The following is a 57,671-nucleotide window of genomic DNA, read 5'->3' as shown; positions in this document are numbered from 1 at the left end:
ACGACGTCGTCCTCCCAGGCAATCAGTAACTCTCCGAACGTGAACTTCACTTGTTTATACGGCATCGGGTTCCCTCCACTCCGACAAAAGACGCTCACCTTCCGTTTGGACATCCTGGGCGGAATCATTCATTAGTCGTTCTTCTACGTAACTTTTTTCATCGCCCCCCGCAATACGGCCAATCGCCCAGAGCGCGAGAGCCCGCATATCATCACGTGGATCTGTTTCTGCCATCAAGCGCAGAGCATCAAGCGCTGTCTTGTCTTGATAATGAACGAGTGCACAAATCGCATTTCGTTGAATCGGCTTCTTTCCACGCCAAGCTCCTGAAAGCGAACCGAATTTCGCTTTGAATTCACGATTGCTGAGCGACAAGATTGGAATTAAGAGTGGTTTGACTTGTTCCGGGTCCGGCTGCAATTCAGCATGTTGCGTCGCATGTTTTTTTCGATTGTAAGGACAAACTTGCTGACATGTATCACAGCCGTATAAGCGATTACCTAATGCGTAACGGAAATCTTCCGGAATCAGCGTCTTCGTTTGGGTAATGAAGGAGATACAACGTTTCGCATCAATTACCCCCGGCTCGACTAATGCATCCGTCGGACAGGCATCGATGCACTTATTACACGTTCCGCAGAGTTCTTCAACCGCTTGATCAGGAGGTAAGTAAAGATCTGTAATCAATTCACCGAGGTAAAGATAAGACCCATGTTCTTCGCTAATGATCGAACAATTCTTTCCGCTAAAACCAATTCCTGCCCGTTCTGCGACGGCGCGATCGACGAGTTCACCAGTATCCACCATCGAACGTGTCTTTGCTCCAGGCGATAACTCTTCGATTTTTTTCTCTAGTAGCTGGAGTCGTTGATTCAGCGCCTGATGATAATCAAGCCCCCAAGAAGAGCGACCAAAAATCCCACGCCGTTCCCCGGCTTTCCCACGTGGTGCATCCGTTAACTTACTCGGGTAAGCAACTGCAATCGCGATGATTGATACGGCGTCATCTAGCAACAGTTTCGGAGTTGTCCGTTTTTCGAGATCAGGTTCTTCAAAACCAGATGCATAATTTTTATCCTGCTGATCAATCAATCGTTGTTTCATCGTTAAAAATGGATCGGCCGTCGTCACCCGAAACACATCGATCCCAATCTCTAAAGCATATGCTTGAAGTGTTTCTTTAAGTTGTTCTCCGCGCATGACAGATCCCTCCTTTCATCATTCTATCCTAAACAAAAAGAGCAATGTGTCAGATGAAAACGACACGTTGCTCTTTTAAATAAGCGGGTGAAGGGAATCGAACCCTCATCATCAGCTTGGAAGGCTGAGGTTTTACCACTAAACTACACCCGCATGGGTTAAAACTAAGATTGTGAAAAGGTAAAGCGGGTGAAGGGAATCGAACCCTCATCATCAGCTTGGAAGGCTGAGGTTTTACCACTAAACTACACCCGCAAGATACCGGTGGTCGGAATCGAACCGACACTCCAAAGGAACACGATTTTGAGTCGTGCGCGTCTACCAGTTCCGCCACACCGGCACAATCTCTTGCAAAACTATTGAATTGAAAAGAATTGGAGGCGCCAGTCAGAATCGAACTGACGATAGAGGAGTTGCAGTCCTCTGCCTTACCACTTGGCTATGGCGCCACTCGTTGGAGCGGAAGACGGGATTCGAACCCGCGACCCCGACCTTGGCAAGGTCGTATTCTACCACTGAACTACTTCCGCTTAAAAAGCTGGGCTGGAAGGGATCGAACCTTCGCGTGCTGGAATCAAAATCCAGTGCCTTACCACTTGGCTACAGCCCAATAATAAGAGGGCGACTGATGGGAATTGAACCCACGAATGCCGGAATCACAATCCGGTGCGTTAACCACTTCGCCACAATCGCCATAATAAACAGGGGCAGCAGGAATCGAACCCGCGCTGACGGTTTTGGAGACCGTAGTTCTACCGCTAAACTATGCCCCTATGGTGGTGGGGGGGGGCGGATTCGAACCGCCGAACCCGAGGGAGCGGATTTACAGTCCGCCGCGTTTAGCCACTTCGCTACCCCCCCACAAATGGGAAATCAACTTCATTCTTCTATAAAAGGTGGCTTTGGACGGAATCGAACCGCCGACACGAGGATTTTCAGTCCTCTGCTCTACCGACTGAGCTACAAAGCCTTAACAATGGCGGTCCTGACGGGATTCGAACCCGCGATCTCCTGCGTGACAGGCAGGCATGTTAACCGCTACACCACAGGACCGTATGTATTGCGGGGGCCGGATTTGAACCGACGACCTTTGGGTTATGAGCCCAACGAGCTACCAGACTGCTCCACCCCGCGATGATAAAAATGGTGACCCGTACGGGAATCGAACCCGTGTTACCGCCGTGAAAGGGCGGTGTCTTAACCGCTTGACCAACGGGCCATCGTAGTAAAATTGAAACGTTACATATAATTATGGCGGAGAGCAAGGGATTCGAACCCTTGAGACGCTTATGACGCCTACACGATTTCCAATCGTGCTCCTTCGGCCACTCGGACAGCTCTCCAGTGAACGTGGTGAAGAAGTTATTAATGGCTCCGCAAGTAGGATTTGAACCTACGACCTACCGGTTAACAGCCGGTTGCTCTACCACTGAGCTATTGCGGAACGATCGCCTGGCAGCGTCCTATCCTCACAGGGGGAAGCCCCCAACTACTTTCGGCGTTCAAGTGCTTAACTTCCGTGTTCGGCATGGGAACGGGTGTGACCACTTGGCTATCGCCACCAGACATCTATTATCTTAACATTATGTTTCCATAACGTCAAGCACTTTTTTTGAAAGGCTCGCGCCCTCAAAACTGAAGTCATCAACAAAATCATCTGCTAGAACAAGGCCTCGACCGATTAGTATCACTCAGCTCCGCATGTCACCATGCTTCCACCCGTGACCTATCTACCTCATCGTCTCTGAGGGGTCTTTCTTGATTACTCAAAGGGAAATCTCATCTTGGAGGGGGCTTCATGCTTAGATGCTTTCAGCATTTATCCCGTCCGCACGTAGCTACCCAGCGATGCTCCTGGCGGAACAACTGGTACACCAGCGGTGCGTCCATCCCGGTCCTCTCGTACTAAGGACAGCTCTCCTCAAATTTCCTGCGCCCACGACGGATAGGGACCGAACTGTCTCACGACGTTCTGAACCCAGCTCGCGTACCGCTTTAATGGGCGAACAGCCCAACCCTTGGGACCTACTCCAGCCCCAGGATGCGATGAGCCGACATCGAGGTGCCAAACCTCCCCGTCGATGTGGACTCTTGGGGGAGATCAGCCTGTTATCCCCAGGGTAGCTTTTATCCGTTGAGCGATGGCCCTTCCATGCGGAACCACCGGATCACTAAGCCCGACTTTCGTCCCTGCTCGACTTGTAGGTCTCGCAGTCAAGCTCCCTTCTGCCTTTGCGCTCTACGAATGATTTCCAACCATTCTGAGGGAACCTTTGGGCGCCTCCGTTACTGTTTAGGAGGCGACCGCCCCAGTCAAACTACCCGCCTGACACGGTCCTCCAGCCGGATTACGGCTGCGAGTTAGAGACTCTATGCATGAAGGGCGGTATCCCAAGGGTGACTCCTCCGAAGCTGGCGCTCCGGTCTCGACGTCTCCCGCCTATCCTGTACATCATGCACAAAGCCTCAATATCAGGCTGTAGTAAAGCTCCATGGGGTCTTTCCGTCCTGTCGCGGGTAACCTGCATCTTCACAGGTACTATGATTTCACCGGGTCTCTCGTTGAGACAGTGCCCAAATCGTTACGCCTTTCGTGCGGGTCGGAACTTACCCGACAAGGAATTTCGCTACCTTAGGACCGTTATAGTTACGGCCGCCGTTTACTGGGGCTTCGGTTCAAAGCTTCGCTTGCGCTAACCCATCCCCTTAACCTTCCAGCACCGGGCAGGCGTCAGCCCCTATACGTCATCTTGCGATTTAGCAGAGACCTGTGTTTTTGCTAAACAGTCGTTTGGGCCTATTCACTGCGGCTCTACTCATGTAGAGCGTCCCTTCTCCCGAAGTTACGGGACCATTTTGCCGAGTTCCTTAACGAGAGTTATCCCGCGCGTCTTAGAATTCTCATCCCGCCTACCTGTGTCGGTTTACGGTACTGGCACCTTCCACCTCACTAGAGGCTTTTCTTGGCAGTGTGAAATCGTGACCTTCGTCCCTAGGGGACTCCGCGTCGTTCCTCGATCTTGGTGCCTGACGGATTTGCCAATCAGACAATCTCGAAACTTACACATGCACTTCCATCCGCATGCGTCACTATCCTCCTGCGTCCCCCCATTGTTCAAACGGTGGATCGGTGGTACAGGAATATCAACCTGTTATCCATCGCCTACGCCTTTCGGCCTCGGCTTAGGTCCAGACTAACCCTGAGCGGACGAGCCTTCCTCAGGAAACCTTGGGCTTTCGACGGAGGGGATTCTCACCCCTCTTTTCGCTACTCACACCGGCATTCTCACTTCCAAACGCTCCACTGCTCCTTCCGGTACAGCTTCACAGCGGTTTGGAACGCTCCCCTACCATTCCTTACGGAATCCGCAGCTTCGGTGGTATGTTTAGCCCCGTTACATTTTCGGCGCGGCGCCACTCGACTAGTGAGCTATTACGCACTCTTTGAATGGTGGCTGCTTCTAAGCCAACATCCTAGCTGTCTAGGCAGCGCCACATCCTTTTCCACTTAACATACACTTTGGGACCTTAGCTGGCGGTCTGGGCTGTTTCCCTCTTGACTACGGATCTTATCACTCGCAGTCTGACTCCCGAGTATAAGTTGCCGGCATTCGGAGTTTAACTGAATTCGGTAACCCTGTGGGGGCCCCTAGTCCAATCAGTGCTCTACCTCCGGAACTCTCAACCTCGAGGCTAGCCCTAAAGCTATTTCGGGGAGAACCAGCTATCTCCAGGTTCGATTGGCATTTCACCGCTACCCACACCTCATCCCCGCACTTTTCAACGTGCGTGGGTTCGGACCTCCAGTCAGTGTTACCTGACCTTCATCCTGGACATGGGTAGATCACCTGGTTTCGGGTCTACGACAACGCACTATGGCGCCCTATTCAGACTCGCTTTCGCTACGGCTCCGCCTCATCAGCTTAACCTCGCGCGCTATCGTAACTCGCCGGTTCATTCTACAAAAGGCACGCCATCACCCATTAACGGGCTCTGACTACTTGTAGGCATACGGTTTCAGGATCTATTTCACTCCCCTTCCGGGGTGCTTTTCACCTTTCCCTCACGGTACTGGTTCACTATCGGTCACTAGGGAGTATTTAGCCTTGGGAGATGGTCCTCCCGGATTCCGACGGGGTTTCACGTGTCCCGCCGTACTCAGGATCCACTCTGGAGGGAAAACAGTTTCAGCTACAGGGCTGTCACCTTCTTCGGCCGACCTTTCCAGGTCATTCACCTACTGTCTTCCTTTTTGACTCCGTATAGAGTGTCCTACAACCCCGGAGAGCATGCTCTCCGGTTTGGGCTGTTCCCGTTTCGCTCGCCGCTACTCAGGGAATCGCATTTGCTTTCTCTTCCTCCGGGTACTTAGATGTTTCAGTTCCCCGGGTCTGCCTCACGCTACACTATGTATTCATGTAACATGTCCCATCCCATTACGGATGGTGGGTTCCCCCATTCGGAAATCCTCGGATCAAAGCATACTTACTGCTCCCCGAAGCATATCGCTGTTCGTCGCGTCCTTCATCGGCTCCTAGTGCCAAGGCATCCACCGTACGCCCTTCATACCTTGATCTAGCATTTTGGTATTCTAAGAACACACGTCTAATGACATGGTTATAAAAATTTGATGTCTTGTTGATGTCTTCAGTTTTCAAGGTGCGAGTGTCTCTATCGAGACTAGAGAGACGAGCTCTCAAAACTGAACGATGGGCATGTCCCTTACGGGACGTTTTCCTTAGAAAGGAGGTGATCCAGCCGCACCTTCCGATACGGCTACCTTGTTACGACTTCACCCCAATCATCTACCCCACCTTCGACGGCTGGCTCCTTGCGGTTACCTCACCGGCTTCGGGTGTTGCAAACTCTCGTGGTGTGACGGGCGGTGTGTACAAGACCCGGGAACGTATTCACCGCAGTATGCTGACCTGCGATTACTAGCGATTCCGACTTCATGCAGGCGAGTTGCAGCCTGCAATCCGAACTGGGAACGGCTTTCTGGGATTGGCTCCACCTCGCGGTCTCGCTGCCCTTTGTACCGTCCATTGTAGCACGTGTGTAGCCCAACTCATAAGGGGCATGATGATTTGACGTCATCCCCACCTTCCTCCGGTTTGTCACCGGCAGTCTCCCTAGAGTGCCCAACTAAATGCTGGCAACTAAGGATAGGGGTTGCGCTCGTTGCGGGACTTAACCCAACATCTCACGACACGAGCTGACGACAACCATGCACCACCTGTCACCCTTGTCCCCGAAGGGAAAACTTGATCTCTCAAGCGGTCAAGGGGATGTCAAGAGTTGGTAAGGTTCTTCGCGTTGCTTCGAATTAAACCACATGCTCCACCGCTTGTGCGGGTCCCCGTCAATTCCTTTGAGTTTCAGCCTTGCGGCCGTACTCCCCAGGCGGAGTGCTTAATGCGTTAGCTTCAGCACTGAGGGGCGGAAACCCCCCAACACCTAGCACTCATCGTTTACGGCGTGGACTACCAGGGTATCTAATCCTGTTTGCTCCCCACGCTTTCGCGCCTCAGCGTCAGTTACAGACCAAAGAGTCGCCTTCGCCACTGGTGTTCCTCCACATCTCTACGCATTTCACCGCTACACATGGAATTCCACTCTTCTCTTCTGTACTCAAGCCTTCCAGTTTCCAATGACCCTCCCCGGTTGAGCCGGGGGCTTTCACATCAGACTTAAAAGGCCGCCTGCGCGCGCTTTACGCCCAATAATTCCGGACAACGCTTGCCACCTACGTATTACCGCGGCTGCTGGCACGTAGTTAGCCGTGGCTTTCTCGCAAGGTACCGTCAGGATACGAGCATTACCTCTCGTATCTGTTCTTCCCTTACAACAGAGTTTTACGATCCGAAAACCTTCATCACTCACGCGGCGTTGCTCCATCAGACTTTCGTCCATTGTGGAAGATTCCCTACTGCTGCCTCCCGTAGGAGTCTGGGCCGTGTCTCAGTCCCAGTGTGGCCGATCACCCTCTCAGGTCGGCTATGCATCGTCGCCTTGGTAGGCCATTACCCCACCAACTAGCTAATGCACCGCAAGGCCATCTCAAGGTGACGCCGGAGCGCCTTTCATCATCGGACCATGCGGTCCGAAGAACTATCCGGTATTAGCTCCGATTTCTCGGAGTTATCCCAATCCTTGAGGCAGGTTCCTTACGTGTTACTCACCCGTCCGCCGCTCATTCCACTCGCTTCCCTCCGAAGAGTTCCACGAGCTTCCTGCGCTCGACTTGCATGTATTAGGCACGCCGCCAGCGTTCGTCCTGAGCCAGGATCAAACTCTCCATAAAGTGTTTGACTTGCTCGTTTTTGTGACTAAAAGTCACGTTGACGAAGCTTGCGCTTCATTCATTGTTTGTATCCGAAGATACGTTTTTTGCCTCATCGTTCAGTTTTCAAAGTTCGTCGTGTCGTGTTAGCGACTTTAATAAGATATCATGGAATAACTTAACCGTCAATCCTTTTTCTTATTTTTTTAATTTGTTTTCGTCGTTCAGAGCGTGTCGCCCTGTCGACATGTATTAATATACTATCTCAAAATAGTAACGTCAACAGATTTTAATAAAAAACTTTTAATTATTTTTTTCTTCTATATATAGTATTTTCGATTCGCGATAAAAAACATATGAACCAATCGTTTAAACGACTGGTTCATATGTTACGAGTTCCACGCCCGTACCTTTTGTTTGACGATAAGAGATGCGAATTAACCCTTTACGCATAAAGAAATCGACTAAACTACCTAAATCAACCTTCAGTTCCTGCAATCGTTCATTTTCCATGAGTTCATACATCGTCCACGGGATTGTTCTTTCACGCATCACTTCAAACAAATACTTTCCACCGGATAATACTTTCGATTGAAGTAGATGTTCCAGACCAATCAAAGCTAAATGGATTCGCAATTCAAGTGTTTCTTCACTTAATAGTAATTGCTGGTATAACTTGTACACTTCCGGATCATCCATGCGAGCTTGTTCCCAGACGACAATTTCAGGATGTGCTCCTTTTTCAAGAACAGAAAGCCGTGCTAAATGATGTAAAGCATGATGCACGTGCGTGTAAGCATCATAGTAGTTACCGCGACTAAAGAGATTACGCCCGTCTTGAAAACGACGTAGTAGTTTCGCAAAAGACAGTGACATTTGCAGGCAACGTTCTGCTTCCGGGAAGTTCAACAGCCTTTTTTTCATATCAGTTAAATAATCATTGCGTTCAAAAATAATTGTTCCTTCGGATATCCAATGGACAGCTCGCCGATTCGCGTTCAGTACAATCCATCGTGACAGTACATCTTCATGGACGACATGAAGTGACACCTTGAGTGTATCTAGGCGGTAGTGTTTGATTGTCCATTCAATAGAGGAGTCCCGCGTAACAACTAGTAACAGTATATCAAATTGGTCCGTCAATGAATCCTTCGGTTGCTGTTTTTCAACAGCGATGATCCCTTGCGTTTCTTGATAGGCAGCATATTCGGAATAAATTGTTCTTGTGACTTGTTCCATTCAATTCTCACCCTTCTTCACTCATACTCATCCGTTACCATTTTCGACAAAAATTCATTGTTTCCTTCTTCAGGACATAAGCTACAATATGCTAGACTGTCGTTAGGGGGAATTCAATTGAAAAAACAACGCAAGAATAAAATAAACCGCGCCCGTAACTTGGCGATGTTCCTCGTTTTTGGTGGAATGCTCGTTATGTATGGTGGTCTTCTATTAAAACAATTTGAAATCATCATGGTTATTTTAATGCTACTCGGTTTTGTCATGGTCTTAGCGAGTACTGCCTTATATTTCTTGATTGGTTTAACTTCAACGAAAGCAGCCGTTGTCACTTGTCCGAACTGTGGAAAAGAAACAAAAGTCCTCGGTCGCGTCGATTTATGTATGCATTGCGATGAGCCACTCACGATGGACCAAGAACTTGAAGGAAAAGAATTCGATGAAAAATACAATAAACATAATAAACGAGCTCCCCGTTAAAGGAAGCTCGTTTTTATTGTACGTTTGATTGGCATTCAGGACACGTCCCGTATACTTCGAGACGATGACGATCTACTTTAAATCCAGTCAAATGTGCAGCGACCGTCTCGACATCATCGAGAACCGGATAATTGAAGTCGACGATTTTACCGCACCCTTCACATATCATATGATAATGACGTGTCGTAACGAAATCGAATCGGCTCGAAGCGTCTCCATAGTTCATCTCTTCAACGATTCCTTTTTCACGGAAAACACGTAAATTATTATAAACTGTCGCCACACTCATATTTGGAAAACGATGTTCGAGCGCACGATAGATATCATCTGCCGTCGGATGCGTATGTCCTGTCGTCAAGTATTCCAAGATTGCGTGACGTTGTGGTGTCATGCGAACGCCCGAGTCCCGTAAAGATCGTACTGCGTCATCTAGCATTTCGTTAGCCACGTCCATCCCCTCATTTCTATCTTTCATTGATTATTAGATTGTAATCTTTATAATTAGTCTACCTACATTATTCCCGTCCGTCAACGGCTCTGCTTCTGATTTGACGTCCGTGATACAATCATATCGTGATATTTTTCACGAATCAACGATTGGAGGAATCATCCATGTCAACCCATTCTACACGCCCGACTTCTGAGGCGTTATACGACGTCGCACAAAAATGTATCGTCGGAGGTGTCAACAGTCCATCCCGCTCTTTTAAGGCCGTCGGAGGAGGCGCCCCCGTTTATATGGAACGTGGAGAAGGTGCTTACTTTTACGATGTCGATGGCAATCGTTATATCGATTACTTAGCCGCTTACGGTCCAATCATCACCGGGCACGGGCACTCACATATTACGGAAGCGATTACGCATGCGGCGCAAAATGGTCTCCTATATGGTACGCCTCACCGCCTAGAAATCGACTTCGCACATAAGCTTCAACAAGCGATTCCGTCTTTAGAAAAAGTTCGCTTTACGAATTCAGGAACCGAGGCGGTCATGACGACGATACGCGTCGCGCGTGCCTACACGGGTCGTGAACTCGTCGTGAAATTCAGCGGCTGTTACCACGGACATTCTGATTTAATGTTGATTGCAGCAGGAAGTGGTCCAGCAACACTCGGTTCACCGGACTCTGCCGGTGTAACGAAAGCAACAGCGAAAGAAGTCTTGACGACACCGTTCAACGATGTCGAAGCTTATCGTCAAATCATGGCTGAATGGGGCGATCAAGTTGCCTGTGTCCTCGTCGAACCGATCGTTGGGAACTTCGGGATTGTCGAACCGCATCCTGGATTCCTCGAAGCCATCAATGAGATTACTCATGAGCACGGCGCACTCGTCATCTACGATGAAGTCATCACGGCGTTCCGCTTCACATACGGCAGTGCTCAAGAACTATTGAATATCCGTCCTGATATGACGGCACTCGGCAAGATCATCGGTGGTGGTCTTCCGATCGGTGCATACGGCGGTCGTAAAGACATCATGGAACACGTCGCTCCGCTCGGTCCTGCTTATCAAGCTGGAACGATGGCTGGAAATCCGGCATCGATGGCAGCAGGTATCGCTTGCCTAGAGTTACTTGAACAGCCTGGTGTCTACGAAGAATTCGAACGTCTCGGCGCGAAGCTCGAACAAGGGATTCTCGCGGCCGCCGCTACTCATGACGTCACGATTACAATCAATCGTCTAAAAGGAGCTTTGACGGTCTACTTCACGGATGAAACGGTCACTGACTACCTCGGTGCGGAGCGCGCAAATAGCGAGATGTTTGGTCGTTTCTTCAAATTGATGCTCGAGCAAGGTATCAATCTTGCCCCTTCAAAATATGAAGCGTGGTTCTTGACGACAGCTCACACGGATGCAGACATCGATGAGACGATCGCTGCCGTCAATCGTGCGTTCGCACAATTGTAAGCTGTTCATTCTTTATACAAAAAGGCTATTCCGAAAAAAACGGAATAGCCTTTTTTCATTCGACGAGTTCAAGGTTCTGAATCGCGTACAGTTCGAAATATGCGCCACGTTTACGCATCAACTCTTCATGACGACCGAGTTCCGTGATTTGACCATTTTCAATCACGACAATCTTATCAGCATCCGTAATCGTCGACAGACGGTGGGCGACAGTGAACGTCGTCCGTCCTTTCGCGAGACGGGCAAGCGAATCTTGAATCATCGATTCACTTTCTAAATCTAGTGCACTCGTTGCTTCATCCAGAATGAGAATCGGTGGGTTCTTCAAGAAGACACGGGCAATCGCCAAGCGTTGCTTCTGTCCTCCTGATAACTTAACGCCTCGTTCTCCGACCGCCGTCTTGTACCCTTGCGGCAGCCGTTCAATGAACTCGTGTGCATTCGCCGCCTTCGCAGCAGCAATCACTTCCTCTTCCGTTGCTTCCGGATTTCCCATCTTGATGTTCATTTCGACCGATTCGCTAAAGAGAATCGATTCTTGCATGACCATCCCGATTTGGTCACGTAGACCGCGTAACTTCAAATCACGAATGTCAACGCCGTCAAGCGTAATCCGTCCGGATGAGACATCGTAAAAACGAGGAATCAGACTGACGAGTGTCGATTTCCCTCCACCTGACATCCCGACGAAGGCGATTCGTTCCCCGGCCTGGACGTCGAGCGTCAACCGGTTGATCGCCAGTTCGCCATCTTCTTCATAAGAGAAGCTGATGTCTTCGAACTGGACGTTTCCTTTAACAGCGACCGGATCTTTCGCATGTGCTTTTTCCGTAATATCATACGGTTCGTCTAAAAATTCAAACATCCGGTCCATTGAAGCGATCGATTGTGTCAACGTCGTTGACGAGTTGACGAGTCGACCGAGTGGTGCATAGAGACGGTCGATGTAGCCGATGAAAGCAACCATCGTCCCGATTGTCACTTGTCCGTTCAAGACAAAAAAGGCAGCCGTACCAAAAATCAAAATCGGTGCAAAGTCGGTAATCGTCGAAACGACGACGTAGGTCCTTGCATTCCAGTTCGTCTGACGAAGTGCCGCTTTTAAGAAACCATCATTTTGACCTTTGAACGCTTTGTTTTCATGTGGTTCAAGGGCGAAACTGCGGATAACTGCCATTCCGTTGACCCGCTCCGTCAAATGTCCTTGGAGTTCCGCAAGTGCTGCTGAGCGGTCGCGCGTCAAACTGCGGAGCCGTCCATAAAAGAACTTCACGGCAAAGGCATAAAACGGCAGTGGAATGATTGCGACGAGCGTCAGCTTCGGATTGATCGTCCACATGATGGCAATCGCAATAAAGATCGTAATCATATCGAGCCATAAGTTCATCAAACCCGTTACAACAAAATCTTTTGTTTGTTCGACATCGTTGATGATTCGGGAGATGACTTCCCCGGTTTTCGTATTTGAATAAAACCGAAGTGATAATTTCTGAACATGATCAAACAAATTATTCCGTACGTCGAACAAAATTTTCGACGCCGACCACTGTGCTAAATATTGACGGACGAATTCAAGTGGTGGTTTGACGACGAGGAAGACGAAGAAGCCCGCTCCAATCAAATACGCCAGTTCCTTACTCCGCTCTGCAAGCGGTACCGTATTATCGGTCAGGAGGTTATCGATGATGTACTTATACAGTAACGGTAATCCTAACGGAATCGAAAACTTGATGATCCCGACGAACACCGTCAAGAGGATTTGTTTTTTGTACGGCTTGACGAACTGCATGTAGCGACGAATCGAACCTGGCGCCTTATTTTTCTGTTGTTGAGTTTCCTTACCCATGATGATTCACTTCCTTCAATTAAAAAAAGACGATGGCGAACCATCATCTCCGATATCTTGTTTCATATTCACGATACCACGTTTCAACGAATGCCGGATTGAACGGACCTTTCCGACTTCGAATCCACTGGATTAAAATCTGGACGTTGTCCTTCAGGATACGATCAATCGCTTTCGGATAATTCATTTCCCGGCGATGTTTCTCGTACTCATCCTCATCCAAAATCATATACGACATGTCCGGATACACCTTAATGTCTAAATCATAATCAATGTACTTGACTGCTCGATCCTTTTCATCAAACGTCGAAGGTGACCCTAGGTTACAGTAATAGTAGATTCCATCCTCTCGAATCATACAGATTACGTTAAACCAGAGTTCTGTCGAAAAATAACAAATCGCGGGTTCGCGTGTCCGCCACTGACGACCATCCGATTCACTGACCATGATTCGATCATTGAATCCAATCAATTCTTCTTCCGTCGATTTAAGCACGAGCGTTTCTTCCCAAACTCTGTGTAAGCTGCCATTATGTTTGAAACTTTGAATCTCAATCTTGCTACCTTCTTTTGGGAATCGACTCATGTGCTACTCCTTTCTGAAGCTTTTTTATTCAATTTTTCTATACTCTCGTGCTTATTATACCCATTTTCAGAACACATGAAAAACGAAAGGGTACTTTTTCAGAAAAATGACTGTGATTTATTAACTAAAGTAGTCTAAAATCGCGCGTTTCCGTTGATTGAACATCGGTTTGAGAATCAGTAGATCGACAATCATTTTCGGAAAATAAGATTTATAGAGTAATTCATCAATCATGTAGACCCCGTCCGGACGCTGTTCGACACGGTGGAGATGACACCAAGCAGCGAACGGGAACGGGACCTTGACCCCTACATCAACGAAAGCATGTTGACCGACAATCGGAATCAGTGACTCCCACTCGACGAAAATGGGCGGAAGACCGACTTTAAGCTGAATCGTGTTTCCGGCGATTGTCCGCGTATCACCAATCGTTTTCACTTTCGGGAAAACCGTCATTCCCGTTAATGCTTTCGCATCGCCTAAAAACGTCCAAGCCTGCTCTAACGTCGCTGTTACTTTCGTTTCCGTACGAAATGTATTCATGTAGTCTCCTCCTTTAATAGACGATCGATTTTCATTTGTGCGACTGATATCGGCTGCTTGACGTACGTTGCTTCATCCATCAGTACCGTTCCTTCAGGTTGCGTCGCGACACGGTAAATACTGACTTCCCAAATCCGGTGTGAAAAGATATGTTTAATCTTCCCGACATACGTTCCGGGTACGGTTTCCGTCGATTCGACTAACGGATATTGCCACATACCCGCGAGCAGTCCCGTATCCGGTCGCTGTTCGATTGCAACTTTCCCTGCTTCTTCGTAGACGAGAGCGTCGTATTGAATCGTCTGCGTTTTTCCTTTTTTCGTTTTGACCGGTAACTCACCTTGGGCATTTCGCTCGTACGCAAAACAGACGTCATTGACGGGACATAACCCACACATCGGAGATTTCGGTGTACAGACGATTGCCCCGAGCTCCATCAATCCTTGGTTGAAGCTCGACGGATCAAGCGGATCAATCAGTTCATGGACCGCTGCCTCGAACAGTTTCCGTGTTTTCGGTGCGGCGATGTCTTCATAAATCCCAAGCACCCGCGATAAGACGCGCATGACATTTCCATCGACTGCCGGTTCCGCCTGACCGTAAGCAATTGACAGGACTGCTCCCGTCGTATACGGTCCGACACCACGTAAGCTTTCAAAAATTTCTTTTTCGTCAGGAACAATTCCACCATATTTTTCAACAACTTCTTGAACGGCGATTTGAAGATTCTTAACACGGGAATAGTATCCTAAGCCTTCCCAGTATTTTAAGACTTCGCTTTGCTCTGCCGCCGCTAAATCGTGCGGCGTCGGAAAACGGTCCGTGAAGCGATTATAATAAGGGATGACGGTATCGACACGCGTCTGTTGTAACATGATTTCACTAATCCAGATGTGGTAAGGATTTTTCGTTTCTCGCCATGGTAACTGGCGTTGTTCACGTAAAAACCATGCGACCAATTCGGTTGTGAACGTTCGTTTGTTAAAGTTTATGAAATATTCTTGAACGGGGATCAAATGTCTACCTCTTTTCTACAAAAATACGTTATAGTGAATGAAAATTACCCGGAACGCTTACACTTGTTTGTTTATCCGTACCATTACTACTTTTAGAGGAGCGAATTCGCATTGGATACTGGTACACATATCGGAATGGGACTTTGTCTCGCCGCCATCGCAACACTTGAACCGGATGTCGCAGCAAGCGCAACACTCTTTGCTGCCGTCACGACCACTGCCTTAGTCGGATCGCACGCCCCCGACTTTGACACGGTTTTTAAATTTAAAGGGAACGGTGCTTACTTGACGCAACACCGTGGAAAATCCCATGGATTGATTGCCCTACTCGCTTGGCCGTTACTCTTATCAATCGTCATCGGCACCTTATTCGGCGTACCACCTACTTCATTATGGCTGATGGCGCAGATCGCTGTCGCCCTTCATGTCTTCGTCGATCTGTTTAACGCCTATGGCACACAAGCTCTGCACCCCTTCAAACAGACCTGGATTGGTTGGGGTGTCATCAATACGTTCGATCCGTATTTATTCACGATGTATTACGGCGCTTTCGGAATCTGGGTCCTGACACGCGCGACCATCGTCATTTTCCCGATTTTAATCGTCATCGTCGCGATTTATTACGCCGTACAGTTTAAACTCCGAAATGATGCCCTGGCGACGGCAGCCCGTTACTATGGCGGGGCCCACAAGTTATTCATCTCGCCCGGAATGAAGTGGGACGAGTGGCACGTCGCAGCACGACTGCGCGACGACTATTCCGTCGTCAAAATCAACTCTGGTGTCGTCGTCGAATGCGGAAACTTCCGCATCAAAGAGGAACCGCATGGGGATTCACTCTATGAAGTCGTCAAACAAAATGAGGACTTGAAAGCTTTCCTCGCCTTCTCAAAAATCCACACGTATACGGTATCCCGAAAAGATGGCATCGTCGAATATCGTTTCACGAACTTACGGTACTTCACAAAAGATGTCTACCCATTCGTTGCCGTCGTCCGAATCGACGAGGCGTCCCAACAAATCGTCAGTTCTTATACGGGTTGGGTCTTCAGTGAACGGACACTGCAAAAGAAACTGATTATCCCTGCTTTATAAACAAAGACTCCGTGTCCGTGGTCAACCGACCAAGACAGGGAGTCTTTTTCTGTTCATTTACTGGACGTCGCGTCCGAGCATCAAGTGCTTAAACTTTTCATTCGATGTATTGAAGCGGTGCAACATCGCGCCATGTTGTTTGATTTGTTGCTCGACGAATCGTACGGCGACAGCCTCACCTTGATATTTTTCGCCTGCCCGGGCAAGCGTCGCCTCAAAATCTTCCCAAAGGACTTCGACCCATGTCAATGCCTCGATTGGCGTTAATACCGGATTGACGGCTTGTAATTCTCCTGCTAGTTGCTCTAGTGCCGCTGTGCGGTTTTCTTCCATCATACACCCTCCTCAGAATGAATCAGCGCAAGCGGAATCGCGACTTCGTTGACGGTTCCTTCAAAATGCCCCCAACCCATGACGCCGTTGACGAAATGTAATTCGAATGCCGCCTCTTCCCCTTCGACTTGGTAAAGTTGTCCGGTTTCGAACTGACTTGCATCGACGAGATAACTTTGTGCCATCGCGATTTTCCGAATGACAACTTCGACTTCACTCATGTTCCCATGCTGCTCCGCTTTTCTTTTTTGTTCGTTTAGTTTCGTGACGAGCATTTCTAATTCGTATTTCGATAATTGACTCATCCGTGTTTCCATCAAAAAACTCCCCCTCTTCGTCATTAGTATATACGAAAAGGAGGAGTCATATCATGGTGTTAGCTCGATTTCAGCTCAAGATTCCGTTTGCTTTGAAGGGCGTACATCTTCGCGTAAATCCCTTTTTCCGACAAGAGCACGTCATGTGTACCACGCTCCATGATTTGACCGTGATCGAGGACGATGATTTCATCGGCATCTTTAATCGTCGACAACCGGTGCGCGATGATGAAGGTCGTCCGTCCTTTCGTCAACGTCAGCAAGGCTTCTTGAATCATCGCTTCCGTCTCGGAATCGACACTTGCCGTCGCTTCGTCAAGAACGAGAATCGCGGGATCAAAGGCAAGCGCACGGGCAAAACTGATTAATTGCCGTTCCCCCGCAGACAAGGTCGCACCTTTTTCGATGACCGGCTCGTCTAAGCCATGCGGAAGTCGATCGATGAAGCGGTCTGCTCCGACGGCAACGATTGCCTGGCGGACACGTTCTTCCGAAATCGATGGATTATCCAGTGTAATGTTCGAACGAATCGTTCCTGTAAACAAGAACGGATCTTGTAAGACGATTCCCATGTGGTCACGGACCGCTTGTTTCGGTAACGTCGTAACATCTTGTCCGTCAATCAGGAGATGACCGGACGAAGGATCATAAAAACGCATCAACAGGTTCATGATTGAGCTTTTCCCACTCCCCGTATGCCCGACGAGGGCGATGGTCGCACCAGGACGTGCCTCAATCTCGATTTGACGTAAAACCGGATACCCCTCTTCATAGCTGAATCCGACGTCTTTAAACTCGACGCGCCCTGCGAAACGGGGAATCCGACCTTGTTCGACCGGTTCACCTTTTTCGTCGAGCAACTGGAACATCCGGTCGGCCGAGACGAGGGCTTGTTGGAGCGGTGACAGTTGATTCATGATTTGTGTGACCGGTTCGAACAGACGCGACACGTAATCAATGTAGGCATAGAGAATTCCGAGTGATAAAAATGTCCCGTTCGTTAAACTTTGACCGGCAACGACCCAAATCAATAAGGCGAGCGTCAAGTTTTTTAAGAAATACGATAAGTTGTGTGACATCAATGCATCGAGCCGTAACAGTTTCGCACGGGTCTGATAGTTCTCTTCATTTTTCTGTTCGAATTCAGCGAGCACTTCTGCTTCACGGGCGTACGACTGAATGATTGGCATCGTCTGGATGTTTTCATTCAATTGTCCGTTCATATCCGCGACGAGTGCCCGGACTTTAAAGTTGTTTTCCGTCGCAAACTTTTGGAACAGTTGAATCCAAAAATAGACGATCGGGATAATGGCTAAGGAAACGAGACCCAGCCGGACATCCAGGAAGAACATCGCGACGAGAATCCCTGCCATCGTGATGATGCCTGAGAACACACGCGCCAGGACACCGAGGTAGAGATCCCGGATCGTCTCCGTATCGTTCGTGACACGACTGACGATTTTACCAATCGGTGTCTGATCGAAGTAACGGACCGGCAAGCGTTGCAGATGTGAAAAGACATCAAGCCGCATCCGTTTAACGATTTTATGCGCTGAGCGTTGCAATAAGATTTGTTGGACCCAGTTCAGGCCCGCTGCGATCAACAGCAAAATGATATAAAAGAGCGATAACCAACCAATCGCCTTTAAGTCCGAGGCATAAAAATCATAGACTTGTCCTTGCGTGAGCTTTTCGACACCGGCGTACCGAAACGTTTCCTCTCCTCGCGTGACAGTTAACGTGTCCCCCGCGACTTGACGTTCGCCACCACTGACGACTTGTTCCGGAACGAAATAATACCCCGCCTTCGACTGGACGATCGAGATCGGACCGATGACCGCCGACTTCGGAACGTCTTGCGACTTCGCAAAACGTCGTCCGTCATAACCGACCGTCCCGCCCGATTCGACTTCCACCCAATCTTTTTCGATTGCGACGATGTGTTCGTCGATGATGATTTTTGCGATATACGGTCCTGTCAGTTCAGCTCCGACCGCTAAAACGAGCAGGAAAAGCCCGAGAAAAATCGCGCGTTTCTCATGCATCGCATAGCGGACGAGTGAACGAATCGTCGTTTTCCGTCTGACGGGATCGAGTAAATAATTTTCTTGTTCAGTCAATTTCAGCACCTCCTGCCTTACGCTTCTTCACTTTGTCGTTCGAATTGTTCCGCATACCAGCCACGTCGTTCCATCAGCTGTTCATGCGTCCCCCGCTCACTGATCACGCCGTCTTGTAAGACGAGAATTTCATCCGCATGCGCGACGGCAGACAACCGGTGCGCAACGATCAATGTCGTTGACTGGTGACGGTTCGTCCGGATCGCGTCGATGATTTGTGATTCCGTTTTCGCATCGACGGCTGACAACGAGTCGTCGAGCAACAGCAACTCCGGTTTCTTCAACATCGCCCGGGCAATCGACAAGCGTTGTTTCTGTCCACCGGAAAGCGTGACTCCCCGTTCTCCGACCATCGTTTGTAACCCTTGGTCAAGCGTCTCGATATCCGACGTAAAGGCCGCTAAACGAATCGCTTCTTGCAATTCAGCTTCCGTCGCCTCACCCGCCCCGAACAAAATGTTATCGCGGACGGATTTTGAGAAGAGTAAATGCTCTTGCGAGACATAGCCCGTCCACCCGCGAACGGTCTCCAGTGCGACATCTTCATAGGGTGTTCCATTTACTTTCAACATGTCTCGTCCAATCGGATACTCCCGTAAAAATTGGCGTAAGAGCGTTGTTTTCCCAGATCCAGTCGGACCGACGATTCCAATCGTCTGTCCATGCTTGATCGTCAAATCAATCCCGTGTAACGACGGATGATTCGTCTCTGGATACGTGAACGTCAAGTTAGTCAGAGCAATCATTTCCGGTCGCACAACTTCGACTTTCGGTGTCGATGTAATCAGCGGCTTGACACGCATCGTCGCTTCTAAGCGATCGAGACTCGCCGTCCCGCGCTGGATGACGTTGATGAGCTCACCGAAGGCATACATCGGCCAAATCAACATCCCGAGGTAAATATTGAAAGCGACGAGCTGCCCGAGCGTAATATCGTTCGTAAAGACAAGGTACGTCCCGAACGACAGACCAATTAAATAGCTGACGCCGACCAATAACTTGATGATCGGTTCGAATAAGACATCGATTTTTGCGACATGCATGTTTTTTTCGAAGACATCCGTCGTCGTGTCATCGAATTTTTTGACATCAATCTCTTCTTGGACGAACGAGCGGATGACACGAAGTCCGGAAATCGATTCGACGACCTGGTCATTCATCGTTCCAAACGCATCTTGGGCGACGATGAAGCGGCCGTGAATTTGACTTCCGAGCTTGTTCATCGCATACGCGAGGAGCGGCATCGGAAGGAGTGCTGCGAGCGTCAGTTTCCAATCGATTGCGACCCCCATCACGACGAGGGTGATCGCCGTCATATTCAACGAATCGACAAGCGTCAACACACCGAATCCGGCTGTTCGTTCGACCGCTTTTAAGTCATTCGTCGCGAGCGCCATCAAATCTCCTGTTCGGTTCTTTTGATAAAATGTCGGCGTCAATTTTAATAAATGTGTAAAGAATCGGCTTCGTAATGTCCGTTCGAGTAAAAATGCCGTCCCGAACAATTTCGCGAGCCATAGATACGTCAAAATAAACGAAGCGATCGAAATTACGAGCAGTCCGACGACATATTGAATCAGTGTCGTCCGGTCCATCGACCCGGACCGTAACCCGTCAATCACTTTTCCAATCAGCCACGGTGGCGTTAAATCAATAAAACCCGTGATAATCAAGAGTACGACGGCAATCAGATAAGATGTTTTGTGTTCTTTTAGAAACCAACTGAGTTGGCGAAATAATCGCACGATGGTTCCCCCCTTTGTGTCATGTTATGGTGTTCCTGTTTTTTCCGAACGCACAAAAAAGGCATACTGATTTCCGGAAGCAGCCGAGAATCAATATGCCTTGAAAAGACGATATGAATCAAAAATATGGTCTGCGCGCTCGGGGAACGGATTCCCTGTCAATCGCACACTAAAATGAGTGTTTATACGAGTTCGAGAGTCTCCGCCATATTCAACTGTCCAATAGTAGATGCGATAACAAGTTGCTTTTTCATGTGACGGTTCCTCCTTTTCTTAATCTGAGCGTAGAATAGCACAATTGTCGGACAATTGTCAATTTTCCATCTTGCTTTTTAGGAGAACGAGTTTTCAGTTTTTTCAAAAGGAGAGGCGCTTGTCAGATTCCTTCTTCCTCTTCTTGCTTGACCTGTTCGATGACTGTTGCCACGATTGCATATGGGAACCCTTTTCGAACGAGTGCTTGTTTCGTTTTTTGTTCACGGGCAAATGGCTCCAGTTTATGATATTTCGGATAATATTTACGCGCTTGATAGAGCGCCGCCTCTTCTTCCGCGTCGACTTCGACTTCCTCAAAGACGATTTGAAACCCTTGTTGCGTCACTTCTGAAGAAAAACCACGTTGCATCAGAGTTTGTTGCAGTTTCTGTTTCAATTCCCGGACCGAACGCCGCGCTAATTCCTTTTGTTTTTGGCGCAAGAACTTGACGACCTTCTCAAGCTCTTCTTCTTCCGTAAACTGTCGTAACGCTTCATCGATAAACTCTTTTTTTACCTTCAATGCTGCTAAATCACGCCGGATTCGTCCCGGACCTTGGGGAGTCGTCGCTTTTTTCGTCGCCGTATAGGCAAGGGCAAACTGCTGGTCATCGATATACTTTTGTTCCGTCAGGCGCTGAATCGCATGTTTGATTGCGTGTTCCGGCGTTTCCTTTTCGATCAAATGCGTTTCGACTTCGCTCGTCGCCCGCATCCGGTAAGACAAATGGTTCAACGACAACCGGTAAGCTTTTTGTTCTTCTTCCGCCGTCAACACTTCCTTGACGAAGTCGTCATCGATTTCCTTATCACGCTCAAGGTTATATTTAATTAAGATGTCAACATCGACGGCAAACGCATACTCTTCTTTTCCGTCCCGTTCGATATAGATATTAAACCGTTCATTATTTTTCTTTTGGGTTGAAATCCGTTTAATCTTCAAGGGGGTATCCTCCTATATGAAACTGAATACTTAACGATAACATGCTTCCTCATGTTTGAGTGAAACTGACAAACGGGAACATATGTACAAGATTGTTGAAAGGGATGATACAGATGAAGATTGCGATTACAGGTGGGACAGGAATGATTGGGCAGGCGCTCTCGAAACGATTGATTGCGGAGGGGCATCATGTCTATATTTTGACCCGGTCCGTACAAGACAACACAGAACACACTACTTACGTTGAGTGGTTGACGTCGTCCGCCGCTCCAGAACAGCAGCTTGAAGGAGTCGATGCCTTTATCCACCTGGCTGGCGCTTCCATCAATGATGGTCGCTGGACGGAAGAACGGAAACAAACGATTCTGCAAAGCCGGATCGATTCGACGAAAGAGTTAGTCCGCATCAACCAGGCATTAACAACGAAACCGGCTGTCGTCCTCTCCGCTTCCGCTGTCGGCATCTATGGACAGGACCGGCACCAGACATTCACGGAGGAACAGCCACTCCCGCCGACAAGTGACTTCCTCAGTCAAGTCTGCGTCAAGTGGGAAGCGTTAGCCCAACCAATCGCTGACCTCGGGATTCGGCTCGTTCATCCACGGATTGGTGTTGTCCTCAGTAACGAGGGTGGAGCCTATCCATTGATGCGCTTACCTTATAAACTTTTCGGTGGCGGTACGATGGGCGACGGAAAACAATGGGTCTCTTGGGTTCATATCGATGACCTCGTTGAATTATTCATCTTTGCCCTTAAAACAAATCAACTCACTGGTCCACTTAATATTACGGCACCGCATCCAGAAACGATGCGCCAGTTCGGAAAAACGATCGGGAAAACGTTACATCGTCCTCACTGGTTACCAGCTCCGCGCTTTGCTCTCGAACTCGCACTCGGTGAAAAAAGCGTCATCGTCCTCGAAGGAGCACGCGTCATTCCGAAAAAAGCACTCGAAAATGGGTTCAAGTTTCGGTATGCTGAATTAAAGGATGCACTAAGCAACTTAGAGCAGACAAACTAATACAGGGGCTGACGAAACGTTGAACGTATTAATACGCAATGCACATATTTTCCCGATCACAGCAGATAGTTTTTATGGTGATATTCGCATCAAGGATGGCAAAATCCACGAAATCCACGAGTTACTTGACGTTCAAGACAACGAACGTGTCATCGAAGCCGAAGGACGCTTTTTATTGCCAGGCTTCATCGACGCCCATACTCATCTCGGGCTTTATGACGAAGGAACGGGAACGGTCGGAAATGACGCCAACGAAACGATTTTCGCAATGACACCACACCTGCGTGCGATTGACGGCGTCTATCCGCTGGACGAAGGATTCAAGGAAGCGATTGAACATGGTGTCACGACCGTCCAAGTCATGCCGGGCAGCATGAACATCATCGGTGGTGTGACGAGTGTCATCAAAACGCACGGACGCTTTATCGATGATATGATTTTACGGAAATATGCCGGTCTGAAGATTGCGCTTGGTGAAAACCCGAAACGTGTCCACAGTGCCGGACGTGCAGGAGAATTGACGCGCATGGGCATCATGGGTATGCTACGCGAAGCGTTCCTCGAAGTGAAGATGCAACGGACGGCAGATACGTTCGCTCACCGAATGATTGAACGCGTCCTGAATAAAGAGATGCCACTTCGCGTCCATGCACACCGGGCGGATGATATCCTGTCTGCCATCCGCTTCGCTGAAGAATTTAATCTCGATGTCCGGATCGAACACTGCACGGAAGGTCATCTCGTCGCAAAAGAATTACAACAATTGCCGATTGAACACGTCACCGTCGGACCGACCTTTACGCGTAAATCAAAAATCGAGCTTAAAAATAAGACATGGGAGACGTACCGTGTCCTTCACGAACACGGTCTTGAAGTGTCCATTACAACTGACCATCCATATACACCCGTCCAGTATCTGAACTTGTGTGCGGGACTCGCCGCCCGTGAAGGCTTACCCGTCGACATTGCCCTCCGCGCCATCACAATCAATCCAGCTCGTTCGCTTGGCGTATCGGATCATGTCGGGTCGATCGAAGTCGGAAAAGATGCTGACTTAGTGTTATGGAGCCATTTCCCACTTGATTATTTAGCGAAACCGTTGATGACGATGATTGACGGAAAAGTCATTTTTGAACACACGCATTTAACCTCGATGTCTTAAAAAATCAGCCTTTGATTTTAACGCTAAACCGTTGAAAATCAAAGGCTTTTTTCTTTGTGAAAAACAGTCATTTCCATTTGCAAAAATTGTCTTGTTTTTGTATGTTTTTTCACAAAAATTATTTACTTGCATTTTTAAAAAAAGAAGGTAATATTATCTTATCCGACAACTGAAGAAGGCATACCATGCGCGGTTCAAACGAGTCAGACAGGTAGCTTTCGACAATCATTCTAGCGGTCTTAAGAAGGAGGAATGGAAGTATGCTCAAGCAACGGGAGCTGAGCGACTGCGCTGATTTGTTCGAACTGATGCAGCATCAAGACGTATATCCGTACGTCCGCCAAAAAACACGGTACTTTGATGAATTTCTGTTTACTACAAAGCAGGCAATCGAAGAGGAAGAACGTGGTGAACTTGTCTCACGTACAATCCTGGATGAATTCGATCAACCAATCGGTACAATTAGTTTACTCGATATCGAAGGACATTATGGTTTTCTCGGTACATGGTTAGGTAAACCGTATCATGGAAAAGGCTATAACAACCTCGCAAAAGAAGCGTTCTTTTCTGAGCTGTTTTTCGAACTCGGTTTCGAGAGTGTCTTCATGAAGATTCGCCAGACGAATATCCGTTCACAAAAAGCAGCTGAAAAATTACCTTATGCCTTTTGTGCGGATGAACTCCGTCCGACGTTACTCGAACAATTGAATACAGGCGAGACCCAGTTCACGCTGTATGAAGTATCAAAGTCGAGTTTCCACATGTACATTCATGGTCGTGAGCTCGAAACGGTCTACGAACAACAACTCGAAGCATGAGTGGCATCGCCCACTCGTGCTTTTTTTGCCGTACTTTTGATGCGGCGTGAAACGCTCAAATGGTATGATTAAAAAAAACTCACCGGTCAACTGGGTTCAAATCCCGTTTTCCGGGTGAATGAGGAGCGATTTGAATGGCAGAACAGTTTAAAATACTCGTCGTCGACGATGAAGCACAGATGCGCGATTTACTCGTATCAAACCTTGAAAAAGAAGCTTACGTCACGACAACTGCGACGAACGGACAAGAAGCCATCGATAAAATTCAACAGGATACCTTCCATCTCATTTTACTTGACGTGATGATGCCTGAAATGGATGGACTGACGGCATGTATGCGGATTCGCGAATTTTCAAATGTCCCGATCATCATGTTGACGGCTCGTTCGGACGAACTCGACCGGATTCATGGTTTAAAAATCGGCGCCGATGACTACATCACGAAACCCTTTAGCCCACGGGAACTCCTTGCCCGAATCGAAGCGACGCTCCGTCGGTCGCACCGCTTCGCTGTCGATCAATCAGCGTCGTTATCGATCGGCAAGCTCGAACTCGATACAGAAAGCCGGAGTGTCCACGTCAGCGGTAAACCGGTCAGCCTGACACGAAAAGAATTCGACTTGTTGCACTTGTTCGTCCAACATAACGACAAAGTTTTTTCTCGCGAACAACTGCTCGACCAGATTTGGGGAGCCGATTATATCGGAAACTTACGGACGGTCGATACGCATATCAAAACACTTCGTCTGAAACTCGGAGAAGCTGGGGGCGCCATTCAAACGGTCTGGGGCATCGGCTATAAATTCGAGGAAGTATGATTAAACGCTACACGATCCGAAAGCGGATTTGGATCACGATTTGGTTCACGAGCGTCTTTTCGGCGATTCTCTTCCTGTTACTCACGTTTTATCTGTACGACCGGTTTTATCTCCAGACACAAGAAGACATCTTGCTGAACCGCGGTGAAAAATTGATTAATATCTATGAATCGGAAGGCCTGTCCGGTGCTTTTTATGACGGAATGACCTATACGAACGAGCTGACGGAATCAAAAGTCTTTTTCATCGATTTCTTGCAAGATAATCCCGGTGGACTGCGTTTCTTGACGAACGAAGATATCGAACAGCTCCGAAACGGCCAAACGGTCGTCTCGAGCCGGACCCATCCGATTGAAGGCAGCGATATTTTGATGACAGGATTTCCAATCATCGAAAACAACCGGTTAGTTGGGACGTTGATCCTCTACCTTGAACTGGGACAGATCAGTGAACCGTTCCGCCCTCTGCGGCTGATGATTTTCTTCATGATCGGCTTAATCGTCCTCAACCTCGTCATCTTCGGTCGCCAAATCATCGATACGATCATTCGTCCATTGATTGACATGAAACGGGCCTCGACGGTCTATGCCCAAGGTGATTTTGATTACCGGATTCCGATTCAATCGGATGATGAAATCGGGGAGCTTGCCGAAACATTGAACAAAATGGCAGAATCACTTGGCGAAGTCGACGAACAGCGAAAAGAGTTCCTCGCGAATGTCAGCCACGAACTCCGGACACCCTTGTCCTATATCCGTGGTTATACGGAAATGATGCAAGATGAACATTTAGACACGAAGACACGCGATCAATATTACCAAATCATCGAACGGGAGACGGAACGTCTGCAGCGTCTCGTCAACGATTTACTCGACCTCGCGCAACTTGAACGGGACTCGTATCCGATGACGAAACAACCGCTCGTTTTCAGCCAGGTCCTCGAAGATGTCGTCTACCGGATGGCACCGATCGCGCAAGCAAAAGGCATTCAACTCGTGACAGACTTTGATCCGAGTCAAATCGTCCTCGGTGACAATGATCGGTTGGAACAAGTCATCGGAAACCTGATTGACAATGCCCTTCGGTACACACCGTCTGACCGTTCGATTTACTTGACGACGAAAACGGATGGCAATTTGACCATCTGTACGATCCGTGATGAAGGAGAAGGAATTCCCCCTGAACATTTAGAGCGTTTGACGAAACGTTTTTATCGTGTCGACAAATCGCGGACACGTAAAGATGGCGGGACCGGTCTTGGCCTCGCGATCACGAAGCACATCATCGATCGCCACGATGGAACGCTTGCCTTTACGTCATCAATCGGACAAGGAACGACCGTCACGATAACGCTTCCCCTCTTACCGGATGAAGACGATGGATTTGCATAACAAAAAAAGTCATCCGTTTTCACGATTGTTTTTCAGAAGTGTTTGCTTAAAAGGAGTGTTTCTTCATCGAAACGAGATTAATTGATTTACTTCAGGATGCGGACCATTTCGCGGTTCTGATCAGCTTGCTCGTCAGCTTCATCGTCAGTACTTTTGGTTTCTTACCGAGTGCTTTCGTCACCGCTGCGAACGTGCTTTACTTCGGTTACTGGGAAGGGTTTTTGTTATCCTTCCTAGGTGAGGCCTTTGGTGCACTCATCGCTTTTTACTTGTACCGGTTCGGTGTCCGTCGTCTTACACCAAAGATTGACTCGGTCCGCGTTCAAAAGTGGACCGACCGGCTCGCTGAAACGAACGGACGTGATGCGTTTTGGCTGATCGTTTTACTACGCGTCTTGCCGTTCATTCCGTCTGGCCTCGTCACGTTACTGAGTGCGGCTAGTCGTGTCTCTCCGCTCGTTTTTTTCATCGCAAGTACTCTTGGAAAGATTCCTGCTCTATTTATCGAGGTCGCGAGCGTCAGCTGGTTCATCGGAAGCGATGCGGTAATCCAGTGGATTGTCGTCGGTGTCGTCATCGTTCTGTATGCGGCTCACCTCGTCTACAAAAAGTATCAATCCAAACAAAAAACGCCGTCTTCTTGATTTACTTCAAGAAGGCGGCGTTCGTACGTATTAGAACTTTTTCTTTTTCTTTTTCTCGAGGACGACGATTGCTTCGACATGTGCCGTTTGCGGGAACATATCGTACGGTTGAATGTAACTCACTTTATAATCAGCCTTCATCAAGTGATCACAATCGCGGGCAAGCGACTGTGGATTACACGAAACGTAGACGATTTTTTTAGCTTTTGACGAAATCATCGCATTCAATAGTTGTGTATCACAACCCGACCGTGGTGGATCGACGATGAAGACATCCGGGACCCAACCTTCTTTGACCCAACGCGGAATCCAAGCTTCTGCTTTCCCGACGACATAATGGGCGTGATTGAAACCATATTGCTTCATGTGTGCATTCGCATCTTCAACCGCTTCTTCAATGATTTCCATACCGCGGACTTCTTTTGCTCCTTTTGCAAGCCAAAGACCAATCGATCCTACTCCAGCATACGCATCGACGACACGCTCTTCACCCGTCAGCGCCGCTGCCCGAACGACTTCTTCATACATCCGTTCTGCTTGTTCCGGATTTAACTGGAAGAAGGCACGTGGCGAAAGTTGATACGTGAATTCACCCATCTGCTCTTCAATCTTTTCAACACCACGAAGAACTTCTGTTTCTTCTCCGAAGACACGTGACGTCAGTTTGTCATTGATGTTTAGCGCGACCGAGATGACACCCGGAATATTGTGAATATCACGTGATAGTCCTTCGAGATCTTTAAATCCATCTTTAAACGCGACGAGGACGACTTGAATCTCACCTGTTTTGATTCCTGTCCGGACGACGATGTTACGAATGACACCATCTTGTTTCGCAGAATTGTAGACCGGTACATTGTAATCATTTAATAACTTCGTCACGGCATTGTTGACGCGTAACGTTTCTTTATTTTGTACGATGCAATCATCAATCGCGACAAGACGGTTTGAATTCGCTGAATACAAACCACTGACGATTTGATTGCCTTCTTTTCCGACCGCAAATTGCGATTTATTCCGGTATTCCCATTCTTTTGTACCGATTGTTGAACGGATATCTGCCTTTTCGATGTTCAACTTCGTTGATTTCGAGAATGCATTTCGTAACATCTCTTCTTTGTAACGGAGTTGTCCTGCATAGCTCATATGTTGAAGCTGGCATCCGCCGCATTGACTGTAAATCGGGCAGAGTGGTGTGACACGATCCGGCGAGCGATCATCACGTTTGACTAGTTTTGCATTTGCGAAATTGTCGTGGACTTCCGTGATTTCAATCTGTGCTGTTTCTCCGACGAGTAACCCCGGAATGAACACGATTTGTCGTTCGAGTGTCGCAATCCCCTCGCCATTGATTCCCATCCGTAGACACGTGACGGAGCGGATTTCTCCGACATTTAGTTTAATTTTCGTTGCCATTCTCTTCATCCTTTCCATGATACAAATGAAAAAGCGGTTTCGATTAACCGCTTTCTGATCCCTCATGTTCCTTCATATCTTTTGCATAACGAAGTACCTTGGCTTTTAACTGGTCCAAGGAAACTGCGAGTCGTTCTAAATCCTCGATATCTGATGTTTCATCCAGTGAATCGATCGTGTGGCATAGAAGCTGCATTCTTGATTTTAGCACATTCATCTGGCCAAGTTTATCAGTTCTTGCTTTTCCCATTATTCAGACTTCCTTTCTTCTTATAGATTCCGTCGTTATTTTAGCATACGATACGAAGTGGAGCATTTATGAAGGAGGAATATAACTATGTTACAACAATCAACGATCACGATCGAAAATGATCCGTGGGAAGCCTATCGCGATATCGAACAGTATGGTCAGGCCATGCTGACGAACATCGAAGTGACGACAACAAAACTCTGCAACATGCGGTGTGAACATTGTGCCGTCGGCTATATGTTAGCGAGTAGCGAGAACCCAGAAATCCCCGTCGAACTATTAATCAAACGTCTCGATGAAATCAAACATCTCCGGGCCTTTTCGATTACAGGGGGCGAACCGATGCTATCGACGAAATCGGTCAAGGAATATGTTGTCCCTTTACTTAAGTATGCCCACGAACGCGGCGCTAAAACCCAAATTAATTCAAATTTAACACTTCCACTCTCACGGTACGAATTAATCATCCCCTATCTCGACGTTTTACACATATCCCATAACTGGGGAACGGCGGACGATTTCATCGATGGTGGTTTTGCGATGATGGAACGGAAACCGTCACGTGAAGCGCGGACGAAGTTATTCGAACGAATGAAGGAGAATGCACGGATTTTAAATGCCCGTGGCGTCCTTGTCTCCGCCGAAACAATGATTAATAAACGGACACTCCCGCACCTCGAAGCGATTCATCAAGAAATCGTGGATATGGGTTGCGTCCGTCATGAAGTGCACCCGATGTATCCAGCAGATTTCGCTTCAATGATTGAAGCTGCCAGTCTTGACGAAATTCGTGACGGGATCCATCGTTTGCTTGACGTCCGTGACCCGAACGTCTGGATGCTCTTCGGAACACTCCCGTTCTATGCCTGTTCGATGGAGGAAAAAGATTTAGCTCTTCATCGCCGTCTGCGTCAAGAAACGAATGTATCTGTCCGAAACGATCCGGATGGACGCTCACGCCTAAACGTCAATATTTTTGATGGTGAGATCATCGTCACGGACTTTGGTGATGAACTCGCTTCTCTCGGAACGATTCATGATACCTCTTTCAACGACGCCTATGCTGAATGGCAACAAACTGAACTAAATAAAAGTCTATCGTGTCATTGCCCGGCCGTTAAGTGCCTCGGACCGAATGCGCTCGTCAAGAATGCCTACTATCCAGATGTCGACTTCCTCAAGCAATCAAGTCGCTTATAACAGCGGACAGGTTTTACCTGCTTCCAAACGGGGAAAAGATTGTCACAAAGTTGACACACGTTCTTTCGCTGAAGGGAGTTTTCATAATGGAATGGCTCGTCGGGATTGTCACCATCATCGGGATGTTCAGTATGGTACTCGGAATCATGATGATTGGAATTCGTTCTTCCCACAGCATCGAACATGATGAAGTGTTCGATCAGACGGATTGGGACGAACACCTTCTGCATATGCCACGCCCAACACGTTTTGAACAGACTGAAAAATAGGAACACAAGCGCCCCGCTGTACAATCGTGCAGGCGGGGCATGTTATGCTTAATTCAAAAAATGAAAGGCAGTTGTTTTGTCGTGTCTCGTCGCTTCGCCCTGATTTTATCGATTGTCTTTATCTCCGGCTTTACGCAAGGATTATTGATTCCTTTGTTGTCTATTTTACTCGAGCGTCAAGGAACACCTGCTTACATAAATGGTCTGAGTGCTGCCGTCCTTTATATCGGTGTTATCGTCGCTGCTCCATTGATGGAAAAACCTTTACGACGTCATGGCTATGTCCCCGTCATCTCTTTCGGTCTATCGTTAGTCGCCGTCGCTGTGTTCGCCTTTCCGTTGTTACCAAGCGTCCTCGCCTGGATGGTATTACGCTTCATCGTCGGGTTTGGCGATCAAACGTTACATTACGGTTCGCAAGTCTGGGTGACATCGATTACCCCCAATGAAAAGTTAGGACGGACGATGTCGCTTTACGGCATGGCATTCGGGCTTGGCTTCGCACTCGGTCCTCTTGCCGCTCCACTTGTCGATTTAATTGACTGGCTTCCGTTCGTCTTAACCGGGACATTGACCGTCATCGTCCTCGTCTTGTTACGTCGCTTGCCGAATGAAAAACCAACCGACATCATGCCGGAAGAATTACAAAGTGCCGCCTCCCGCTATCGTCTCGTCCTCGCGAGTGCCTGGTTTACGTTACTGCCTGGCTTCACATACGGATTTTTGGAAGCGACATTGAATGCAAGTTTCCCCGTTTTCGCGACACGGAACGGGTATGCCTTGTCCGAGACGAGTGCATTAATCACGACATTCGTCGTCAGTTCGCTCATCATGCAACTCCCGCTCGGACGGCTAGCTGACCACTTTGGAAAACGGCGGACCTTAATCACTGTACTCTGCATCGGGGCAAGCGCGTTTCTCGCGGCTTGTTTCCTCTTTGAAAGTTACGGTGCCTTGTTTGCCATCTTCGCCTTTAGCGGCATGGCACTTGGGTCGACGTATTCGTTAGGGGTCGCTTACATGACCGAACAATTACCGAGTCATTTATTACCGACCGGCAACCTCCTAGCTGGTATCTCCTTTAGTCTCGGGTCGATTCTTGGACCGATTGCAGGCAGTGTGTTTGTCTTACTTCCTCCTGCTTTTTACTTTAGTTTATTTGTCGGCGTCCTCTTTACACTTGCTTATTTATTATTTCGCTCGACAGCGAAGCCGACACAAATTAAATGAGACCCGTTTTTTAATGTAGAAGAAAGAAGGGAGTGCCGCTCGATGCGACACTCCCTTCTTTCTTTACCGTTTCGTTTTTGTTCAGTCCATCGTAGTTCGTTGACTCCTATACACGAGACGGTATCACTTGACGATTCCGACTTGCCGAAAACGTTGCCAGAGCTTTTCATCGATTGCGTATGGTTGATTTTTCGCTTGCTTCAACTCTTCCGTCTCCAATAATACGATGACCTCTCGACCATTGATCGACCAAACTGAATCGTACCCCTTTTCCGCCTCAATAATTTCCACATCGACCTCGCCATGGGTTTCCTTGAGTTGCTGGCTGACGCACGTTACGACGAACCGAGCGAACTCATCCCGGGGACGGCGATTTGCCATGATCTTTCGAACGATTTCATTACGTTCCACTTTTCTCATCTCCTCTCGTTTTCTAGTCATACTAGCCTTTTTGGCAAGGCCGAATCGGTTGTTTTATGACCGTACAGAAAAAGCCGAACAAGTCGGCTTCAGCAACGAACGATTAAGAATGAAACTTTAATTGAGACTATTTTCACACGATTCAGATTCTTCGTCAACTGCGCTTTTGAAACCAGACTGGGAGATACGTCGAGACCAGAATCCCTGATACAACAAAAAGCAGCCCAAGGAGCGCTTGAGGCGGAATCGTCTCGCCGAGAATCAGGGCCGACAGACTGACACCGTAAATCGGAACGAAAAACATGAATAATGAAACACGACTAACAGGATTGTACTTCATCAGCAAGTTCCAAAGTGTAAACCCTGTCGCCGACAAGAAGGCGAGATAGAACAACATCCAGGCCGTCGTTTGTGTGAAGTGGAACGGGAACCATTGACCATTCAATACCGCCCCTGCGATAAATAAGCCAATCGAACCAATCACCATTGCCCAACCCGTCATCGGTGCGACCGGATAAGCAGCTGAATATTCTTTCGCAATCAAATTAGCAAATGCCCCTGAGATCATTGCACAAATCAACAAAATCTCACCGACGCCGAACGTGACACCCGCCGACCCTTGTGGCCAGTTTGCTAAAATGACACCCGTGAACCCTAAGAACAACGCTAGTCCTTTAAAACGATTCAAGCGGTCGTCTTCATAACGAAAGTGTGCAAGTAACATCTGAAAGAACGATGTTGAACCGGCAATGATTGAGCCTTGGACACCTGTCGATAATGACAACCCGATGTAGAAGAAGACATATTGTAAGAAGGTCAAAAAGAATCCAAGACGACTATAGGCATACGCTCTCTTTTTCAAAGTAATCGGCTGTTTAAAAATCAGGACGCTGACGATGAGCAATAAAACTCCTGCCAGAAAAAAGCGATAGCTCGCAAACAATAACTGCTCTCCATATTCTGAAGATGTGATTGCTAAAAGTTCATAACTCTTTTTAATGAACGGAAAGGCGCTCCCCCATAAAAGTGTCGTAAACAATGCAAAAACAACCATCCCGACCGGATGGGTTAAGATTTTTTTCATTTTTTTCAGTTTCCTTCCCTGTTTCTTTTCACTGAGGCATGGTATAGTAACTTTACAGATAATAATAATTATAATCTAGCGACAATGAAACTCATTATCATTGACTTAAAAACGTTGGTAATAAACATTCTCATTGTTTTAATATAATGATTTCATTTCTCATTTATAATTTGGAAGGAGCTTTTTTATGACTACCTCTACTACTACCGATACTCATCAGCGTTCCGCAATTCGTCATGCTGTCGAGGAGCATCACGAATTGATTTTAGCACTCTTTAGCGGAATATTAATTTTAATTGCTTACGCTTTCGAAAAACTACAAATTCCGGCAACTGTCTACGTCACACTTTACTTATCCGCCTATGTGATCGGAGGCTATGCGAAAGCTAAAGAAGGATTGACAGAAACGTATCAAGAAAAAACACTGAATGTTGAATTGTTGATGATTTTAGCAGCAATCGGTGCAGCAGCCATCGGCTACTGGATGGAAGGTGCGATCCTAATTTTCATCTTCGCGTTATCCGGTGCGCTTGAAACGTATACGATGAACAAAAACGAACGCGCTCTTCAAAGCCTGATGTCACTACAACCAGAAGAAGCAACACGATTGAACGCAGACGGAAAACTTGAAGTCATCGGAATTGAACATCTCTCGGTTGGTGATATCGTCTATGTCCGTCCCGGTGAACGAATTCCCGTAGACGGGACGATCATTCGTGGTCAAGCCGCGATTGAGGAAGCTTCGATTACGGGTGAATCCATTCCTGTCGAAAAACGGACCGGTGACACGGTTTACAACTCAACCGTCAATATGAACGGCGTCTTGACGATTGAGATGACGAAAGCCGCTGATGAATCGTTGTTCCAAAAAATCATCCATATGGTTCAAAATGCGCAAAGTGAACAATCACCTTCTGCTCAGTTCATTGAGCGGTTTGAAAGTCGTTATGTCAAGGTCGTCCTTGTCGTCGTCACATTGATGATGGTTCTCCCACATTATCTTGTCGGTTGGAGCTTTGAAACAAGCATCTATCGTGCCATGATTTTACTCGTTGTTGCGTCACCTTGCGCCCTCGTTGCCTCAATCACACCAGCTGCCCTATCAGCCATTGCAGCTTCTGCCCGGAACGGTGTCCTATTTAAAGGGGGCGCCCATATTGAGACGTTAGGTCAAGTCAACACGATCGTCTTTGATAAGACAGGTACACTCACGACCGGTAAACCGATTGTGACCGAAAGTCATTATGCAGAGGATGCTAATCAGTTCTTGCTCAAACAAGCCGTCGCCTCGATCGAAGCGCAATCAAATCACCCGCTCGCTCAAGCGATTGTCGATCATCTTCAAATCGAGACGCAAGAACCGTCTGCTTTTAAAGACGTGACAGGATACGGCATTGAAGCGACGGTTTCCGGCGTGACGTACCGTATTGGGAAATATGGTTTCCATGAAGGCTTAAATGACCCGTTTCGCTCGATGGAACAAACATTAAAAGAAAAAGGAAATACAATGGTCTACGTCAGTAACGCCGAATCCATCGTTGCACTCTATGCACTCCGTGATACGATTCGTCCTGAAGCAAAAGCAGCCATCACTTCTCTTAACTCGCTCGGCATCACGACGATCATGCTGACAGGCGACAACCCTGTCACGGCAGCTGCAATTGCAGAAGAAGCCGGTCTTACATCGTTCGTCGCAGAATGTCTACCTGAAGATAAAGTAAACTACATCAAACGATACCAAGCAGATGGACAAACTGTCGCTATGGTTGGTGACGGAATCAATGATGCTCCTGCTCTTGCCCTTGCTCATGTCGGAATCGCGATGGGCGAAGGAACAGATGCTGCATTAGAGACTGCTGATGTCGTCTTGATGAAAAATGACTTAGGTCGTCTCGCTTACGCTGTCAATAAGGCACGGAAAATGAACCGTGTCGTCAAACAAAACATCACGCTCGCAATCGGCGTCATCTTAATCTTGATTGCCTCGAATCTCTCTCAATTTCTCATCATGCCGTTCGCTGTCGTCGGGCATGAAGGATCGACGATTCTCGTCATCCTCAACGGCTTACGTCTTTTACAAAAAGACGCTCCCACACCTGTAGAGATGACTGCCAGCTTAAAAAAAGTCGCAGCTTAATTCAGTGATTCACTAAAAAAAGACTCTAAAAACCGGCAACCGGTTTTTAGAGTCTTTTATTTATCACCCGAACGTATTCGTCGGAATCGAGTCGAGATCCGCTTGTTCTTTCAGACGTTTTTCTTCCATTTTTTTCGGATCAGCTTTCTTCATGAAACGTTCCCATGAAGCATTTAATTCTGAACCCAGTAAAATAATCAACCCTGTGAAGTAGAGCCATAAAAGAACGATGACGACACTCCCGAGTGAACCGTACGTTTGGTTATAATTCGAGAAGTTCGATACATAAAATCCGAATCCAACGGACAGCAATTGCCAAACGATGACACCGAACACGGCACCTGGGATCGCTTCTTTCATCGTAATCGGACGTTTCGGTGCAACCCGGTAAAAGATGGATAAGATGACAATCAGCAATACTGTCGAGATTGTATACCGAAGGACCGTCAAAAGAACTTTTTGCCCCATATCGATCGGTAAAACGAAATCTGCTAAGTAACTAATGATCGGACCACCGAGGACGTTTAAGATGATTAGCAATAACATCCCAATCCCGAGAACGACCGTCAAGATTAAGGCGATTCCACGCGAAGCAACAAAGCTCCGTGGAGAAAAATCTCCATAGGCGTGATTGGCAGTTGTAATCAAACGATCGACACCTTTAGATGCTGACCAAATCGCTAAAATCGCACCAATCGAGAGCAGACCACCTTGAGGTTCTTTGATTGCTTGGAAGATGACATCCGTGAATGTATTCACTGATCCACCCGGTGCTAAATCGCGAAGTTGCGATTCAAGTGTTTGCTGGTCAATATCGAAAAATGATAATACTGAAATAACAAAAATGATACCTGGGAAAATCGATAAAAACCAATAATAGGCGAGCGTTCCAGCGTAGTCTGTAATGTTATGATCAGACATCCGCTGCTTTAAATTAAGTGCTAACCCTTTTGGGTCACGTGTATGCGCCATCCTCATCATCTCTCCTTAATTAAAAAGAGGCAGTCTAGGACTACCTCATCATCTTCCTATTTATTTCCCTGTTTGGTTCAACTAAAACCTCAAATATCTTCTAGTCGAATATCATAAAATCGTTCTGTCATCTCTGACAATTCCTTGACGAGAGAAGTCGGACGAACCGGTAACTGTTTTAGTTCGCTACGTTTGACCCAAAGCGGGGTATACCCAGATGATGTATCTTCGAACTCTTCTCCAGTCCCTGTACCAAATACTCCACCCGTGATTTTCGCCCAGTAATATGGATTGTCTAAATCGTTAAAACGAACGATTGCTGCTACCCCTTCGAGTTCGACATCGACACCTAATTCCTCATGAGCTTCCCGAATCGCCGTTTGTTCGAGCGTCGCTCCCATTTCGAGACCACCTCCGGGGAAAACGTAATACGTCACGTCTTGTTTATCCCGGCGAATCAAGGCAACCTCATCTGCTTCATTCAAAATGATGACGGCACTTCGTTGTATTGGCATGGCTATCCCTCCCGACATTTACATTAGACATCGTCCAGTTACTTATCGAATCGTCTCTAACATCTCAGGAACTAAGCCGTTTTCTGTAGAAGCGATGACTTCGGCCGCGACTTTCATTCCGAGCGTTAAGGCATCTTCCGCTTTTTTGGCGTCTGTTAACTCCGACAAAACAGCTGAGAAGAATGAGTCTCCCGCTCCGGTCGAATCGACGACCTTCACTTTTTTTGTTCCGATGTGACCAGATGTCGCACTGCGGCGATCAACATAGACTGCACCAAGCTCGCTCATCGTCACGACTGTGAACGGTGCCCCTTTTTTCGCCAGTTCATTTGCCACATGAAGCGCATCCTGAACCGTCACGATTGATAAATCAGATAAGATTTCTGCTTCTTCGCGGCTGCAGATAAATCCTGTGAACCCTTGCAAAAGGTGACGATTCCGTTCGATGACACTGAGGTGTCCACACACTCCGAACAACGGCAACTCCATTTTTCGGCAGAGATGAATCAACCGTTCTAAAACGGTCACGGATAAATCTAAATCGATCGCGACTGCATCGACTCCATCTAGGGCGTAGACGGACTGGCGAAGAATCGCTTCTTCTAATAATTTTGCGTCAGGTTGCTTTGAAATCGATGTCTGGAGGTCACCCTCGTTATCCATGACGGCTAACCACATACCCATTCCGTTGTCGTCAAGCATTTCGACGTGATCCACATTTGCACCGTATGATTTTAGTTCTTCCAACACGCCGACACCGATTTGGTCGTTCGTAACCGTCGAGATAAAGCGAACATCATTCCCGAGAACGGCTAAGTTCTGCGCTACATTCCGTCCTGTACCACCATTTGAAAACGTGATGTCTCCAACGTTTTTCGCATCCTTATGCAATGGAGCGAACGAAGTTCCTTTTATGTCGACGAATACTTTTCCGATTACCGCGATTTTATTCATTCCAGTTCCACCTCTAAAAAAAATTCATGATTCCCGAGTATCCACTCGAATATTTCAGGCACATTGCTTCAATTATAGTAAAATTTTAAATCTGTGACAACCAATCCTACTCTTACGAGTAACTCGTGCATGGCAAAAAAATACCCCGCTGCCCGTATTCACGGCAGCAGGATATTTTAAAGGCATTATTTTAGAAGTTAGCGAACGTCAAGCTAATCGCAAGCAGCAATCCGAAAATTGTATTTACTTTTCCCGTCTGTGCCATTCCCGGCATCAATTCTTGTGGTTCAAGGTCGTCCCAAAACAGCTTCACGGCCTTGATCATCAATGGAATACTCAGTAAGGCAAGTAACGCGAACCAGGAAACGTTAAACGCAACGACGGCAACGATTAACGAAATGACGGCAGCAACAAAAAAGGCGATCAGGACGTAGACTGCCGCCCGGTGACCGACGAGACAAGCAATCGTTTTTCTTCCGTTCACTTTATCGTTGTCGAGATCACGAATATTATTCGCTAGCAAGATCGATCCAATCAAAATCGCGACTGGCACTGAAATCGCGACCGCTTCCGTCGGGACATAGCCAATCTGGAGATAAGCCGAAATGGCGATGATGACGTACCCCATGAAGAATCCGGCGACGATTTCCCCGAACGGCGTGTATGCAATCGGGAGCGGTCCCCCGGTATAGATGTAACCGACGAACATCGAAACAAGTCCGACTAAGAGCAGCCACCATGTTGTCTCAAGACAGAGATAAATCCCAAGCAGTGCAGCAATGCCATAGAGTGATAAGGCGAAGGCAAGAATCGTCCCCGGCTTGAATCCGTCCCGGACGATTGAACCACCGATGCCGACCGACTCTTCATTGTCGAGTCCCCGCTTGTAGTCATAGTATTCATTAAATAAGTTCGTTGCGATTTGAATCAACACCGATGCGATCAACATCGCAAAAAATAGATCGAGTCGTAATGACTCGATACGTGGTGCGACGATAGCCGTCCCCACGACGACCGGTACAAAACTCGCTGTTAATGTATGTGGCCGTGTCATTCGCCAATATACGGCGATTGATTTATTCATATAATAAACCCCTTTCCCGTCTAAGTGTATCGGGTTTCGTTTTTTGCTGTCAATGCTCAATGAAAGATAGCTTATTCCTTCTTTTTTTTCAACAAAAAGTTTACACTTAGATTAAGTGAAACGTATCACAGTATCTACAGACTAGGGGGCAATGAGCGGTATGGCTTACGCTCAACAAGAGCTTAAACAACGTATTGAACAGGCCGTTGGTCATGCGAACGCATACCAGCGCTCTATAATCGCTTCTTATTCATGGGAAATCGAAGCGCAAGACGTCAATTCATTGACGTACGGAACAAAAGAACGCTATTACTTTACGACACCCGACCGATCGATGCGTGCCATCGGTTTCGGTATTGCGAAACAGTTAAAAGCGTCAGGACACGATCGATTTTTACGAATTCAATCTAAATGGTCGAATCTCAACCGCGATCATGTGGGTGATGATTTATTTGCGTTTTGCGGTTTTTCGTTCAGCGAACTCAAAAACCCCGATTATCGCTGGTCTTCCTTCGGAGAAGCCTCGATGACAGTTCCAAAGTTTTTATTCTTAGAACGGGATGGACGGACGACCGTCACACTATTCGCGATCGTCGACCCTCAGTCAAACGCTGAAAAAACACTCAATCAACTCGCTTCCGATTACGCCGAGTTACACCAACCAAAAACAAGTCGTTTCGTGACTCGTATCCGAATGACTCGCGACGGGAATGAGGCTTTTGAAGCGTCTTTCCATCAAGCGACACAACTTTTAAAAACATCGTTAAAGAAAATCGTGTTAGCTCGTGAAGTCGTGTACGAAATGGATCAGGCCGTCGACCTTGCCGGACTCGTCCGCGAACTCGAGCAGTCTCAACCGGGAAGTTATGTTTTCTTCTTCCAGCCGACCGTCGACGAGGCGTTCCTCGGAGCTACACCAGAACGACTCGTCTTAAAAGAAGGAAACCAAATTAAAACAGCTGCCGTCGCTGGTTCTGCGCCACGTCACGAAGTCGAATCAACAGATGATGCACTCGGTCTTGCGTTGCTCGAAGATAAAAAAAATCGTGTCGAACACTCAATCGTCGTTGACTCCATCACGAGTACGTTACACGATTTATCGACTCGAATCGAGAAACCGGATCAGCCGATGTTGCTTAAGAACCGCCACATCCAGCACCTGTATACACCGATTACTGCTACGTTGTCACCGGAGGTGACGTTGCTGCAGATTATCGAAAAATTACACCCGACGCCTGCTTTAGGTGGCGAACCTAAACTAGAAGCAGTTCAAGCCATCCGTGAGATTGAAACATTCGAACGCGGTTGGTACGGTTCTCCTGTCGGGTGGATGGACGGTCAAGAAAACGGTGAATTCATTGTTGCCATCCGGTCAGGTCTTTTCACTGAACGGTCGGCAATTCTCTATGCCGGTTGCGGACTCGTCGACGGGTCACAACTAACGAGCGAATTAGAGGAGACGGAAACAAAACTCTCACCGATGTTGCAAGCTCTCTCACATCTGTGCACGTTAGAAAAGGATGATGTTTATGTTGACTAAGTGGATGCACACATTAATCGATACGCTCGTCGCTAGCGGGGTACGGGATTTCGTAATCAGTCCCGGCTCTCGCTCGACCCCACTCGCGATTGCTGCATTTCTTCACCCGTCTAGCCGTACCCACGTCCTCGTTGACGAACGGTCGGCTAGTTTTTTTGCTTTAGGATTAACACGCACGGAAGAACAGACACGTCCCGTCGCTTTGATTTGTACGAGCGGGACAGCTGCGACGAATTATTTTTCCGCCATCACGGAAGCAAACATTTTTGAACTCCCATTGATTGTTTTGACCGCTGACCGACCACACGAATTGCGTGGGGTTGGAGCACCACAAGTCATCGATCAAGTCGGTCTTTACGGAAAACAAGTCCGCCATGCATTCGATTTACCTTTACCAGAGGAACAAAGTCTATCGTATGTCGCTCATGTCGCAACGCGGTCCGTCCTGTTGGCGATGACCGAACCGGCCGGACCGGTCCATATCAATGTCCCGCTACGCGAACCGTTGATTCCGGAGCTTGATCCATTGCGGACTGGGCGAACTGTCGGAACACTCCCCCGTTTTGCCGAGCAAGTGACGACTGACGAGCTCCTAGCTCTTCTATCTACAAAGCGTCTTTTGATTGTCATCGGACCACAACTTTCGACGGTCGATACAAAAATTATTTTGGATTACGCGAAACACTCGCGAATCCCCGTATTAGCGGATCCCCTGAGTCAAGGACGTCAGTACAAAACAGACACCGTTTTTGCCTTCTATGATACGTGGCTAAAAAATGAGACAGTCAAAACAGTAGCTAAACCCGACCACATCTTACGGTTCGGAGCAATGCCGACATCAAAACCTTACTTACTTTGGTCACACGATATTCCGACGACGGTCGTCGGTCATGCGGCAAATTGGCGTGCTCCGCAACTGCATACGAATCTGTTAGCCGGGCATCCGAGTCAGCTCCTGAGGATGCCCGTGACTGAGCATGATCCTGCTTATCTCAAGACGATCCAAAGAGCTGAAGAAACAGTCGGCACTGTCTTTACGACGCTCGATCAAGAAGACCTGACGGAGTATAACGTCGTTCGTGCCTTAAACACCTTGTCGTCAGGCAGCTTATTCGTCTCAAACAGCATGCCGATTCGCGACATCGATACGTTTTTGCCTGCAGGTACACCGCTTCGCCTTCTCGCCAACCGGGGTGCGAATGGAATCGATGGGATTTTATCGAGCGCAGTCGGTGCGACATACGATGCACAGGAACGCTACTTGCTCGTCGGTGACCTCGCCTTTATTCATGACGTCAATGGCTTGATGATGGCACGGACTCGTCCGATTACCATCTTGCTCATCAACAACACCGGGGGCGGAATTTTCAATTTCCTGCCACAACAGCAACAGCTTGAATCCGAGGTCTTCGAACCGTTATTCGGAACAGCCCAGCATCTCGATTTCAGTCATATCGCAGCCGGTTATGGGGTCAAACATCAAGTCGTCACGTCAATTTCCGAACTGAAAACACGGTTAACCGAACCGACGACCGTCACACGAATTCTCGAGATTCGAACAGATCGTGCGACGAACGTCCTGAAGCACCGTACGATTTGGGAACAGACAAATCATGCGCTCACGGAGTGCTTTCAATGAAGTTACGTGACCATGACTACCATCTCGAAATCGAGGGGCAAGGTCCTCCATTGTTGTTACTGCATGGGTTTACCGGCAGCAGCGGGACATGGACGATGCTCAGTGCACGACTTCAGGAAACCTACACCGTCTATCGGATTGACTTGCTTGGTCATGGAAAGACGCCGCCTGCTGCGTATCAGCGGATGCGTTTGACGGAGCAAGTCAAAGACTTACAAGCGTTACTTGCGACAAGAAATGAACGATGGACCGTGTTAGGCTACTCGATGGGTGGACGGATTGCCTTGATGCTTGCAGCCTGTTCAACGCAAGTCCAAAAGACAATCGTTGTCAGTACGACACCTGGCCTAAAGACAGCACACGAGCGCCGTGCCCGGCGTGCAACAGATCGGCTTTTGCAACAGATGTTGCTTGAAGACGGACTCGAAGCATTCGTCCAGCACTGGGAAGCGTTACCGCTGTTCGCAAGCCAGCGCCAATTACCGTCCTTTGCGCAGCAACAGATTCGGTCGGAGCGTTTGTCCCAATCAGCAGAGGGATTAGCCGCTTCACTCGCCGCGCAAGGAACAGGGAACATGCCGTCTTTATGGACCTGTCTTCAAGACGTATCCATTGAATGGATTGTCGGGGAACACGATGAAAAATTTAAAAAGATTGCGCAACAAGCGGCGGATTCAAAAAAAATCCACCAGATTTCGCATGCAACGCATGCCCCACATATCGACCAACCGGAAAAGTTTGTTACAATAGTAGAGAAACTACTCTTAACTTAAGCAAATGGGGGAATTTAGATGAAATATGCTCCAGAATGGGCAGCAGTCCGTAGTTATGAAGACATTAAATACGAAAAATGGAATGGGATCGCTAAAATTACGATCAACCGTCCAGAAGTGCGCAACGCGTTCCGTCCACACACGGTCCATGAATTAATCGATGCGTTCTCACGTGCGCGTGACGACCAAAACGTCGGTGTCATCATCTTGACAGGTGAAGGCGATCTCGCTTTCTGTTCAGGTGGAGACCAAAAAGTTCGCGGACATGGTGGTTACGTCGGTGAAGATGAAATCCCACGCTTGAACGTCCTTGACCTTCAACGTTTGATTCGTGTTATCCCGAAACCGGTCATCGCGATGGTCGCTGGTTATGCAATTGGTGGCGGACACGTCTTACACTTAGTCTGTGACTTAACGATTGCTGCTGATAATGCGAAGTTTGGACAAACAGGTCCTAAAGTTGGATCATTTGATGCAGGGTATGGTTCTGGTTACTTGGCTCGTGTCGTCGGCCATAAAAAAGCGCGTGAAATTTGGTTCCTCTGCCGTCAGTACGGTGCTCAAGAAGCACTCGACATGGGACTCATCAACACGGTCGTTCCACTTGCTGATCTTGAGCAAGAAACAATCCAATGGTGTTCTGAGATTCTTCAACATTCACCAACAGCTCTTCGTTTCTTAAAAGGAGCGCTCAATGCAGACTCTGATGGTCTTGCTGGAATTCAGCAACTTGCTGGAGATGCAACATTACTCTACTACACAACAGACGAAGCAAAAGAAGGACGCGATGCGTTCAAAGAAAAACGTGATCCTGACTTCGGTCAATTCCCACGTTTCCCATAATACGAAAAAAGGTTCAATGTCGTGAGACGTTTGAACCTTTTTCGTATCATCTTGAAGAAAGGATGTGATTTCCGGTGTACCCTTGGATTTATACACGCGCTAAGGAACAACCTAACGACTTAGCTCTAGTCACAGATCAAGCCCGCTTATCTTGGCAGGAATTATATACGGCAGCACACAAATTAGCAAGTGCCTGGGCAAGCCACCTTTCGCGTGGTGACCGGATTGCTCTTTATGGTCCTGCAAGTCAGTCATATATCATTGCCATCCATGCGGCACAACTACTTGAATTAACAATCGTCCCACTCAACGTCCGCTTAAGTCAGCGCGAACTGGATGATCAATTAAAACGAGCACAAGTCAAATATGTCATCTCCGACCGGACGCTAGATACCGATATCAAGATTTTACCGTTCCACTATATGAACACGGCACCTGACATCATCGTTCGACATATGCCAAAACATTATGTCCAATCCATGCTCTTTACGAGCGGAACGACAGGTCGGGCTAAGGCAGTCGAACAGACAATGCTAAATCACTTTTCAAGTGCGATGAATGCAGCACGTCATATCGGTTCCTCGACGGATGATCGCTTCTTAATCGTTACCCCACTGTTTCATATGAGTGGTCTCGCTGTCGTTTACCGTGCTGTCATCTACGGCGCCCCGATCGTCCTTGAACCTCATTTCGCCCCGACGAAAACGATTGAATGGATTAAAAATGAACGGATTACCCATGTTTCCCTCGTTTCTGTCATGTTGGATCGGCTGCTTGAAGCAGGGTTGCGTCGCTATGATTTACGTGTCGTCTTGACGGGCGGTGGACCGGTCCCTTTACCGATTTTGACTCGCGCCCTCGATCGAAAGATTCCTGTCATGCAAACATACGGGATGACAGAAACCGCTTCGCAAATTGCGACACTATTGCCGGAAGATGCGTTACGAAAAATCGGTTCTGCCGGTCAAGCAATTGCTCCGACCGATATCCGAATTACACGCCATCAAGAAATCGAAGTCAAAGGCCCCACCGTCATGAAAGGTTATTTTTCAGATGAGCAAGCGACCGTAGCTTCTTTTACCGCAGACGGCTATCTCAAGACAGGTGACCTTGGACGTTTAGATGAAGAAGGCTATTTATACGTTCTCGATCGGCGAAGTGATTTAATCATTTCAGGCGGTGAGAATGTCTATCCGGCTGAAGTCGAATCTGCCCTGCTCTCGATTGACGGAATCAAGGAAGCTGGTGTCGTCGGTCGCTTTGATTCGACTTGGGGACAAGTCCCTGTTGCGTTTATCGTCAGCGCTGTCGATGAATCGGTCGTGCGTCAAGCAATCAGTCAGTTGCTTGCCAAATATAAATGTCCCGTCACCTATGTTTATCGTGACGCTTTACCGCGTAATGCGAACGGTAAACTGCTGCGCCATCAATTGAAGGACTTCGTATGAAGATCACACTTCGAAGCGCAGAATTATTTGATGTCCGATTAACATTCCGTCAGCCGATGAAAACGGCACTCACTACCTTAAGCAATCGCCGAACGACGATTCTCCGATTGACGGACACAGAAGGCAACATCGGTTACGGGGAAGGTGTCGCCTTTGAAACACCTTGGTATACCGCGGAGACACAAGATTCGATTCATGCCTTAGCTCCCGTCCTCTATCGCTTGCTTAAAGGACCGCTCAATCATCCGTCAGAAATCGCAACACGCTTTCACCCGATTCAAGGAAACCAGATGGCAAAAGCAATGTTCGACGGCGCCGTCTATGAATTGTTTGCTCGTTCGAGTAACCAAACGCTTGCCACGTATCTCGGGGGTGACGAAAACAAAGCCATCGCTTGCGGAAAAGCACTTGGTCGCGCGGAAGCCAGCAAGACGGTACGTGCCGTTGAGGACGCGTTACAGGACGGTTTTCAGCGTATCAAGCTAAAGCTAGACCCAACGGATACCTCCGTCTTAGCGCACGTTCGAAAACAATTTCCTGATGCGCCTTTAATGTTTGATGCCAACGGAAGTTTCACCCGTTCCGAGATGAATCTCCTGCAGGACTGGGATCAGTATGGATTAATCATGATGGAGCAACCATTTCGGGCAGATGATTGGTTGACGCATCAATATGCTGCGTCACTGCTCTCGACTCCTTTATGTTTGGACGAATCAGTCCAAACGGTCACTGACGCTGACTTAATGCTCTCACTCGGTGCAGGTCAAATCATCAACATTAAACCGGCACGCGTAGGGGGCTTGACGAACGCCCTAGCATTAAGAGATAAAGCGACGTACTGGCTCGGTGGAATGTTCGAGAGTGGAATCGGGCGTCGGCAGACGCTTGCTTTCGCTACACTACCTGGTCTAGCATATCCGATTGACATGGCTGGAACCGATCATTATTTCACCGAAGATCTCCTTGAAGTCGACTATCGAATCGGGAACGGTCACATTCCATACGCCGAGCACGAGGTTTCACTCGAGCGGTTAGACCGGCTTACCCAGTCTAAAATCGTGCTTTGAAGGCGCGAAGGAGCAATTGCTTCTCAAAAAAGAATAACAACACGTAGTGCCTGTTAAACTACCGCTTTTGTCCATCGGGCATCATTTCGTCTACAAACCATTAAGAAGCGTAAACACGCGGTATCGAGATGCAATCCGTTCGCGCTCCCTTGTCTCGCCTCGTCTTCAAAGCGGCAATCGGTCACGGTATTACCTAAAAAGCGTCACGTTTCGTTGACTCCTGCGGGAAAAAGTGCGTTTTTAACGCGACTTACCAAAGGCAGGCAAGCCCCTGCTCGTTGTCTGCTAGGATTAAGGAGCAACGGCTTGCTCCTCCCGAGGAAAGCAACGAAAAAAGATGCTTGATCTCCCGATAGCAATTTTTCCGCATTCTAAAAGCGCCGTTCCTTTGCGGAACGACGCTTTTTTTAGTCTGCCTTCGTCAAGATTTCGTATCCATCCTTCAAGACAACGACGCTATGTTCGAACTGTGAAACCAAACTTTTATTTGGCGTGTACAGTGTCCAGCCGTCCTTTTCATCTTCCATACAAAATTCGTCGCTCGTCGAGATAAACGTTTCGACTGCGATGACTTGTCCTTCTTTCAACAAATCATTTTCTTCTCGGTTGAAGTAATTCGAAATCGACTCCGGTTCACCATGCAACGTTTTTCCTAATCCATGTCCAGCTAAATTCCGAATGACCGTAAAACCATTTTTGCGTGTTTCCGCATAGATTGCTTTACCGATTTGATTGACTTTCGTACCTGCTTTGACTTTTTCAAGTCCTTTTTCAAGGGCAGACAATGACACCTCGACCAGTCGGACGTGCTCAGGACGCTTCGCTTCGCCCGCAATCACCGTTTTACCTGTATCTGAATAGTAGCCATCTTTGACTGCCGAGACATCGACGTTGACGATATCGCCTTCTTGAATGACATATGCACCAGGAATACCATGAGCCGCGACTTCATTGACACTGATACACGTTGCTCCAGGGAAATCATACATGACGATCGGTGCTGATTCCGCCCCATGTTCCTTCAAAATACGCGCTCCGATGTCATCAAGCTCTTTCGTTGTAATTCCTGGTTTGACGGCATCCGCCATTTCATCGCGTGCAATGGCGACGATGCGCCCAATCTCACGTAGTGCATTATAATCATAATCCAACATGTTTCATTTCCTCCTTATTCACTTAACCGTTCTTGATATAAATAACTTGCTGAAATATCAGCAAATAAGAACATCCCATTATTTAGCGGCATACTGAACGTTCGCGTTTGTTCACTCGAACTGAAATCGACGTATCGATCAGAGAGGTATCCCGTATGCCGTCGTTCCATCGCAACCGTGGTCCGAATGAAGTACGGTCGAAAACTCCAGTTATAACCTTTGTAAAACGCATATGTTTTCCATTCACCGCTCTTTTTGCTAACGTTTGATGACTTTTGAAAGCCATTCGCGTCTGTGATGTAAAAGCGAATGAATTCGGGTTCCATCTTTTGAGCCAGCTTAATTAACCATTCATCCAATGATTCATCTGCTTTTAACGACTGGCAGTACTCATTAAACCGAATCGTCCAATCTTGTTCGAGCTGGAACAAACGATTCATCTGTTCCCGGTCATATTTATAGAACATTGGCACTTCATGTAATAAGATTTCCATGCCTGGGCATGTCGTCACCCAGTCAGGTGTCGTCTCACCGAGTAGATTTCCCATGTAATAGCGCCCACCGTGTTGCCATGCATACCGGAGTTGACCAAGATGGCTGATATTTTTGTAAAGAAGTGGCGCACCGAGTTGGTCACATAAGTGTTCCATCGTTTGTAACAGGTGCGGATAACTCGCTGAAACGGTTTTTTTCTCAATCATCGAAGATAAGTCGACAATCAGCATGTCCGGCGACATGGCAAAAACGCGTTCTAAGCTCGTCGCCTCCGCACGATCAAGCGCAACCTTTAAGCCAGAGTTTTGATAGTACGCAACGATTCGCCCGAGTCGATCAAAGTCATCCACTTGGACATCGGTCAGTGTGACATATAACCGGTCTTCCGGAAAGTCGATCTGTGCGTTACGTAAGATACTCAAAAAATCTTCGCCACCATTTTCGAATAACCAATCAGGTCGACAGCGGATTAAGACAAATGAATGCGCATCGGCCGGGACTTTTTGAAAAGCATGGCGAATGACATGACTCATGACTTCTAACTGGTATTCAATTGGTACATCATCTTCTTGAAAAAATGGCTTCAGCGGCTCACCGCGAAAATGAGATTGGATTTCATACCCTTCCACTTTAAAAGGTGCCGCTCCAACAATTGGTTGGAACCACGCCTCAATCTGTTCGGGATGAACAATGACATCTAATGCATCCATTCTTCTCCCCCCTATTCTCTTGTTCTATCTTATCAAAAAAAAGACCACCCTGTAATCAGAGAGGCCCCGTCTTTAAAATAACGTTGTATCTTTTCTTAACGCAATGTACAAATAGACCCCAAATGTCGCCGTTAAATAGATAATGCTCAGAACACCGTATTGAATGCCTGTAGCACCACCCTTACCAATCGCTAAGACGAGAAAAATAATCCCGCCAAACAATAACGTCGCTAAAGGGATATAACGAAAGTGTCCTTTTGTCGTCTGCTCGCTAATTTTTTTAGTTGCGATGAGCAGTCCAATCAGACAAATGAATGCTGCTGCATAAATGGTATACACGAACGATTCAGCCCTCTCTATATCTTTCATTGCTCATTTTATCATGAGAATTCATAAAAAAGAACCGACTTGTCTGTGACAAATCGGTTCGGATTTTTTACTTTTCAAAACGTGGTTTACGTCCGCCACGGTTACGATCACTTTCGCTACGGTTGCTACGACCAGCGTATCCACCTTCACGACGATCTGATGACGATGAACTACGGTTTCCTTCAGAAGGACGACCGCCTTCACGGCGCTCCCCACCACGCGGGTTGCTGCCACGGTATCCGCCACCACGGTTAGAAGAACCAGAACCTGATCCACCTTTATTGCCGTAAGGACGACGGTTACCACCGCCACCGTTGCTACCAAAACGTTTGACACGGATTGGTTCGATTGACGAAATTTGAACTGGAGTTGCATCCGGCTCTTTCGTTAATCCTTTAAGCGCTGCTGCGATTAATTCAACCGCTTCATACTCTTCAAGAAGTTCTTGCGCGAGTGTTGTATACTCTTGTGAGTTTTTCGCTTCTACACGTTTGATGAGTTCTTGTGCAGCAAGCTTCAAGTTGCCTTCCAAGATTTCGTCAAGTGTCGGTGCGTGACGACGTGACATTTTTTTGTTTGTTACACGTTCGATTGTTTTGATTTGACCAAATTCACGTGGTGTAACGAACGTGATTGCTGATCCCGTTTTACCAGCACGTCCCGTACGACCGATACGGTGAACGTAGCTCTCTGGATCTTGTGGTACATCAAAGTTGTAAACGTGTGTAACACCAGAAATATCAAGTCCACGTGCTGCAACGTCTGTCGCAACAAGGATATCGATTGTTCCTTTTTTGAAGCGACGAATGACTTGGTCACGTTTCGCTTGTGTTAAGTCACCGTGTAAACCGTCCGCCGTGTATCCACGTTGGACAAGTCCTTCCGTCATTTCGTCAACACGTTTTTTCGTACGACCAAAGATGATTGAAAGTTCTGGAGAATCTGTATCAATCAAGCGGCAAAGCACATCGAATTTTTGGCTTTCTTTTAGTTCGATGAATGATTGGTCGATGTTTTCGACTGTCATTTCTTTTGCTTTTACTTTGATGTGCGTTGGTGTTGTCATGAAACGATCCGCGATTTTACGAATCTGCGGTGGCATCGTTGCAGAGAACAAAAGTGTTTGACGAGTTGGCGGAAGTGTACCTAAGATTTTTTCGATATCTTCCACGAAGCCCATGTTCAACATTTCATCTGCTTCATCCAAGATGACTGTTTGAACGTGGTCAAGATTTAATGTTTTACGGTTCATGTGGTCCATTAGACGACCAGGTGTCGCAACGACGATTTGTGGGTTCTTGCGAAGTGCACGAATCTGACGATCGATTTGCTGACCACCGTATACTGGCAATGCATGAACGCGTTTCATTTCACCAATGCGGTTAAGTTCTTCTGCTACTTGAATCGCAAGTTCACGAGTCGGTGCAAGGATCAACGCTTGGATATGGCGCGATTTTGCGTCAAGACGCTCAATCGTCGGAATACCGAATGCTGCTGTTTTACCAGTACCTGTTTGTGCTTGACCGATTAAGTCAACGCCGCTAAGACCGACTGGAATTGTTTCTGCTTGGATTGGAGTTGCTTCTTCAAAGCCCATTTTTAGGACACCTTTGATAAGTGCCTCACTAAGATTTAATTCACGAAATGTTGTCAATGCTAAATACTCTCCTTTGTCATATGAAAAGCGTCTGCCACTAAACAGACGCTACCGTAACGAATACAATCGACTACCTATTATAGCAGAAGCCCGTCCTTAAAGATAGAGGCTATTTCTACTGATAATAATGTTTAGGGAAGTCACCATCATAATCGTTGCCATAAGGGCGAGGGAAAGGCATGATGCCCGGACCGTTCAACGCTTTAAATCGCGCCGCTTGCCCCCACTAGTGATGGGGTTTTATTTGGAAATGGTCGCCGGTTAAAACCAGCCGCAACCACCAAAATGATGAATTCCTAACTATTTATTCGAAACGTAGGTTCAGTTGGCTAGCTTACTTCGTTAGCCGAATACCCGTTTCATGTTTTTCTATTTTTTTATCTTTCAACAATCGACCTAGAGCACGTTTGAAGGCAGCCTTACTTAGGCCGAATACCTCATCAATCGTCTCAGGAGGTGTCTTATCACCATACGCCATCTGACCGCCATGTTCAAGTAGGTGGTTCAGGATTAAATCCGCATCGATGTCGATTGCCTCGTGAGCACGTGGTCTTGCTGAAAGTAATACTGTACCATCTGGCTTCACATTTGTCACCCGTAATTTCATAACTTCTCCGAGACGCGGCCACCGTTCCATCTCTTGTTCATGTAGAAAACCAATCGATTGATCGTTCACCCAAACGTTGACACCCGGATCACGCTGGGCAAAAACAAGTCCTTCAACGTCCATGTTATTCCACTCTTCCGGTGCCGGTTGCGCCTTAAGATTGAAATAGGCATAAGGAGCCGGGTCACCTAACAAACGTAATTTTTGATCATGTTTCAAACGAATGTAAAGTTCGTCTCCCTCTTCCGGCCAAAATGTCCGGCGTTGCGGAAGATCGTCCAGCGAGACGAGAACATCCTTTTGAATTCCGATGTTCGCAAAAACACCTGTATTGTAACGTGTTCCGTTAATCGGTGCTTTGACGTAATCCTCAAATGACGCTTCCGGAATCGTCATCGATGAGGCGAGACGCCCTTCATTGTCTTGATAAAGGAATACTTCGACCTCTTCTTCTAGCATGAGCGATTTCGTCTGTTCATTTTTATGAAGTAAGATATCCTCCGTACCATCACTTAAAAACACACCAAATTCTGCTTCACGCTCTACTTTTAATGTGACAACCTGTCCTGCACGTAGTGCCATTTATGGTCATCTCCTTTCATTAACTTGGTTAAGCTGAAACACTCAACTAACCGTAAGTTCTTTTCATCACCTTCAATACTATACTCTTTTTCAACCTATCTCCGACATCAAATGGAAGCGAACAGTTGTGACATTTTTGTGAACGAATCTGATTTAAGTGATTTTTTTGAAAAAAACAGATATGATAAAAGAATAGGAAAAAGAAGGTTTAGTTTTGGTAAATATGGGGGAAAAACTATGTTTCATGACATTCAATCGCGTTCTTTCGCAAGACGCTTTACAAAAACGTTAGTATTCGCTTTTTTCGCATTTCTCGCAACGATTGGAATTGTATTCGCTGAAGGGTCGAGTAGCACTGATTTGTCTCCAAAGACACCTGCACTCCAACAAATCGATACACCTTAAAATCTACATCTCATCGTGTAGATTTTTTTATTTGTTTCCGAAGTTTTACTGGACGATAAAGGAAATCCTGCTTCGTTAGCGAATTGCTTTACTAGACACACTTAGTAGAGTGACACGAAGGAGGAAGTACTGTGTATTTTTACTTATTTACGACGCTTACGGGTCTCATTAGTACATACCTTAGTTTTATCACGGGATATTATACCGATTCAGTCGGGATTTTCGTCTTCACCCTATCCATTTGTCTTTCACTTTCATCTTTTAGACAATTAATTCGTACGACATATCATGGTTATCATGAATATATGCAATACCGCCGCGTCAAAAAACAGTTGGAGCGTATGAAGAAACGGGAACACTCTTATCAATTGTCTTATGAACAAAATGACACAGTCGCATCACTTGCATTATCAACGACAGAACAGCATGATAAATAAAGAGTTTGACTTCATGTTTTTAGGAGGAACCGATTCATTATGAATGAAATACCACTATCCAACGGCTGGACACTTCGTTACTCACCTGTCATCGACTTATGGCTAAAAGAAGATGGTGTTTTACTCGTCGATCATGAAGATAAGGTACGTTTGACACTCATCCTCGATGAAGAGACGATGGAAATCAAACAAATCGATAATACGAATGCCTCGTTTTCCATCGATCCGACGACGAGACGCCTGACATTCGAACTCGGCGAGAGTGAAGAGGAATCTGAACCTCGTTACTGGGAATAAAGAAGAAGACCGGGTGCGATACCTGGTCTTTTTTTGTACAATAATAATACACAGTAAAAAAGGAGTTTGATGCCATCATGTTACGCACGATCATCTGGTTCATTCATTTTGGGCTAGTATTACCTCTTACATTACCATTTTTGCCTGGCGCAAAACGTCGAACACACGCCGCTCGCTACGCGTATACACAAAAAGTAGCACACGTTTGGGCGAATTCGCTCCTTCGCTTAGCTGGAGTGAAAGTCCGTCTGACAGGGGAAGAACATATTCCGTCTGATCAACCTGTCGTCTTCATCGCCAACCACCAAGGGAATTTTGACATCCCGATTTTGCTCGGACATATCGCAAAACCCAAAGCCTTTATTTCGAAAATCGAAGTCAATAAGATTCCAATCGTCAATGTCTGGATGAATTTAATGGGATGTGTCATGATTGACCGAAAAGATCGCCGACAGTCTTTAAAGGCGATTCGTGCCGGTGTCGAGACAATCAAAGATGGGCAATCGATGATCATCTTCCCGGAAGGTACTCGCTCGAAAGGCGGACCGATTGCTGAGTTCAAAGCAGGGAGCTTCACCCTAGCAACATCTAGTGGTGCACGCGTCGTTCCGATTGCCATTTCAGGAAGCTATCGTGTCATGGAAGAGACTGGTCGGATTCGACCGGCAACTGTCGATGTGACAATCCTTCCATCCATCGACCCTGCTACAATGACCCAAAAAGAACTCGTCGCTACTGTTGAACAACAAATCAAGCATATTGTAGAAGGAGTCTGACATGCTACTTAAAGTAGATCAATTAAAAAAAGAATTTGCTGATAAAATCGTTTTTGAAGACGTAACATTTTCCGTCACACCCGGAGACCGGATTGGAATTATCGGTGTCAACGGGACAGGAAAATCGACACTGCTCCATATTTTAGCAGGAAAAGAGACAGCTGATTTCGGTGAACTGCATCATCCGAACGATTACCGGATACGTTTACTTTCACAATCGACAGATTATCCGGAAGATCAAACAGTGATGGAAGTGCTCCTCTCCGGAAACACACCGACAATCAATGCTTTACGCCATTATGAAACGGCTCGTTTAGCGCTTGAACAAGATCCGACAAATGAAACGTTACTCAAACGATTCATCGATGCCCAAACGGAAATTGATGCCGCAAATGCCTGGGATACGGAGTCTCGCCTTAAAATGATTTTAACGCGACTTGGCATTACAGATTTAGAAGCAAAAATCGGTTCGTTATCGGGCGGCCAACGGAAGCGTGTCGGCTTGGCAGAAGCTTTGCTCGACGAAGCCGATCTATTACTACTCGATGAGCCAACGAATGAACTCGATGCAGAAACGATCACTTGGCTCGAATCACAGATCAAGGAATACCGCGGAGCGATTCTGTTGATTACCCACGACCGTTATTTCTTGAATCGTGTCACGAATCACATGATGGAAATCGCCAACGGGACGGCCCATTTTTATGTCGGAAACTATGAGTCATTCCTTGAAAAGCGGGCTGAGCGCCGCGAACGGACTGCTTCAATGGAAGAGAAGCGCCAAAACATTTTACGCCGTGAACTCGCTTGGCTACGTCGTGGTGCAAAGGCACGGACGACAAAACAAAAGGCACGGATTCAGCGAGTCGATGCACTCCAAGAACTCTCTTATGAAGAAGAAGAAGCAACACTTGAAGTACAAGTCGGTTCGACACGACTCGGTAAAAAAGTCATCGAAGCAACGGAACTTGGTCATACATTTGGCGAACGAACATTGTTCGAATCATTTAGCTGGTTATTCGGTCGGAAGGAACGTTACGGCATCGTCGGTCGGAACGGGAGCGGGAAATCGACACTGTTGTCGATTTTAGCGAAGCAACTTGAACCGACACAAGGGGAAGTCGTGCACGGGGAAACGGTCAAAGTCGGGTTTTATGGACAGTTCGCCGAGTTCACGCACCCGGAACGTCGTGTCATCGATGAGGTCGAACGGATTGCCCAGGTAATCACGACACTTGATGGTCAAGAAATCACGGCGAGTCAGATGCTCGAACAGTTCTTATTCAAACCGGAAGCACAATATAAGCCGATTGGTAAATTATCCGGTGGCGAAAAGCGTCGACTCAAGTTATTGACGATCTTAATGGATGAACCAAACGTCTTATTCCTCGATGAGCCGACAAATGATTTAGATACGGAAACGCTATCAGTTCTTGAAGATTATCTCGAGTCCTTCCCCGGGACGGTCATTACGGTCAGTCATGACCGTTATTTCCTCGATCGAGTCGTCGACCGGTTACTTGCGTTCGAGAATAGTACGATCGTCTCTTATTATGGGCAATACACGGACTACCTGGAACAGCGTGAGGATGAGACACCTGAAGCAACTATCGTGACTGAGGTAAAAGAAGTGGTAGCTGCTCCAACGGACATCCCGAAAAAATTGTCTTATCAAGAACAACAAGACTGGACAACGATCGAGACACAGATTGAAGACGCGGAAGCTGCGCTTGAGCAACTCGAACAACAGCTCGCTTCGGCAGGTAGCAATATCGGACAAGTTAATGAACTCTATCAAAAGATTGAGCAAGGAAAAGCCCAACTCGATCAACTGATGGAATATTGGTCTTACTTGTCTGAGAAGATAGAGGCATACGAATCTTATAAAAAATAATTTGACTTTGATTTATTGTCTGTTTGACCGTATATTTTCCTTTCCGGAAAAATACGGTCTTTTTTTCTTATTTTTCAAGTACGTTTTTACCAAATTGAGGGTAATGACTTATATAGTTAAACTGTTACTTTGATTAGATAGGAGGTTTTCTCATGTCAAAAGCGTTCAAACGAATGACAGGAGGAATCGTCATTTATTTAATTATCTCGTATACCATCCTTCTTTTAATTCCAAACGCATTCGTCATACCCGCAGCCGTCTTTTCAAGCTTTGTCGGCTCTCTATTGATTACGATTGCCGCCATTTTATTTTATAGAAAAACACCTTCACCAGAACTTAAATGGATCCTCATTGCCGTAAGTGCTTATTTCATTGGAGACTTAGGTGGAGTTGTCAGTGGTTACTTTTCACTCAAGTCTGTCAATTTGAACGTCCTACTCGACTTTCCCTATACAATCCATCTCTTGACGATTACCATTTTTTTATTCCGTCTTTTAGATATTGAACATTTCCGTTCACAAAAGCTTTTAATTCTTGATTCATTGACACTGTTTACTGTCGCGATGATTGCTAGTTACTTGACGATTTTTAAATACATCCCCGAATATACAAGAACGTTCGCGGAGCAGCTCAGCTGGGATATCTATTCATTCTTGACCATTCTCCTGACTCTTTTCTTTTTCTTACTCTATGCTTCCGGTTTAAAGAAACCGGTCTCGTTGTTCGCTTTTAGTTTTTTGATGGGTGGAACATTTTTGTTAGGTATGATCAACTTTTTATTTTACAGCTTTTTATTGAACGATTTTACTTTTTACGCAATGCTTTTATTACCGCTCTATCCGTTGAGTAGCTATTTTTTCATTAGTTTCCTAGTAACTCGTCATTTACCGATCATCGCTAAACAACAATTATTGTTACTTCGGATTGAACAAATTCTTCGTCCTTCTTTTTCATACGTCTTACTATTACTGTTAATTACCTATGTCACGTTTTCACCTGTCACGACACGCTTCTACTTCATCACAATCGCGACCACTTTTTTACTGTTCTTAACGCGGCAACTTTTTTCTTATCGCGAAAATGTACGCCTTTTACGAGAAACGACTTCGCTACAAGAAAATTTGGAAACGATCGTTTCACAGAAAACGGAGCTTCTTCGGTTACGCGAACAAGAATTCAAGGCACTGTTTCTCTCCTATCCGCAAATGGTACTTGAAGTAAATCAAGCGAGTCACATTCTATCCGGAAATCCTGCAGCCATTCGAGAAGGATGGATGGAGAAGTCATTGAAAGACGAACAGGCCCGTCTTTTCAAACAAGTAATGGAGGCGCTACATGCCAATAAAGGGGTCCCTTCCTTATCAAAAACGTTTTATATCCCCCATGACGAAGAGGACCTCATCTACACGATGACGTCGATTTGTATAGCCGATCAAGAACGTGTCTTTATCATTTTATCCGACGTCACAGAAGATGTTCGCCAAGAACAATGGTTGGAGAAATTAGGAAATCACGACGCTTTGACCCGTTTGCCGAATCGACGCTTTTTTGAAGAACAATTGCAAACTCTCCTCCCTACCATACGACATGGATCGTTATTGTTTGTTGATTTAGATGGTTTTAAAGCTATCAATGATACGTACGGGCATGATGCTGGAGATTTATTACTTCAAGAAACCG

51 protein-coding genes, 15 tRNA genes and 3 rRNA genes (2 of these 69 only partly in view) are annotated in these 57,671 nt (G+C 47.0%); 25 read left to right on the top strand and 44 right to left on the bottom strand.

The genetic code is table 11. The features are described 5' to 3' along the window. The 21 genes from AC0VYQ_RS03640 to AC0VYQ_RS03540 all read right to left on the bottom strand — a co-directional run. Nucleotides 1–65 carry the 5' portion of a methylated-DNA--[protein]-cysteine S-methyltransferase gene (locus tag AC0VYQ_RS03640; RefSeq protein WP_475404268.1) on the bottom strand. The gene continues 421 nt to the left of window position 1, outside the view, so 65 of the gene's 486 nt are visible here — the first part of the coding sequence; it begins with the start codon at nt 63–65; the stop codon falls past the left edge of the window. Next, on the bottom strand, nt 55–1,200 hold the full coding sequence (queG, locus tag AC0VYQ_RS03635) for a tRNA epoxyqueuosine(34) reductase QueG (RefSeq protein WP_214767949.1): 1,146 nt from the start codon (nt 1,198–1,200) through the stop codon (nt 55–57). The genes AC0VYQ_RS03640 and queG overlap by 11 nt, the downstream gene beginning before the upstream one ends. An 82-nt stretch (nt 1,201–1,282) precedes the next feature. Further along, nucleotides 1,283–1,353 (bottom strand) — tRNA-Gly (locus AC0VYQ_RS03630). A 31-nt stretch (nt 1,354–1,384) separates the two neighbouring features. Then, nucleotides 1,385–1,455, bottom strand: a tRNA-Gly gene (locus AC0VYQ_RS03625). Nucleotides 1,456–1,459: 4 nt separating this feature from the next. Next, nucleotides 1,460–1,540: transfer RNA gene (locus AC0VYQ_RS03620), tRNA-Leu, on the bottom strand. Nucleotides 1,541–1,575: 35 nt separating this feature from the next. After that, a tRNA-Cys gene (locus AC0VYQ_RS03615) sits at nt 1,576–1,649 on the bottom strand. Nucleotides 1,650–1,655: 6 nt separating this feature from the next. Next, nucleotides 1,656–1,730: transfer RNA gene (locus AC0VYQ_RS03610), tRNA-Gly, on the bottom strand. Between the two features lie 8 nt (nt 1,731–1,738). Beyond that, a tRNA-Gln gene (locus tag AC0VYQ_RS03605) sits at nt 1,739–1,810 on the bottom strand. A 10-nt stretch (nt 1,811–1,820) separates the two neighbouring features. Continuing rightward, a tRNA-His gene (locus AC0VYQ_RS03600) sits at nt 1,821–1,893 on the bottom strand. Nucleotides 1,894–1,902: 9 nt separating this feature from the next. Next, nucleotides 1,903–1,973: transfer RNA gene (locus tag AC0VYQ_RS03595), tRNA-Trp, on the bottom strand. Between the two features lie 4 nt (nt 1,974–1,977). Then, a tRNA-Tyr gene (locus AC0VYQ_RS03590) sits at nt 1,978–2,061 on the bottom strand. Nucleotides 2,062–2,097: 36 nt separating this feature from the next. Then, a tRNA-Phe gene (locus tag AC0VYQ_RS03585) sits at nt 2,098–2,170 on the bottom strand. A gap of 7 nt (nt 2,171–2,177) precedes the next feature. Beyond that, nucleotides 2,178–2,253, bottom strand: a tRNA-Asp gene (locus AC0VYQ_RS03580). A 7-nt stretch (nt 2,254–2,260) separates the two neighbouring features. Further along, a tRNA-Met gene (locus AC0VYQ_RS03575) sits at nt 2,261–2,334 on the bottom strand. A 10-nt stretch (nt 2,335–2,344) separates the two neighbouring features. Continuing rightward, nucleotides 2,345–2,419 (bottom strand) — tRNA-Glu (locus AC0VYQ_RS03570). Between the two features lie 33 nt (nt 2,420–2,452). Then, nucleotides 2,453–2,543: transfer RNA gene (locus AC0VYQ_RS03565), tRNA-Ser, on the bottom strand. Nucleotides 2,544–2,569: 26 nt separating this feature from the next. Continuing rightward, nucleotides 2,570–2,644 (bottom strand) — tRNA-Asn (locus AC0VYQ_RS03560). 6 nt (nt 2,645–2,650) lie between these two features. Further along, nucleotides 2,651–2,766 (bottom strand): 5S ribosomal RNA (gene rrf, locus AC0VYQ_RS03555). Nucleotides 2,767–2,861: 95 nt separating this feature from the next. Continuing rightward, nucleotides 2,862–5,776 (bottom strand): 23S ribosomal RNA (locus AC0VYQ_RS03550). A 166-nt stretch (nt 5,777–5,942) separates the two neighbouring features. Further along, nucleotides 5,943–7,504 (bottom strand): 16S ribosomal RNA (locus tag AC0VYQ_RS03545). The 16S, 23S and 5S rRNA genes sit together here with 15 tRNA genes alongside, the layout of an rRNA operon. Nucleotides 7,505–7,852: 348 nt before the next feature. Further along, nucleotides 7,853–8,722: a nucleotidyltransferase-like protein gene (locus AC0VYQ_RS03540; RefSeq protein WP_029332786.1), complete on the bottom strand. Its 870-nt coding sequence runs from the start codon at nt 8,720–8,722 to the stop codon at nt 7,853–7,855. 117 nt (nt 8,723–8,839) lie between these two features. Between AC0VYQ_RS03540 and AC0VYQ_RS03535 the strand changes: the two genes are divergently transcribed. After that, nucleotides 8,840–9,202, top strand: coding sequence for a DUF2614 family zinc ribbon-containing protein (locus AC0VYQ_RS03535; RefSeq protein ID WP_029332785.1), 363 nt, complete (start codon nt 8,840–8,842; stop codon nt 9,200–9,202). 13 nt (nt 9,203–9,215) lie between these two features. On the opposite strand, the gene perR is transcribed toward AC0VYQ_RS03535, so the two are convergent. Next, entirely contained in the window at nt 9,216–9,638 is a 423-nt protein-coding gene (gene perR, locus AC0VYQ_RS03530) for a peroxide-responsive transcriptional repressor PerR (protein WP_369834779.1), read from the bottom strand. A 176-nt stretch (nt 9,639–9,814) separates the two neighbouring features. Between perR and AC0VYQ_RS03525 the strand changes: the two genes are divergently transcribed. Further along, a complete protein-coding gene (locus tag AC0VYQ_RS03525) occupies nt 9,815–11,113 on the top strand; it encodes a glutamate-1-semialdehyde 2,1-aminomutase (RefSeq protein WP_475404267.1) in 1,299 nt (432 codons plus the stop codon). Nucleotides 11,114–11,168: 55 nt separating this feature from the next. Here AC0VYQ_RS03525 and AC0VYQ_RS03520 read toward each other — a convergent pair whose 3' ends face one another. From AC0VYQ_RS03520 to mutY, 4 genes are all read right to left on the bottom strand, one after another. Further along, nucleotides 11,169–12,959 (bottom strand): ABC transporter ATP-binding protein, encoded by a 1,791-nt coding sequence (locus AC0VYQ_RS03520; RefSeq protein ID WP_159173885.1) that lies wholly within the window; start codon nt 12,957–12,959, stop codon nt 11,169–11,171. Between the two features lie 43 nt (nt 12,960–13,002). Continuing rightward, on the bottom strand, nt 13,003–13,545 hold the full coding sequence (ntdP, locus tag AC0VYQ_RS03515; protein WP_029332781.1) for a nucleoside tri-diphosphate phosphatase: 543 nt from the start codon (nt 13,543–13,545) through the stop codon (nt 13,003–13,005). A 120-nt stretch (nt 13,546–13,665) separates the two neighbouring features. Next, nucleotides 13,666–14,088, bottom strand: a complete 423-nt coding sequence (locus AC0VYQ_RS03510; RefSeq protein ID WP_214802438.1) for a hypothetical protein — start codon at nt 14,086–14,088, stop codon at nt 13,666–13,668. Next, nucleotides 14,085–15,104, bottom strand: a complete 1,020-nt coding sequence (gene mutY, locus AC0VYQ_RS03505) for an A/G-specific adenine glycosylase (protein WP_214766616.1) — start codon at nt 15,102–15,104, stop codon at nt 14,085–14,087. Before mutY ends, AC0VYQ_RS03510 begins: the two co-directional genes overlap by 4 nt. Before the next feature lie 111 nt (nt 15,105–15,215). Here mutY and AC0VYQ_RS03500 point away from each other — a divergent pair, with 111 nt between their 5' ends. Continuing rightward, nucleotides 15,216–16,199 (top strand): metal-dependent hydrolase, encoded by a 984-nt coding sequence (locus AC0VYQ_RS03500; protein ID WP_214766618.1) that lies wholly within the window; start codon nt 15,216–15,218, stop codon nt 16,197–16,199. A gap of 57 nt (nt 16,200–16,256) precedes the next feature. Here the strand turns inward: AC0VYQ_RS03500 and AC0VYQ_RS03495 are convergent, their stop codons facing one another. The 5 genes from AC0VYQ_RS03495 to AC0VYQ_RS03475 form a co-directional block, all read right to left on the bottom strand. Then, nucleotides 16,257–16,532 (bottom strand): YfhJ family protein, encoded by a 276-nt coding sequence (locus AC0VYQ_RS03495; RefSeq protein WP_051667383.1) that lies wholly within the window; start codon nt 16,530–16,532, stop codon nt 16,257–16,259. After that, nucleotides 16,532–16,849 (bottom strand): DUF1811 family protein, encoded by a 318-nt coding sequence (locus tag AC0VYQ_RS03490; protein WP_214808550.1) that lies wholly within the window; start codon nt 16,847–16,849, stop codon nt 16,532–16,534. The genes AC0VYQ_RS03495 and AC0VYQ_RS03490 overlap by 1 nt, the downstream gene beginning before the upstream one ends. Before the next feature lie 59 nt (nt 16,850–16,908). Then, nucleotides 16,909–18,969 carry an ABC transporter ATP-binding protein gene (locus AC0VYQ_RS03485; protein WP_475404266.1) on the bottom strand — a complete coding sequence of 687 codons (2,061 nt, stop codon included), beginning with the start codon at nt 18,967–18,969 and terminating at the stop codon, nt 16,909–16,911. 17 nt (nt 18,970–18,986) lie between these two features. After that, nucleotides 18,987–20,714 carry an ABC transporter ATP-binding protein gene (locus AC0VYQ_RS03480; protein WP_475404265.1) on the bottom strand — a complete coding sequence of 576 codons (1,728 nt, stop codon included), beginning with the start codon at nt 20,712–20,714 and terminating at the stop codon, nt 18,987–18,989. A 376-nt stretch (nt 20,715–21,090) separates the two neighbouring features. Further along, nucleotides 21,091–21,912 (bottom strand): RecX family transcriptional regulator, encoded by an 822-nt coding sequence (locus AC0VYQ_RS03475; RefSeq protein WP_214845902.1) that lies wholly within the window; start codon nt 21,910–21,912, stop codon nt 21,091–21,093. 113 nt (nt 21,913–22,025) lie between these two features. Here AC0VYQ_RS03475 and AC0VYQ_RS03470 point away from each other — a divergent pair, with 113 nt between their 5' ends. From AC0VYQ_RS03470 to AC0VYQ_RS03445, 6 genes are all read left to right on the top strand, one after another. Continuing rightward, a complete protein-coding gene (locus tag AC0VYQ_RS03470) occupies nt 22,026–22,934 on the top strand; it encodes a TIGR01777 family oxidoreductase (protein ID WP_475404264.1) in 909 nt (302 codons plus the stop codon). A 19-nt stretch (nt 22,935–22,953) separates the two neighbouring features. After that, nucleotides 22,954–24,096: an amidohydrolase gene (locus AC0VYQ_RS03465; RefSeq protein WP_159173892.1), complete on the top strand. Its 1,143-nt coding sequence runs from the start codon at nt 22,954–22,956 to the stop codon at nt 24,094–24,096. 260 nt (nt 24,097–24,356) lie between these two features. Beyond that, the gene (locus tag AC0VYQ_RS03460) at nt 24,357–24,914 is read left to right on the top strand and encodes a GNAT family N-acetyltransferase (RefSeq protein ID WP_029332770.1); all 558 of its coding nucleotides are present in this window, start codon (nt 24,357–24,359) and stop codon (nt 24,912–24,914) included. A 134-nt stretch (nt 24,915–25,048) separates the two neighbouring features. Beyond that, nucleotides 25,049–25,732, top strand: coding sequence for a response regulator transcription factor (locus AC0VYQ_RS03455; RefSeq protein ID WP_029332769.1), 684 nt, complete (start codon nt 25,049–25,051; stop codon nt 25,730–25,732). Beyond that, entirely contained in the window at nt 25,729–27,123 is a 1,395-nt protein-coding gene (locus AC0VYQ_RS03450) for a sensor histidine kinase (RefSeq protein ID WP_214845899.1), read from the top strand. Before AC0VYQ_RS03455 ends, AC0VYQ_RS03450 begins: the two co-directional genes overlap by 4 nt. Before the next feature lie 125 nt (nt 27,124–27,248). After that, complete coding sequence (locus AC0VYQ_RS03445) at nt 27,249–27,767, top strand: TVP38/TMEM64 family protein (protein WP_475404263.1); 519 nt, start codon at nt 27,249–27,251, stop codon at nt 27,765–27,767. Between the two features lie 30 nt (nt 27,768–27,797). Here AC0VYQ_RS03445 and rlmD read toward each other — a convergent pair whose 3' ends face one another. Together rlmD and AC0VYQ_RS03435 are read right to left on the bottom strand one after the other, a co-directional pair. Next, a complete protein-coding gene (rlmD, locus tag AC0VYQ_RS03440; protein WP_088836421.1) occupies nt 27,798–29,183 on the bottom strand; it encodes a 23S rRNA (uracil(1939)-C(5))-methyltransferase RlmD in 1,386 nt (461 codons plus the stop codon). 43 nt (nt 29,184–29,226) lie between these two features. Continuing rightward, nucleotides 29,227–29,433: an SE1561 family protein gene (locus AC0VYQ_RS03435; protein ID WP_029332765.1), complete on the bottom strand. Its 207-nt coding sequence runs from the start codon at nt 29,431–29,433 to the stop codon at nt 29,227–29,229. Nucleotides 29,434–29,520: 87 nt separating this feature from the next. On the opposite strand from AC0VYQ_RS03435, the gene yfkAB reads away from it, so the two are divergent. The 3 genes from yfkAB to AC0VYQ_RS03420 all read left to right on the top strand — a co-directional run bounded on the left by yfkAB (nt 29,521) and on the right by AC0VYQ_RS03420 (nt 32,132). Further along, nucleotides 29,521–30,633 (top strand): radical SAM/CxCxxxxC motif protein YfkAB, encoded by a 1,113-nt coding sequence (gene yfkAB / locus AC0VYQ_RS03430; RefSeq protein ID WP_214766626.1) that lies wholly within the window; start codon nt 29,521–29,523, stop codon nt 30,631–30,633. Between the two features lie 86 nt (nt 30,634–30,719). After that, nucleotides 30,720–30,902 carry a hypothetical protein gene (locus AC0VYQ_RS03425; protein ID WP_029332759.1) on the top strand — a complete coding sequence of 61 codons (183 nt, stop codon included), beginning with the start codon at nt 30,720–30,722 and terminating at the stop codon, nt 30,900–30,902. Nucleotides 30,903–30,941: 39 nt separating this feature from the next. Continuing rightward, complete coding sequence (locus AC0VYQ_RS03420) at nt 30,942–32,132, top strand: MFS transporter (protein ID WP_251136129.1); 1,191 nt, start codon at nt 30,942–30,944, stop codon at nt 32,130–32,132. 123 nt (nt 32,133–32,255) lie between these two features. Here the strand turns inward: AC0VYQ_RS03420 and AC0VYQ_RS03415 are convergent, their stop codons facing one another. Next, the gene (locus tag AC0VYQ_RS03415) at nt 32,256–32,552 is read right to left on the bottom strand and encodes a hypothetical protein (protein ID WP_235195201.1); all 297 of its coding nucleotides are present in this window, start codon (nt 32,550–32,552) and stop codon (nt 32,256–32,258) included. Between the two features lie 154 nt (nt 32,553–32,706). After that, the gene (locus AC0VYQ_RS03410; protein ID WP_214893847.1) at nt 32,707–33,636 is read right to left on the bottom strand and encodes a DMT family transporter; all 930 of its coding nucleotides are present in this window, start codon (nt 33,634–33,636) and stop codon (nt 32,707–32,709) included. A 187-nt stretch (nt 33,637–33,823) separates the two neighbouring features. On the opposite strand from AC0VYQ_RS03410, the gene AC0VYQ_RS03405 reads away from it, so the two are divergent. Then, nucleotides 33,824–35,773, top strand: a complete 1,950-nt coding sequence (locus AC0VYQ_RS03405) for a heavy metal translocating P-type ATPase (protein ID WP_475404262.1) — start codon at nt 33,824–33,826, stop codon at nt 35,771–35,773. Between the two features lie 63 nt (nt 35,774–35,836). Here the strand turns inward: AC0VYQ_RS03405 and AC0VYQ_RS03400 are convergent, their stop codons facing one another. From AC0VYQ_RS03400 to AC0VYQ_RS03385, 4 genes are all read right to left on the bottom strand, one after another. Next, a complete protein-coding gene (locus tag AC0VYQ_RS03400) occupies nt 35,837–36,745 on the bottom strand; it encodes a YihY/virulence factor BrkB family protein (RefSeq protein ID WP_088836414.1) in 909 nt (302 codons plus the stop codon). Nucleotides 36,746–36,834: 89 nt separating this feature from the next. Continuing rightward, nucleotides 36,835–37,260 carry an NUDIX hydrolase gene (locus tag AC0VYQ_RS03395; RefSeq protein ID WP_475404261.1) on the bottom strand — a complete coding sequence of 142 codons (426 nt, stop codon included), beginning with the start codon at nt 37,258–37,260 and terminating at the stop codon, nt 36,835–36,837. 42 nt (nt 37,261–37,302) lie between these two features. After that, nucleotides 37,303–38,214, bottom strand: a complete 912-nt coding sequence (locus AC0VYQ_RS03390) for a guanosine-inosine kinase (RefSeq protein ID WP_029332752.1) — start codon at nt 38,212–38,214, stop codon at nt 37,303–37,305. Between the two features lie 190 nt (nt 38,215–38,404). After that, nucleotides 38,405–39,298 (bottom strand): 1,4-dihydroxy-2-naphthoate polyprenyltransferase, encoded by an 894-nt coding sequence (locus AC0VYQ_RS03385; RefSeq protein WP_088836412.1) that lies wholly within the window; start codon nt 39,296–39,298, stop codon nt 38,405–38,407. A 160-nt stretch (nt 39,299–39,458) separates the two neighbouring features. On the opposite strand from AC0VYQ_RS03385, the gene AC0VYQ_RS03380 reads away from it, so the two are divergent. The 6 genes from AC0VYQ_RS03380 to menC all read left to right on the top strand — a co-directional run bounded on the left by AC0VYQ_RS03380 (nt 39,459) and on the right by menC (nt 46,608). Continuing rightward, a complete protein-coding gene (locus AC0VYQ_RS03380) occupies nt 39,459–40,838 on the top strand; it encodes an isochorismate synthase (protein WP_214802449.1) in 1,380 nt (459 codons plus the stop codon). Further along, nucleotides 40,828–42,477 (top strand): 2-succinyl-5-enolpyruvyl-6-hydroxy-3-cyclohexene-1-carboxylic-acid synthase, encoded by a 1,650-nt coding sequence (menD, locus tag AC0VYQ_RS03375; RefSeq protein ID WP_475404260.1) that lies wholly within the window; start codon nt 40,828–40,830, stop codon nt 42,475–42,477. Before AC0VYQ_RS03380 ends, menD begins: the two co-directional genes overlap by 11 nt. Continuing rightward, the gene (menH, locus tag AC0VYQ_RS03370; protein ID WP_475404259.1) at nt 42,474–43,250 is read left to right on the top strand and encodes a 2-succinyl-6-hydroxy-2,4-cyclohexadiene-1-carboxylate synthase; all 777 of its coding nucleotides are present in this window, start codon (nt 42,474–42,476) and stop codon (nt 43,248–43,250) included. Before menD ends, menH begins: the two co-directional genes overlap by 4 nt. 18 nt (nt 43,251–43,268) lie before the next feature. Continuing rightward, the gene (menB, locus tag AC0VYQ_RS03365) at nt 43,269–44,093 is read left to right on the top strand and encodes a 1,4-dihydroxy-2-naphthoyl-CoA synthase (RefSeq protein WP_029332747.1); all 825 of its coding nucleotides are present in this window, start codon (nt 43,269–43,271) and stop codon (nt 44,091–44,093) included. Nucleotides 44,094–44,167: 74 nt separating this feature from the next. Then, the gene (gene menE / locus AC0VYQ_RS03360; RefSeq protein ID WP_215115626.1) at nt 44,168–45,541 is read left to right on the top strand and encodes an o-succinylbenzoate--CoA ligase; all 1,374 of its coding nucleotides are present in this window, start codon (nt 44,168–44,170) and stop codon (nt 45,539–45,541) included. Next, nucleotides 45,538–46,608, top strand: a complete 1,071-nt coding sequence (gene menC / locus AC0VYQ_RS03355) for an o-succinylbenzoate synthase (protein WP_475404258.1) — start codon at nt 45,538–45,540, stop codon at nt 46,606–46,608. The genes menE and menC overlap by 4 nt, the downstream gene beginning before the upstream one ends. 407 nt (nt 46,609–47,015) lie before the next feature. Here menC and map read toward each other — a convergent pair whose 3' ends face one another. The 5 genes from map to AC0VYQ_RS03330 form a co-directional block, all read right to left on the bottom strand. After that, nucleotides 47,016–47,762: a type I methionyl aminopeptidase gene (gene map / locus AC0VYQ_RS03350; protein ID WP_475404257.1), complete on the bottom strand. Its 747-nt coding sequence runs from the start codon at nt 47,760–47,762 to the stop codon at nt 47,016–47,018. 14 nt (nt 47,763–47,776) lie between these two features. After that, nucleotides 47,777–48,967, bottom strand: coding sequence for an EAL-associated domain-containing protein (locus AC0VYQ_RS03345; protein ID WP_214845883.1), 1,191 nt, complete (start codon nt 48,965–48,967; stop codon nt 47,777–47,779). Nucleotides 48,968–49,039: 72 nt separating this feature from the next. Beyond that, on the bottom strand, nt 49,040–49,306 hold the full coding sequence (locus tag AC0VYQ_RS03340; protein WP_029332742.1) for a hypothetical protein: 267 nt from the start codon (nt 49,304–49,306) through the stop codon (nt 49,040–49,042). Nucleotides 49,307–49,403: 97 nt separating this feature from the next. Next, nucleotides 49,404–50,990, bottom strand: a complete 1,587-nt coding sequence (cshA, locus tag AC0VYQ_RS03335) for a degradosome RNA helicase CshA (protein ID WP_475404256.1) — start codon at nt 50,988–50,990, stop codon at nt 49,404–49,406. 337 nt (nt 50,991–51,327) lie between these two features. Continuing rightward, a complete protein-coding gene (locus tag AC0VYQ_RS03330) occupies nt 51,328–52,182 on the bottom strand; it encodes a S1-like domain-containing RNA-binding protein (RefSeq protein ID WP_029332740.1) in 855 nt (284 codons plus the stop codon). Between the two features lie 237 nt (nt 52,183–52,419). On the opposite strand from AC0VYQ_RS03330, the gene AC0VYQ_RS03325 reads away from it, so the two are divergent. The 6 genes from AC0VYQ_RS03325 to AC0VYQ_RS03300 all read left to right on the top strand — a co-directional run. Then, nucleotides 52,420–52,587, top strand: a complete 168-nt coding sequence (locus AC0VYQ_RS03325) for a hypothetical protein (RefSeq protein ID WP_204251421.1) — start codon at nt 52,420–52,422, stop codon at nt 52,585–52,587. A gap of 131 nt (nt 52,588–52,718) precedes the next feature. After that, the gene (locus AC0VYQ_RS03320; RefSeq protein WP_088836403.1) at nt 52,719–53,024 is read left to right on the top strand and encodes a hypothetical protein; all 306 of its coding nucleotides are present in this window, start codon (nt 52,719–52,721) and stop codon (nt 53,022–53,024) included. 39 nt (nt 53,025–53,063) lie between these two features. Further along, nucleotides 53,064–53,321: a hypothetical protein gene (locus AC0VYQ_RS03315; protein ID WP_029332738.1), complete on the top strand. Its 258-nt coding sequence runs from the start codon at nt 53,064–53,066 to the stop codon at nt 53,319–53,321. Between the two features lie 77 nt (nt 53,322–53,398). Then, nucleotides 53,399–54,097 (top strand): lysophospholipid acyltransferase family protein, encoded by a 699-nt coding sequence (locus AC0VYQ_RS03310; RefSeq protein WP_088836402.1) that lies wholly within the window; start codon nt 53,399–53,401, stop codon nt 54,095–54,097. Nucleotide 54,098: 1 nt separating this feature from the next. Then, nucleotides 54,099–55,991 (top strand): ABC-F family ATP-binding cassette domain-containing protein, encoded by a 1,893-nt coding sequence (locus tag AC0VYQ_RS03305; protein WP_475404255.1) that lies wholly within the window; start codon nt 54,099–54,101, stop codon nt 55,989–55,991. A 152-nt stretch (nt 55,992–56,143) separates the two neighbouring features. Then, a protein-coding gene (locus AC0VYQ_RS03300; RefSeq protein ID WP_475404254.1) for a diguanylate cyclase domain-containing protein crosses the window boundary here: on the top strand, nt 56,144–57,671 show its 5' portion. It continues 314 nt past the right edge of the window; only the first 1,528 of its 1,842 coding nucleotides appear in the window; it begins with the start codon at nt 56,144–56,146; its stop codon lies off the right edge, out of view.

Source organism: Exiguobacterium sp. QJM3NY_9, assembly GCF_056173545.1.
The sequence above is the reverse complement of the archived record's forward strand: the minus strand, read 5'-3'. Positions and strand labels throughout refer to the sequence as shown.

What these genes read in the sequence shown, in the direction of transcription:
- queG (WP_214767949.1), bottom strand. Translation starts at nt 1,200, where the DNA reads ATGCGCGGAGAACAACTTAAAGAAACACTTCAAGCATATGCTTTAGAG.
- AC0VYQ_RS03540 (WP_029332786.1), bottom strand. Translation starts at nt 8,722, where the DNA reads ATGGAACAAGTCACAAGAACAATTTATTCCGAATATGCTGCCTATCAA.
- perR (WP_369834779.1), bottom strand. Translation starts at nt 9,638, where the DNA reads ATGCTAGATGACGCAGTACGATCTTTACGGGACTCGGGCGTTCGCATG.
- AC0VYQ_RS03525 (WP_475404267.1), top strand. Translation starts at nt 9,815, where the DNA reads ATGTCAACCCATTCTACACGCCCGACTTCTGAGGCGTTATACGACGTC.
- AC0VYQ_RS03520 (WP_159173885.1), bottom strand. Translation starts at nt 12,959, where the DNA reads ATGGGTAAGGAAACTCAACAACAGAAAAATAAGGCGCCAGGTTCGATT.
- ntdP (WP_029332781.1), bottom strand. Translation starts at nt 13,545, where the DNA reads ATGAGTCGATTCCCAAAAGAAGGTAGCAAGATTGAGATTCAAAGTTTC.
- AC0VYQ_RS03510 (WP_214802438.1), bottom strand. Translation starts at nt 14,088, where the DNA reads ATGAATACATTTCGTACGGAAACGAAAGTAACAGCGACGTTAGAGCAG.
- AC0VYQ_RS03495 (WP_051667383.1), bottom strand. Translation starts at nt 16,532, where the DNA reads ATGGAAGAAAACCGCACAGCGGCACTAGAGCAACTAGCAGGAGAATTA.
- AC0VYQ_RS03490 (WP_214808550.1), bottom strand. Translation starts at nt 16,849, where the DNA reads ATGGAAACACGGATGAGTCAATTATCGAAATACGAATTAGAAATGCTC.
- AC0VYQ_RS03470 (WP_475404264.1), top strand. Translation starts at nt 22,026, where the DNA reads ATGAAGATTGCGATTACAGGTGGGACAGGAATGATTGGGCAGGCGCTC.
- AC0VYQ_RS03460 (WP_029332770.1), top strand. Translation starts at nt 24,357, where the DNA reads ATGCTCAAGCAACGGGAGCTGAGCGACTGCGCTGATTTGTTCGAACTG.
- AC0VYQ_RS03455 (WP_029332769.1), top strand. Translation starts at nt 25,049, where the DNA reads ATGGCAGAACAGTTTAAAATACTCGTCGTCGACGATGAAGCACAGATG.
- AC0VYQ_RS03450 (WP_214845899.1), top strand. Translation starts at nt 25,729, where the DNA reads ATGATTAAACGCTACACGATCCGAAAGCGGATTTGGATCACGATTTGG.
- rlmD (WP_088836421.1), bottom strand. Translation starts at nt 29,183, where the DNA reads ATGGCAACGAAAATTAAACTAAATGTCGGAGAAATCCGCTCCGTCACG.
- AC0VYQ_RS03435 (WP_029332765.1), bottom strand. Translation starts at nt 29,433, where the DNA reads ATGGGAAAAGCAAGAACTGATAAACTTGGCCAGATGAATGTGCTAAAA.
- yfkAB (WP_214766626.1), top strand. Translation starts at nt 29,521, where the DNA reads ATGTTACAACAATCAACGATCACGATCGAAAATGATCCGTGGGAAGCC.
- AC0VYQ_RS03425 (WP_029332759.1), top strand. Translation starts at nt 30,720, where the DNA reads ATGGAATGGCTCGTCGGGATTGTCACCATCATCGGGATGTTCAGTATG.
- AC0VYQ_RS03420 (WP_251136129.1), top strand. Translation starts at nt 30,942, where the DNA reads ATGTTATGCTTAATTCAAAAAATGAAAGGCAGTTGTTTTGTCGTGTCT.
- AC0VYQ_RS03415 (WP_235195201.1), bottom strand. Translation starts at nt 32,552, where the DNA reads ATGAGAAAAGTGGAACGTAATGAAATCGTTCGAAAGATCATGGCAAAT.
- AC0VYQ_RS03410 (WP_214893847.1), bottom strand. Translation starts at nt 33,636, where the DNA reads ATGAAAAAAATCTTAACCCATCCGGTCGGGATGGTTGTTTTTGCATTG.
- AC0VYQ_RS03405 (WP_475404262.1), top strand. Translation starts at nt 33,824, where the DNA reads ATGACTACCTCTACTACTACCGATACTCATCAGCGTTCCGCAATTCGT.
- AC0VYQ_RS03400 (WP_088836414.1), bottom strand. Translation starts at nt 36,745, where the DNA reads ATGGCGCATACACGTGACCCAAAAGGGTTAGCACTTAATTTAAAGCAG.
- AC0VYQ_RS03395 (WP_475404261.1), bottom strand. Translation starts at nt 37,260, where the DNA reads ATGCCAATACAACGAAGTGCCGTCATCATTTTGAATGAAGCAGATGAG.
- AC0VYQ_RS03390 (WP_029332752.1), bottom strand. Translation starts at nt 38,214, where the DNA reads ATGAATAAAATCGCGGTAATCGGAAAAGTATTCGTCGACATAAAAGGA.
- AC0VYQ_RS03385 (WP_088836412.1), bottom strand. Translation starts at nt 39,298, where the DNA reads ATGAATAAATCAATCGCCGTATATTGGCGAATGACACGGCCACATACA.
- AC0VYQ_RS03380 (WP_214802449.1), top strand. Translation starts at nt 39,459, where the DNA reads ATGGCTTACGCTCAACAAGAGCTTAAACAACGTATTGAACAGGCCGTT.
- menD (WP_475404260.1), top strand. Translation starts at nt 40,828, where the DNA reads ATGTTGACTAAGTGGATGCACACATTAATCGATACGCTCGTCGCTAGC.
- menH (WP_475404259.1), top strand. Translation starts at nt 42,474, where the DNA reads ATGAAGTTACGTGACCATGACTACCATCTCGAAATCGAGGGGCAAGGT.
- menB (WP_029332747.1), top strand. Translation starts at nt 43,269, where the DNA reads ATGAAATATGCTCCAGAATGGGCAGCAGTCCGTAGTTATGAAGACATT.
- menC (WP_475404258.1), top strand. Translation starts at nt 45,538, where the DNA reads ATGAAGATCACACTTCGAAGCGCAGAATTATTTGATGTCCGATTAACA.
- map (WP_475404257.1), bottom strand. Translation starts at nt 47,762, where the DNA reads ATGTTGGATTATGATTATAATGCACTACGTGAGATTGGGCGCATCGTC.
- AC0VYQ_RS03345 (WP_214845883.1), bottom strand. Translation starts at nt 48,967, where the DNA reads ATGGATGCATTAGATGTCATTGTTCATCCCGAACAGATTGAGGCGTGG.
- AC0VYQ_RS03330 (WP_029332740.1), bottom strand. Translation starts at nt 52,182, where the DNA reads ATGGCACTACGTGCAGGACAGGTTGTCACATTAAAAGTAGAGCGTGAA.
- AC0VYQ_RS03325 (WP_204251421.1), top strand. Translation starts at nt 52,420, where the DNA reads ATGTTTCATGACATTCAATCGCGTTCTTTCGCAAGACGCTTTACAAAA.
- AC0VYQ_RS03315 (WP_029332738.1), top strand. Translation starts at nt 53,064, where the DNA reads ATGAATGAAATACCACTATCCAACGGCTGGACACTTCGTTACTCACCT.
- AC0VYQ_RS03310 (WP_088836402.1), top strand. Translation starts at nt 53,399, where the DNA reads ATGTTACGCACGATCATCTGGTTCATTCATTTTGGGCTAGTATTACCT.
- AC0VYQ_RS03305 (WP_475404255.1), top strand. Translation starts at nt 54,099, where the DNA reads ATGCTACTTAAAGTAGATCAATTAAAAAAAGAATTTGCTGATAAAATC.